Raw genomic sequence first — 57,671 nt, 5'->3', positions numbered from 1 at the left:
TGGAGCCTTGCCGCCAATACGCTGTTTTATATTCTTGGCTCTCTGTCTCGTGCATCAACAGCGCTTGAAAGGATTCAGGCCAGTATTTTCCTGCCGCGTTATTTTATCGGCACACCTACGCTTAAGCGCTTTCGCACCACGGTAACGGTTGCTGAACTCAAGGCAACCATGGCCCGTTATCTGGGTGCCGAACGTGTCGAACGCGCGTTTCTGCGTTTTGAAGCACGCGAGCAGCGCAGGCTCGATCTGGGCATGACGGTCGATACACCGCTGATCCGCTATGCCGAGCAATTGCTAGGCACAGCAGTCGGCTCCTCGTCGGCACGACTGGTTTTATCCTTGCTGCTCAAGCGCAATGATGCATCGGCCCGTGATGCACGACAATTGCTCGATGATGCGTCCGTTGCCCTGCAACAAAACCGCGATCTGTTGCAGATTGCCCTCGATCAGATGGATCAGGGGATTACAGTGCTCGACAAGGATTTGCGGCTGACCTGCTGGAATCGTCAGTTTCGCAGCCTGTTTGATCTGCCCGATGAAGTGATGCAGGTGGGCATTCCTGTGTCTGAGATTGTCGAGTATCTGGCGCATAGTGGCGATCTTGCCCCTCATGCGCAGAATGCGGCCATCATCTCGATTGCAACATTGCGCAAGCCGTGGCGTCTGACCTTGAAATCGACGGGCAAGGTGCTGGAAATCAATTCCAACCCGATGCCGGACGGCGGACTGGTGGCGACCTATACTGATATTACTGCCGAAGTTGAGGCGGATATCAGCCGCCAGCGGGCGGCAGAAATGCTCGAACAGCGTGTCGCCGACCGTACGGCAGAGCTCACCCTTGTGAACCAGAAACTTGCCAAAGCGCAAAGCGTCGCCGAAGAAGCCAATCTCGGCAAGACGCGCTTTCTGGCGGCGGCTGGTCATGATATTCTGCAACCGCTCAATGCGGCGCGGCTTTACAGCACCGCCCTTGCCGAAAAGCTTGGCCGCGCAGAAACGAGCCAGCTTGCCCGCAATATTGACAGTTCGCTTGAATCGGTGGAAGCCATTCTGGGTATGGTTCTCGACATATCGCGACTGGATACGGGCGCGTTGAAACCGGATGTCTCGGTTTTTCGTCTCGACAAGCTGTTGAGCCAGATTGCCACCGATTTTACACCCATGGCCCGCAAAAAGGGGCTGAAACTGCGCGTGGTGCCGTCAAGTGTCGTGGTCAGGACTGACCGCAACATGCTGCGTCGGCTGATCCAGAATCTCGTTTCCAATGGGATCAAATATAGCCGGAAGGGTGGTGTCCTGTTTGGTGTTCGCCGCCGTGGTGATTATATCGAATTGCAGGTTCTCGACAGCGGCATCGGGATTGCGAATCAAAAACTCAAGCTGGTGTTCCGCGAGTTCACGCGCCTTGATGAAGGGATGCGCGAAGCAGAAGGTCTTGGACTTGGCCTTTCGATTGTTGACCGGATCGCTCGGATGCTCGAATTGCCGCTGAGCATTTCATCTGTGCCGGGTAAGGGCAGTGTATTTTCATTGCGCATTCCGGTTTGCGATGAAGCGGTGCCTGTTGAAAGCGTTGCCAGCCGCAGGGGTATCAGGCGTGCATCCAGCCTGACAGGACTTGACGTGCTGTGCATTGATAATGATGCCAATATATTGGCGGGTATGGAAACCCTGCTGAACGGCTGGGGTTGCAATGTGACCACATTGCGTGGAGGCTCGGGCCTGAAACTGTTCTGCGTGGAGCGGGAAGTGGCGCCGGATATTATCGTGGCCGACTACCATCTTGATAATGAAAACGGGCTGGATCTGATTGGTTTTGCACGCGAAAGCTTCGGAGAGGAAATTCCGGCGATCCTGCTGACGGCTGATCGCTCCAAGGAAGTGCGCAAACGTGCCGATGACGAGAATGTCACCCTGTTGAACAAGCCATTGCGCCCGGCAGCACTGCGCTCGCTTTTATCAAATGTACTGCATCAGAGTGCGGCGGCCGATACCAAATATCGATGAGATATATTCAACTTGCTTCTGAGGTGAGCGTTTCACTGCCGATGCGCGAGAGAAGGATGACGGCCTGTGTACGGCTATCGACGCCCAGTTTCTGTAAAACGGCAGAAACATGCGCCTTTACCGTTGCTTCTGAAACATTGAGCTCATAGGCAATCTGCTTGTTGAGAAGCCCTGCCGCAAGCATGGTCAAGACGCGCGATTGCTGCGGCGTGAGCGTTCTGATTCTGGCAATCAGCGCTTCTGTTTCGGGATCATGCGCCTGATCAAGGTCAATGTCGGACGGGGTCCAGATATCGCCGGCAAGAACCGCATGAATGGCCTCGCCAATGGCTTCCATACTGGCTGATTTGGAGATGAAACCCGATGCACCAAGCTCGATCGCATGACGGATGGTTGCCGCATCATCGGTGGCAGACACAATGATGACCGGCAATGCGGGTTGAAGCGCTTTGAGCGTGACGAGCCCCGAAAGCCCGGTGCCACCGGGCATGGTCAGGTCCAGCAACAGCAAATCAATATCGTCGCGCTCAGCGGCGTGTTGTTTCACAGCATCGAAATCGCCGACCTCGATAATTTCGGTTTCTTCAGGCAAATTGGACAGAACCTGTCGCAATGCCCCCCTGAAAAGTGGATGGTCGTCAGCGATGATAAATTGCATAAGCTTCGCATGCCATTCTGAAGGTCCTCCCCAAACCGCCGCATTACACATGCAGCACTTTTGTTTTATGCTGATTTTCAGGACGGGCAACCAAAATTAACATTATATTGTTGGTACATATGTCGCATTTCCGCCTTTTGGCCGCATTTTCCGCTAATTTCGCATGAGACTGAGAGCCGCTGACGGGAATGAGAAGGCATTTTATGACACGCAATACGCTTTATCCGGAAATTGAGCCATTTAAACAAGAGATGCTGCAAGTCTCGCCTTTGCATCGCATTCATGTCGAACAATGCGGCAATCCCGATGGCAAGCCTGTGATCATGATCCATGGTGGACCGGGTGGCGGTATTACCCCATCCATGCGTCGCCTGCATGACCCGAAAAAATATCGCATCATCCTGTTTGATCAGCGCGGCTGTGGACGTTCAACCCCGCATGCCGAACTGCGCGAGAACACGACATGGGATCTTGTCGCCGATATGGAGCATATCCGTGCGCATCTCGGTATTGATAAATGGCAGGTCTTTGGCGGCTCATGGGGCTCGACGCTGGGTCTGGCCTATGCACAAACGCATCCTGATCGTGTTCTGGAAATCATCCTGCGGGGTATTTTCATGATACGCCGGTTTGAAGTCGAATGGATGTATTCCAATGGCGCCAGCATCATCTTCCCGGACCACTTTGAAGCATATCAGGAATATATTCCTGAAAATGAACGTGGGGACATGATTGCCGCTTATTACAAGCGCCTGACCGACCGTGATCCACAGGTGCAGCTTGAAGCGGCTCGCCGCTGGGCACGCTGGGAAGGTTCGGTATTGTCAATTCAGCCGGATCCGGCCCGTGTCGACGCATTTGGTGAGGATCTTTATGCTGTCGCTTTTGCGCGTATCGAGTGTCATTATTTCCAGAACCGCGGCTTTCTTGAAAGCGATGACCAGCTTTTGCGCAATGTCGAACATATAAGGCATATACCCGGCGTGATTATCCATGGCCGCTATGATATGTGCACGCCTTTCATCAATGCCTGGCAGCTCAAGAAGATGTGGCCGGAAGCTGATCTCAGAATCGTTGAAGACAGTGGGCATCTGGTGACAGAACCGGGCATCACCCATGAGCTGATCGAGGCAACAAGGCGTTTTGCCGTTTGATTTGAGAGAAAAAGTGGATTTTGAATATTCACTTTTTCTTTGAACATTTTCGCCTACAATCAAGTGATCTGATATTTAAGAACATTCTTGATCTTGAATGTCTATGGTGGTGATTTATCTGGCGAAGCTTATCCGTAGCAAGGACGGCCCGGTTTAAGTTCGTGTTCGAGAGGGATATGTAATGTTAAAAGAATTCAAAGAATTTGCTCTCAAGGGCAATATGGTCGATCTGGCTATCGGTGTGATCATCGGTGGGGCATTTGGCAGCCTTGTTAATTCGATTGTCAATGACATCATCATGCCGATCATTGGTTTGATCACAGGTGGTATCGATTTCTCCAATATGTTCATTCAGCTTGCCGGCAATCCGCAAACAACGCTGGCCGCGGCTCGTGATGCCGGTGCGACCATTGCTTATGGTAATTTCGTTACCTTGCTTATCAACTTCCTGATCATCGCATGGGTTTTGTTCCTTGTTGTCAAAGGCATGAACAGACTCAAGAAGAAGGAAGAAGCAAAGCCGGAAGCTGCTGCAGAACTGCCACGCGAAGAAGTGCTTCTGGAAGAAATTCGCGATCTTCTTGCAAAGCAGAGCAAAGCCTGATTGTTTTGCAATAATCACTCGGAAGCGGAGCCATAACAGGCTCCGTTTTTGTTTGATCCATCATGCCGGCTGATCGAAACATCAAAAAATACCGCATGATTTCATGACTGTGTCTTGCTAGATATGGCGCACCAAAACAGGCAATATGTGGGAACAGATGACGCTTTTTACTGATCTTCGCCGTGAAGCAGCCAGTGCACCGGATAGTGGTATTATTACCGTTGCCAATCATGGTCGCGGCAAACCGGGAATTATTCCGCTATGGGTTGGCGAGGGGGATCTGCCAACCCCTGATTTTATCCGCGATGCTGCGAAGTCAGCCATAGAAAATGGTGAAACCTTCTATACCTGGCAGGCCGGTATTCCTGAATTGCGTGAAGCGCTGGTGCGCTATCATGCGCGTCATTTTCCACAACCGTTCAAGCCGGAAAATTTTTACGTGACCGGCTCTGGTATGCACGCCATTGAAATGGCGCTGACTGCCACCACAGGAGCAGGTGAAGAAGCAATTTATCTTTCACCGGCATGGCCGAATTTTGTTGGCGCAGCCGGGCTTGCAGGTGCGGTTCCGGTGCCTGTTGAACTTGAATTTGGTGCCAATGGCTGGGTGCTTGATCCTGATAGAATAGCCAGCGCAATCACGCCGCGTACCCGTGCGATCTTTATCAATACGCCATCCAACCCGACCGGCTGGACCGCTGATATTGAGACGCTGCGCTTCATTCTCAATCTGGCACGCGAAAAGGGCATCTGGATTATTGCCGACGAAATTTACACCCATTTCTATTATGGTGGCGGGCGTGCGCCGTCCTTGATGGATATTATGGAGCCGGATGACCGCATTATTTTCGTCAATTCCTTCTCGAAAAACTGGGCAATGACCGGCTGGCGCGTGGGCTGGATGAATGTGCATCCATCCATCGGCCCTGTTATTGAGAATATGATCCAATATTCCAATTCCGGCGTGGCGCAATTCATGCAGCGCGGCGCGGTTGCAGCCCTTGATCATGGTGATGATTTTATTGCGATGCAGGTTGAACGTGCCCGTTCAACCCGGGATCGCCTCTGCGCAAACTTGCAGGAAACCGGCAAGGTTCACCTGACCCCGCCGCAGGGGGCGTTTTATCTGTTTTTCGGTGTTGAGGGTGTCAGCGATTCGGTGAAGGCGGCAATCGACATGGTTGATCATGCCAATGTAGGGCTGGCTCCGGGCAGCGCCTTTGGTGTGGGTGGCGAGGGTTATTTCCGGCTTTGCTTCTGCCGCGATCCGCAACAGATTGATGAAGCGGCATCAAGACTGGTTCGCTGGATCAATAGTCTCTAGATACGAAAAAGGCCGGTTAAAACCGGCCTTTTTCATAGGTTACATTAAACCGGTCAGCCGCCTGCTTTGGAAACCATCAATGGTATGATGCGATCGGAATTGGCAGCTTTTGGCGTTTCAGGCTCGGCAAAAGGAATGCCCAGCGTGTTCCATACTTCAAGCAATGCATCTTTCAGTCCGTCGATCAGCTGATCGTCATGCAATGGCGATGGCGTGATGCGAAGCCGTTCGGTACCGCGTGGTACAGTCGGATAGTTGATTGGCTGAATATAGATGCCATGCACGTCGAGCAGACGGTCGCTGGCCTGTTTGCACAGTTCCGGGTTGCCGACCAGAATTGGCACAATATGCGTTTGCGAAGACATGACCGGGAAACCGGCTGCTGCAAGAACATCCTTGGCGCGTTGTGCCTGCCGCTGCTGACCGTCGCGTTCAACCTGCGAGGTTTTGAGATGACGGATTGCCGCGGTTGCGGAAGCAGCAACTGCTGGCGGCAGTGATGTCGTGAAGATGAAGCCCGGCGCATAGGAACGCACAGCATCGATAATGGCGCGTGAGCCGGTGATGTAACCACCCAATGCGCCGAATGCCTTGGCAAGTGTGCCTTCGATAATATCAATGCGGTGTGCAAGGCCATCGCGTTCGGTAATACCGCCGCCGCGTGCGCCATACATGCCAACGGCATGAACCTCATCAATATAGGTCATGGCATTATATTTGTTTGCGAGATCGGCAATCTTCTCGATTGGCGCAATATCGCCATCCATCGAATAAACAGATTCAAACACAATCAGCTTGGCGCGGGAATGGTCGGCTGCTTTCAGTAGCTGTTCAAGATGCTCAACATCATTATGACGGAATATCTTTTTCTCAGCACCCGAACGACGAACGCCTTCAATCATCGAAGCATGGTTCAGCTCGTCAGAAAGGATCAGGCAATTTGGCAGCAGTCGCGCAATGGTCGAAATCGATGCTTCGTTTGACACAAAGCCCGATGTGAAAACCAGACCCGCTTCCTTGCCATGCAGGTCGGCAAGCTCTGTTTCCAGTTCAACGAGCGGATGATTATTGCCCGAAATATTGCGTGTTCCACCGGCGCCCGAACCCGTGCTGCTGGCAGTGTCACACATGGCCTTGATGACATCAGGATGATGCCCCATGCCCAGATAATCGTTTGAACACCAGACAGTGATCTCACGGGGTGATCCATTGTTACGCCAGATAGCGCGGGGGAAACGTCCGACAATGCGTTCAAGATCAGCAAAAACGCGGTAACGTTTCTCGGCGTGCAGCTGGTCGATCGCTTCTTCAAAAAAACGGCGATAGTCCATTATACGCTCCTTAGTTATTGCTCTAGTACCGCTTTTGCGCTGTTGCGTCCATGCCGCAATGCCGGGCAATTTGCCACGCTTTCGTTAATTTGCATTGATCTGAATCAAATAAATAGTTGGGATCTAAAGCAAATAAATAGCTGGCTTTTTTAACGGGTCATCAGGCGGTAGATGAATTTTGGCGCCAGATCCCTGCGGCGGACATAAACCCGCGGCATGGCAAACGGATCGTCATCAGCGCGTGCGCGTGCATGAACCGTTGTTGTGGCAGTTTCATAGCCTGCTTCACGGCACATATCGCGATGGATGGGGAGATTGCCGCCATAGGGATAGGCAAAATTGGTCACTTCCGATCCAAGCATATCTTCGAGCATGGTTTTGGACTGGACAATCTGACGCCGCGCTTCTTCCTCCGGTGTCTTTTCCAGATTGACGTGATCAAGCGTATGCGCACCGACTTCATGGCCGAGTTCTGCCCATTCGCGCATTTGTTCAACCGACATGCACGGTGTTACCGGCACGCCCATTGCCTGATCCCAGACATTGCTGCCGCCCAGCTGATTGGCAACAAAATAATTGGTTGCAGTGAAGCCGAATTCGGCAAGCACGGGCAGGGCATTTTCATAATTATTGAGAAAACCGTCATCAAAGGTAATGACCACAACCTTACCCATCTTCTCGCCCTTGATATAGGGCAGGGCGTTGCGCAGTGACAGGCCCTGATAGCCAAGCCTTTTCAGCCAGGCCATCTGGCTGCGGAATTTATCCGGGTGTACCCAAAGCCCGCGAAACGGGATTTTCTTGTGCGGTAATGCAGCGATCTGATGATACAGAAGAACAGGGACGGCCATTTGTTTCATTTCGATTTTTCTGAAAACCTGCGCACGCGCATCCGGTAGATCGGACGCATGATTTCGCGGGCAAGCTTGTCTTTGAAGGATTTCTTGTGCTGGATGGTGGTGCCGCCAAGCTGTGCGGATATTTCCTTTACACCACCGGGAATGATGGCAAGCGGCTGCAATCCTGTGACCCAGCGCATTTGCACCGTTGTATCGACAGGTCGGTCAAATTGTTCACTCACAGCAAGCAGCTTTTTTGCGGCATCAAAACTGACAAGCTGCGCGACCATGCCAAGACCGACAGGGTCGGGGATGATGATACGCAACTGATCATCACGATAGACTTCACGACCCTGTTCGCGGTCGCGGAAGGTAAAGCGAATAAAACTGCCCCCTTCGAAATGACTGGTGGCGGCATGATATGCAGCATTGAATTGATCTGTCAGTTCAACATCGTCTTCAATCACAAAACCTGCATCAAGCCTTTGATCAACAATTGCCTGCCATGCCTTGCGATGCGACAGAAAACAGGCGATCTCATTTTTGCTCAGCGAGAAAGGATAATACGGTTTATGAAGTTTGCGCCTGTAGGCGTTTTGAATGTCCGTATCCGAAAGGGTGCGGCTGTCAATGGCATCAAGGATTTCGGACTTTATGGGAAGTTCACGGATAAGTTTTTCAACCTGCGGCTGTCGATCTCTCGCCCGCGCCAGATGAATGATGAAGGCCTTGATATTCATGTCAAACCTGAGCGCGTAACAATAAATTGAACCGAAAAACCTATTCTATATCTGCTATACGCTCAATTTGTGCAAGTTATTCATGCTAGCTTGTTTTAACAAGCAATCCGGCTGCAATCTTGTTTTCGATCCACTTGCGCTCGGCAGCCCAGTCGTGGCGTTTCCAGCCTTCCCAGCTGAAGCCGCAAATTTTTATGTCCCAGTCAGGCTGGGAATATTTGCGCAAAACCAGCCAGATGCCAAAGAAGCCGGTGCTCGGAAAAACTTCGTGCATGCGGTCGGGACCAATACCCAGTTCGTTACAAACCGCGAAATAGTCCTGCGAAGGCATGATGCGGATTTTCTTGCCAGCGCGACCAAAATAATCAATCGCTTCATTGGTCCAGTCGGCACGACGCCCCTTGAGGCGCGAAAGAAAATTGGGGTGGTGATGGAAGCGCTTGATAATGCTTGGATGGAAGGCAAACAGCACTTCCGGACTATTGCGAACGATTTCTGAATTGATAAAGGCTGGATCCTTGATCCATTGCTCCATCTGTTTGCTTGATGTTGCAAGCATCAGCATGTCGGTTTTTGTACCACTCATTCCAAGGGAAACGCGCGGCTCATTAAAACGAAGAACAAGATCAGCAGCGTCAATTTCAGCGGACAGGTCACGGTCGAGAGGGCCGTTTCCGACAATAAATATGGTTTTGTTCATTCGCGGGAATCTTGCTTTGTTAATTAAAAAAAGCTGAGATTTGAGAAAAATGCGGCAATTAAAAGTCTCTGCTAACTTGCCGGTACATTTTGAGGGGGTGTTTCCGATCACTTTTCTCGTGAACGCGATGATGAGGCATGGGATGCTTCTGCGGGAGCTGGAGCGTTAGCACTTCGCAAAGACAGTATAGCCATGCAGTGCAGCCATGCAGATTATGCACTTCTCAAATCGATTAAAAAGGGGGAAGCTTCACCATGGGAGGAAGGTAAAAAGCGGCGCTTCAAAGTGCTGCACATAAGGGGATAATATTATGAACCACCTTCGCACTAAAATTTCCCGCTGGATGCAATATCGCGAAAACCTGCGTGAACTCAGCAGTTGCAGTGATCGCGACCTCTCAGATCTTGGTATTTCGCGCGATGAAATCCGCCGCGTGGCACATGAGGCCGCTTTCGCCTGATTAAGCTATGGTCCTGATCCTAGACTTCGCCCGGCTTTTTGAAGCGGATATGAATGTCATCCTTTGCAAGGTCAAAACCGGCATAGTTGCGCTGAAAAGCGATAAGCGCATCATTGACGCCTTTTGAATAGTCGTCGTCATGCACTTGCACCTGATGCCGGTAAATGATCCTGTCGTCTTTATAAAATATGACCTGACCTTCCATGATGGCCTCCTCGTAAAGCCTTATGGTGATGGGAACTCCAATTCCCGCATTGTCGGTATATTTAATTGAGATAGGCGAGCGGACAAGGCTTTCAAGTCTTTTACAGGCTCTCGCCTTTGCAAAGCTTGAGCCATGCTCTTGCGGCATGGGAAAGAAAAGCGCCTTTGCGCCAGATCAGGGCCATGTCCCAGTTTAATTGCGCATCCTTGATCTGATGAATGCGGATACCGGGGCTTTTGCGTTGTTCGGCAATCATCTGCGGCAGAAAGGCAATGCCCATATTGGCGGCGACCAGTTCGACAATAAAGTCAATCTGGCTTGAGCGCACGGCGATATTCGGAAACAGGCCACGCTGATGGCAGGCATCGAGAATGATATGATTGAGTGCAAAGCCGCTTTCAAACAGGATGAAAGGCAGGCTGGCAATATCGGACAGGGGAATGCCGTCCTCATCGGTGAAACAGTGATTGGCCGACAGCAGTGCAACGACTGGTTCGCAACGCACAGCCTGCCATTCAAAATTTTCTCCGACAGGCAACAGTGAGGCGGCAAGCTCGACGTCACCTGCCAGCAGCAGTTCTTCAAGCCGTTTGCTGCCATGTTCAAGAAGCTGAATGTCTATGTCCGGATAAAGCCGGGTGAAGGCTGCAAAGACCGGAGCAAACAACACGCTGGAGCCGATTGGCGGCAGACCAAGCCGTAAAAGTCCGCGTTTGAGGCCGCGCAGCTCGTCAATTTCGCTCAGCATGTCCTCTTTTTCGGTGAGTATCGCCAGCGCACGCCGATAAACGATTTCGCCTGCACTGGTCAGGCGGGGCGGGGTGATCTCACGGTCAAGCAAGCTTAGCCCGAGTTCACTCTCGAGCTGACGCACTGTTTTGCTGACGGTCGATTGGGTAGCGTTGATCGTTCGCGCGGCAGCGGAAAAGCCGCCCTGTCGCACCACTTCTACAAAAGCCTGAAAACCACGTAAATTCATAAGCCATTCCATTATGGCATAGCTGCAATGAAATCAATTCATTTCTGGAATATATCTGTTGCGCCTATAGTGAACTCACAAAATCTGTATTGGAACATGAACATGCGCACCCATAATCTGACAATCCGCTTTCGCTATGCGCTGCACCACAGCCGCATGATGCAGATTGCGATCCTGTTCGGCTTCTGGCTGGCAGGTGAGGCTTTTGTGCGTTTGGTTTCTCTGCCGCTCCCGGGCGGTATTGTCGGCATGGCTCTGGTTCTTGCGCTGCTTTTGAGCGGACGTATCAGCCTGTTCAGCATGAAGCGCGGTGCAGAATGGTTTCTGGCGGAAATGCTTTTGTTCTTTGTGCCTGCGGTTCTCGCGGTTCTCGAACATCAGGAACTGCTTGGAATGCTCGGCTTGAAAATCATGGCGGTCATATTGGTTGGCACATTGACGGTGATGACCGTGACTGCATTGACTGTCGATATGTGCTATCGCCTGAGTGTGCGCTATGCCGCTAAGTAACCCATATGTGGCAATGCTGTTCTGGTCGGCGGCCACAATCCTGCTTTATCTGGCGGCAAAGCGCGTCTATCGCCGCTTTCCCATGTGGTGGCTGACGCCGCTTGCCATTACGCCATTGCTGCTGATGGCGTTGCTTATCGGTTTGAATGAAAATTATCGTGGCTATTTCAGTGCGACCCATTGGCTTGTCGCACTGCTTGGACCTGCAACAGTGGCTTTTGCCATTCCGATCTATCAGCAACGGGCTACCATTCGCCGCTATTGGCCGGTGCTGCTGGTCGGTGTTGTGGTGGGCAGCACGTCTGCAATGTTTTCCGCCTGGGGGCTTGCGCATTTGCTGGGTCTCAATGAGGCAATCAGCCTGAGCCTGATGCCGCGTTCCATGAGCACACCTTTTGCCATGACGGTTTCCGGCGATATTGGCGGCACGCCGGATCTGACGGCGATCTTTGTGGTGCTGACAGGTGTTTTTGGCGCAGCCATGGGCGAGATGATGCTGAACTGGTTGCCGATTCGCTCTGCCCTGGCGCGGGGTGCACTGTTCGGCATGGGTGCTCATGGCGCAGGTGTCGCAAAAGCCCATCAGATCGGCAGTGAGGAAGGCTCGATTGCCGGTCTTGTTATGGTTCTGGTCGGACTGGTCAATGTTCTGGCTGCGCCGCTGATTGCGCATCTTCTCTGAAACATTGTTTTTACAGAATATTTTTCTTTATATGCTTATTCTGTGAGCAGGTTTCTTATATTCAATTTTCTGCAAAAAACTTAAGCATCGGCGTATTTGCATAACTGATATGCGTTATTGGTCGTTGTTGAATAAAGAGGCTCAGGCTAAATATTGGTCATCGGGTTCACTCCTCCTCCCAGAACCCGGTGACGAATACGGCATCTCCTCCTCCCAGCCGTATTCAAGATCAGGCCGCGCATCCTCCTCCCGCGCGGCCTTTTTCTTTTTTAATCTCCCCATGCCGATCTGTTAACAGTGCGTCGCTGCGCCCCCATATGGGCAAATGCAACAATGTGAACTATTTCTGCTGCAATATCAGTTTTGCGGTAAGTTTGTTCTTTGGGGCATCTGCCGCCATAAATGCGGGAGATAGCAATCATGATCAGCGGTATTCATCACCTGACTATGATTACGCGCAAGGTTCAGGCCAATGTTGATTTCTATGCAGGTTTTCTGGGCCTGCGTATCGTCAAGCAGACAGGTGGCTTTGAAGACGCAGAACAGTTGCATCTTTTCTATGGCGACCGTTCCGGCACGCCCGGTTCACTGATCACCTTTCTAGTCTGGGAAGATGGGGCACGGGGCCGTGTGGGCCATGGTCAGGTCAGTGAAATTGCACTTGCCATTGATCGCACTTCCCTTGGCTTCTGGCTTGAACGCGCCTTGCGCTATCATGTGCCTTGCGAAGGTCCGGTACAGGAATTTGGTGAGCCGGTGCTGCGTCTGCGCGATCCCGATGGCGTTATCGTCAAACTGGTCGGCAGCGATCTGAGCGCCAATGATGTCTGGGTACCGGATGATGTTCCAGAAGAACATGCGGTGCGCCGTATTCGCTCGGCAACAATCCTGTCCGAGCAGCCGGAGCAGACGGTTGCCTTTATCGAGCGCTATTTCGGTTTTCATGTGCAAGCAAAAGAGGGCACGATTGAGCGGCTGGTTTCCGATTCAGGCGATGTAATTGATGTGCGCGATGCAACAGGTTTCTGGCCGGGCGTGCCTGGTACCGGCATTGCCGATCACGTGGCGTTTCGTGCGGCAGACACGCAGGAGGTCGAGCGGGTGGAAAAGGAGCTGGCACAGCTCAATTCCAGCGAAACCAATGTCCATGATCGCAAATATTTTGCCTCGCTTTATGTGCGTGAGCCGGGCGGCACTTTGTTCGAGCTTGCAACCGATGGGCCGGGCTTTACATTGGATGAGTCGGTTGAAACGCTGGGGAAGGTGCTGTTCGTGCCGCCGGGCAATGAAGATCGGGAAGCTGCAATCCGTATGCGACTGCCACAGTTTTCGCTGCCCAATGAAGAGCGGGTAATCTATCGCGACTTGCCTTTCGTGCATCGTTTGTACCAGCCGGAAAACCCGGATGGCACAACGCTTATTCTTTTGCATGGGACGGGCGGCAATGAAAATGATCTGATGCCGTTTGCCGCCAAGGTTGCACCACGTGCCACACTTTTGGGTGTGCGCGGGCGCAGCACGGAAGAAGGCACGCAACGCTGGTTTCGTCGTTTCACCATGGATCGTTTCGATCAGGCGGATATCCGTTCTGAGGCGGAAGCTTTCGAGGCTTTTGTTGAAGGTGCGGTCAAATCCTATGGTCTTGATCCTGAGCGGACCGCGTTTCTTGGCTATTCCAATGGGGCCAATCTGCTTGCAGCTTTCATGCGGCTCTACCCGCATATTATACGCAAGGCTGTTTTGTTGCGCAGCGTTGAAGTGCTGGAACAGCCGCCGGAAGCAGACTTGTCGGATGTTTCTGTTTTGCTGTTGAGCGGCGCAGATGACCTTTATGGCGCTTTGTCTGGCCCGCTTGCAGCGGCCTTGGCTGAGTCCGGGGCCGATCTTTATGCTAAGCGCCTGCCGGGTATTGGCCATGCGCTGGCTGAAGAGGATACGCATATTGTGCAGAAATGGCTTGTAGAAAAGCTATGAAACATAAAAGCCGCTCTTTACCGGGCGGCTTTTTCATGTCTTTTGTGTAACTCAGATGCCGCAGTTTCACTGTCTTTCCACAGGCTTGTATATTTAGGGCTTGGCATATTCTCATCTGTGAAGAATAGTATCGGCGTGTTTTATCTGATCGCACCGGTTGCGTATGTTATATTTTCGGGAGAGTTGAGTTTTGCGGAGCATTTTTCGTCATACTGCCCCGGCATTCCTCTCCACATTGCTTATCGCAATGACCCTGATTGCGGGTTGTGCAAGCCGTCCTGATGGCGTGCTTATCCCTATCAGTGCAAGTGTTCCCGGCGCTTCCAAGGTTGATCTTCTGGTTGCGACGACACGCAAACCATCAGATAATCCGGGACTTCTCTATTCAGGTGAACGCGATCAGGATATCAGCCTGACTGAGATTGTTGTCTCCATTCCGCCTGATAAAAATCGTAAAATAGGCGAAGTGCAGTGGCCTAAAAAGATGCCACCAAACCCGCTGAAAGAATTTGCAACGGTCGAAGTCAAGGCAATCGACAGTGAAACCGGCGCAAAACAATGGCTGAATCATAGCCTGCCGAAATCACGCCGTGTGATGGTTTTTGTGCATGGCTTCAACAATACATTTGAAGATTCGGTCTATCGTTTTGCACAGATCGTGCATGATTCAGGCGCCGATGTTGCACCTGTCATCTTTACATGGCCGTCACGCGGCAGTGTGTTTGACTATAATTACGACAAGGAAAGCACCAATTATTCGCGCGATGCGCTGGAAACGGTGTTGCGCAAGATTGCCGAAGATCCGCGCGTTAAAGACATAACCATCATGGCCCATTCCATGGGAAGCTGGCTGACGGTGGAGGCACTGCGCCAGATGGCAATCCGCAACAAGCGCGTTAATCCCAAGATCACGGATGTTATTCTTGCCTCACCCGATCTGGATGTGGATGTGTTCAACAAACAGTTCCGCGCCATGGGCAAGGATCATCCGCGCTTCACGCTGTTTACATCCCGTGATGACCGTGCCTTGCGGGCCTCGCGCTTTATCTCGGGCAATGTAGATCGTCTTGGTCAGATTGATCCGTCGGTTGAACCCTACAGAACACAGCTTGAACAGGCGGGTATTACAGTTATTGACCTCACGCAGCTCAAGGCGGGTGATAGCCTCAATCACGGCAAGTTTGCATCAAGCCCGGAAGTGGTTCAGCTGATTGGTCAGCGTCTTGTTACGGGGCAGACAATTACCGATTCCGACATTGGGCTTGGTGAGCGGCTGGGAGCTGTGGCGCTTGGCACGGCACAGGGTGTTGGTACTGCGGCATCATTGGTGGTCAGTGCGCCGATTGCAGTTTTTGATCCTCATACCCGTCGCACCTATAATGAGCAGATTGACCGGTTCGGAAGAACTGTAGGCAGCACTGTCAGCGGCGCAGTGGGGAATTAAAGCGCATCCCGAAAAGTGGGAACCGCTTTTCGGATAAGATGCGCGTTAAGGCAAAGCATGTCGCATGCTGAATCAAAAAAGGGAGGCGTGAGCCTCCCTTTAGATTCTTATATGTCAGCACTTATTTTTCGACAAAAGCCTTTTCAATCACGAAGTGACCGGCCTGGCTCTGGCTGCCTTCTTCAAGGCCGATACCTTCAAGAATGACACGCATGTCAGCCAGCATTTCAGGGCTGCCACACAGCATCATGCGATCATCCTGTTCGGAGAATTTTGGCAAATCGAGATCGTCAAAAATCTTGCCCGAACTGATCAGATCAGTAAGGCGGCCCTTGTTGCGGAATTCTTCGCGCGTCACTGTTGGATAATAGATCAGCTTTTCACGCACCATCTCGCCAAGAAATTCGTCTTCCGGCAGTTCTTTGGTGATCAGATCGGCATAGGCCAGCTCGTTCACTTCACGCACGCCATGTACGAGAATGATTTTCTTGTAGCGCTCATAGACTTCCAGATCGCGAATGATCGACAGGAATGGCGCAAGGCCCGTACCTGTTGAAAGCAGCCACAGATTGTCGCCCGGAATGAGATTGTCATAAAGCAGCGTGCCAACCGGCTTTTTGCCTACGATCAGCTTGTCGCCTTCCTTGAGGTGCTGCAAGCGCGATGTCAGCGGGCCATTTTGCACTTTGATCGAGAAAAATTCGAGTTGATCATCATAGATGCTCGAAGCAATTGAATAAGCGCGCAGCAGCGGTTTGCCATTCACTTCAAGGCCGATCATGATGAACTGGCCGCTCTGGAAGCGCAGACCCTGATCGCGTGTGGTGCGAAATGAAAACAGCCTGTCGGTCCAGTGGTGAACGTCAAGAACGGTTTCCTGATAAAAATTGCTGCTCATGTCGGAATTGTCTCTGTTTCGCTTTTCACGGTATTCGTTTCAAGTGAAACGAATGTCTTTTTAGCAATCATAGGGGATCGCGTCTGGCTGCCTTCAGGGTGGCTTCCGCGGAGGTCGTGATTTGGCAACATGCTGCACCATGTCTGGCCGACGATTACGGAAGTTGGAATAATGCTTCTATGTCCCGACATCAAGAGTTAATCAGGGTTATTCGTTGCGCAATTAAATCGAATTCAAAGCCAGTCTCAAGAAACTGCATTCTAATAGGCGCGGCTTCCAGAGCATGATATGCCCCGGAAGCGCGATTTATCATTTCAGCGGCTGTTGCGCACAAGCACTATTGCCGAAATGAGCGCTATGCCCGACATCATGGCAAATCCGACAAACAGCCAGAGTGCTGCATTGGCCGTGCCTGCAACGCCGCCGGGATCGCTCAAGCCTGCGAGATTAGCCACCATGCCGGCAAGGGCTGCACCCATGGCTGTCGTGAACAATTGCACGGTTGTCAGCGAGGCCGAAGCCAGATTCTGGTCAGCCGCATCCGCACGTTTGAAAATGCGGGTCAAAAGATGCGGCCATGTCATGCCGACACCAAAGCCGACCATAATCATTGCGAGGCAGATTGGCAGCAGATCTGTCCAGTGGCCTTCGCTGCCGGCAGGGACAAGGATGGCAAGCGTTACCATACCGATAATGCCCATGATGGGAGCTGCCAGAATAACCCGGTTCACACGCTTGCCTGTCACGCCCGATGAACCGATAGAGCCGAATGTCCAGCTTCCGCCCATCAGTGCCGCCAGATAGCCGGCAATCAGCGGTGACTGGTTATGCAGCACCTGAAAGAACAAGGGCACAAAGACCTCGGAACTCGTAACCGATCCACCGAGAAAACCCATGGTAAGATAAAGCGCACCAAGGCGGCTCAGGCTGAATGCGCCTTTTGGCAGAATGCGTTTTGTTGATCGATGCTCGACGACAACAAGCAGTATCAGCACGAAAAACGCGATGACAACGCCTGTAATATTCCAAAAGGCGCTTGGCGAGATACTGGCGGCTGAAATGATCAGCACCGCCAGGGTGAGCAGAATAAGCTGCGGCCATGCAAGCCGGTCCTTGTTTTCCGCATTGCTGATTTGTTTTGGCAAAACAATCATTGCCATCACAGCAAAAATGCCGATCACCGGCACCAGCGACCAGAAAGCAGCACGCCATTGGCCCAGTTCGGCAAAGATGCCGCCCACAGCAGGGCCAACCAGTGTGGCCACGCCCCACATGCCTGAAACAAGCGCAATGGCACGCGGCCAGAGCCTTTCATCAAAGACGATGCGGATCATCGCATAAGAGAGCGCCAGCATCATGCCGCCGCCCAGCCCCTGCACAATGCGGCCGCCTAGCATGGCAGGCATGGAGGGCGCAAAGCCGCAGGCCAGCGTGCCAATCGCGAAGATGATCGCAGCCACCAGATAGGCGTTGCGCGGGGCTGTCTGCGACAGAAGTTTGGGCACAAGTGCCGAGCCAAGAATGGATGCTGTCACAAACAGCGCCGTGTTCCAGGCATAATAATCCATGCCGCCAATATCATTGACGACAGTTGGCAATATGGTCGTGGCGATAAAAACATTAATGGCGTGGAGTGCTACCCCGCCCACAAGCGTCAGCGAACGGATCGCATTTTTACCCGCAAATAATTCTCCCCAGCCTGCGGTAGCCCCTGTTGTTACCCCCGCCGTTGCAACAACGGCTGGTTTTTCGGTCTGCATTTCTTTCCCTGATCCTATCCCGCATTTCAGAGGCGGGTTGATGCCCGCTGTCCGCACGCGTGTGCACGCCTTATAAATCGGATTCTCGATCTGCGGAATGGGGAAGAAAGTAAAACAGTATCAATAAAAATCAAAAGGGGTTCAAGTTTAAATGAAAAGCCCTATATCAAGCACAGAAATATAAAATCCGCCGCTGCGTTGGAGATTTTTTCTCCAAAACTCTATGGCGGATTTGTGTTTCTGTCACAAGCTTCCTATAAGCCTGTGATCGTGAGGGCTTTTATACCCAGATAACGCGCCCGCCAGCTGGCAGGCATTCCCCCAATTGATGACCCGGAACGTTCATGATCCAGACGCCTTACTATCTGATCGATAAGACCAAGCTGAAGCGCAACATGGAAAAAATTGCTTATGTGCGCGAGAAATCCGGCGCCAAAGCTCTGCTGGCGCTCAAATGCTTTGCCACATGGTCGGTGTTTGATCTGATGAGCGAATATATGGACGGCACCACCTCGTCCTCGCTTAATGAAGTGCGTCTTGGTCACGAGCGTTTTGGCGGTGAAACCCATGCCTATAGCGTGGCCTATGCCGATCATGAAATTGATGAAGTCGTCAGTCATGCCGACAAGATCATCTTCAATTCGATTGGCCAGCTGACACGCTTTGCCGATAAATCAGCGCATATCAAACGCGGCTTGCGTTTGAACCCCGGCATTTCGTCTTCAAGTTTTGATCTCGCCGATCCCGCACGTCCGTTCAGCCGTCTTGGTGAGTGGGATGTGGCGAAGGTCGAAAAGGTTATGGATTCAGTCACCGGCTTCATGATCCATAACAATTGCGAAAATTCCGATTTTGGCCTTTTCGACAAGATTCTGACCGATATTGAAGAAAAGTTCGGCTCGCTCTTGCATCGCGTCGAATGGGTCAGTCTTGGCGGCGGTATCCATTTCACTGGCGATGATTACCCGGTCGATGATTTCTGCGCCCGCCTGAAAGCTTTCTCGGAAAAATTCGGCATACAGGTCTATCTGGAGCCGGGCGAAGCCTCGATCACCAGGACCACAACGCTGGAAGTGACCGTTCTTGATACGCTTTTTAACGGCAAAAACCTGGCAATTGTCGATAGCTCGATCGAAGCACATATGCTTGATCTTTTGATCTATCGCGAAAAGGCGAAGATGGCGCCGAGCAATGGTGAACACAGCTATATGATCTGCGGCAAGTCCTGTCTTGCGGGTGATATTTTCGGCGAGTTCAATTTTGACAAGCCGCTTTCCATTGGCGACCGCCTGTCATTTGAAGATGCTGCCGGTTATACGATGGTTAAAAAGAACTGGTTTAATGGCGTGAAAATGCCAGCCATTGCCGTGCGTGAACTCGACGGCACTATAAAGATTGTCCGCGAATTTGATTATGCGGACTTTGAATCGGCTCTTTCCTGAGAAAGAGCCGGCCTGAGCTGAAGTGAAAACATGAAAATGCGGGAAACCGCTGGAAGAGGAAGCATCGACAGAAAATGAAGAAGAACATTCTCATCATCGGCGCCGGGGGCGTGGCACAGGTTGTTGCACATAAATGTGCGCAAAACTCTGACATTTTGGGCGATATCCATATTGCGTCCCGCACGGTTGAGAAATGCCGCAAGATTATCGATAGCGTGCATGAAAAGAAGAGCCTCAAGACCGGGGTGAAACTGGAAGCGCATGCGCTGAATGCGATGGATGTGGAGGCTACCAAGGCCTTGATCCAGAAAACAGGCGTTCAGATCGTTATCAATGTCGGCTCGGCCTTCCTCAATATGTCGGTTCTTCGCGCCTGTATTGATACGGGCGTGGCTTACATGGACACTGCAATCCATGAAGATCCGAAGAAAATCTGCGAGACGCCACCATGGTATGGCAATTACGAATGGAAGCATCTCGAAGAATGCAAAGAGAAGGGCATCACCGCCATTCTTGGCGTCGGTTTTGATCCGGGCGTGGTCAATGCCTATGCGCGTCTGGCGGCGGATGATTATCTCGATGAGGTTAAATCCATTGATATTGTCGATATCAATGCCGGTTCGCATGGTCGCTGGTTCTCGACCAATTTTGACCCGGAAATCAATTTCCGTGAATTTACCGGCACGGTTTATTCCTGGCAGAATGGTCAGTGGCAATCGAACAAGATGTTTGAAATCGGCCAGACTTTTGACCTGCCGGTCGTTGGTCCAAGCAAGGCCTATATGACCGGCCATGATGAAGTGCATTCGCTTTCCAAGAATTATCCGAACGCTGATGTGCGTTTCTGGATGGGCTTTGGCGATCACTATATCAATGTTTTCACGGTGCTGAATAATCTGGGGCTTCTGTCCGAACAGCCGGTTAAAACCGCTGAAGGGCTGGAAGTTGTGCCGCTGAAAGTGGTCAAGGCTGTTCTGCCTGATCCATCGTCGCTGGCGCCCGATTATACCGGCAAGACCTGCATTGGCGATTTCGTCAAAGGCATCAAAGACGGCAAGGAAAAAGAAGTCTTCATCTATAATGTTGCCGACCACAAGGACGCTTACAACGAAGTGGGAAGCCAAGGCATTTCCTATACTGCGGGTGTACCACCGGTTGCAGCCGCAATCCTGATCGCTTCGGGCGAATGGGATGTGAAGAAAATGGTCAATGTGGAAGAGCTTAATCCAAAGCCATTCCTGAACATTCTTAATCATATCGGCCTGCCATCGCGCATTAAAGATGAAGACGGCGACCGCGCTCTCGATTTCGCATAAGTGCGACTTGAATGAATAAAAACAACCCGCCCGATTCTATAGCATCGGGCGGGTTTTTATGTCGGCTACTGTCAGTAGAAGAGAATTTACTTCTCAAGATATGTTGCTTCTTTATGCAGGTCTGCTATCCATTATGCTCCAAATTTGTGCAAATCGATGCGCAGCCCGCCTGGCTCCGGATCAGTTTCTGGAACATACACAACGTTCCCGATAGAAATTGAGAAAACCGAAAAGTGGGAGTGTCGTTGCTTGAAAAGTGACGCACAGTCTTAGCCGGCATGGGGCGATCGATATCCGTATCACGATGCTGAATTCCTCAGATTGACATGGTCTCTGACGTCATGGCGCGTGTTCTGGCTATGGATTGTCTGGTGGATTGATAGTCCCCGGACAGTCCGGGGAGTAAGTTGTGAGCAATAATATAATTGATACGGGCTTTCACGAATCACATTTAAGCAGCCTGCAGCGCTGGACCCGGGAAATGGTAATGGCCCTGAAATTGGGCTGGCCGCTGATCCTCACCAATCTTTCGCAGGCAGCGCTTACCGCAACCGATGTGATTTTCATCGGGCGTCTGGGCAAGGACACGCTTGCCTCGGCGCTTCTGGCGACCAGTTTTTACCATACGCTGATGATTTTCTCGATGGGGCTTGTCTCGGCTGTCATGCCGATGATCGCCATTGCGCTGGGCAAAAACCGCCATTCGGTGCGCGATGTTCGCCGCACGGTGCGTCAGGGCATGTGGTCGGCAATCATGATTTCAATCCCGGTCTGGCTTGTGCTCTGGCACTGCGAGGAAATATTCATCTTCCTTGGTCAGCAGCCGGATATTGCGGCACGTTCAACCGATTTCATGCATACATTGCAATGGGCCTTATTGCCCTATCTTTTCTATATCGTGCTGCGCTCATTTTTTGCGGCAATGGAAAAGCCGATGTGGACCCTGTTGATTGCTGCCGCTGCCATTGGTTTTAACGCGCTTGCCGGCTGGACATTGATTTTCGGTCACTTTGGTTTTCCGCGTATGGAACTGCATGGCGCGGGTATCGCCACCACGCTTTCAAGCATCATGATGTTTCTTGGCATGGCATTTATCACCATGCGTCATCGCCGCTTCCGCCGTTATCGCTTGTTTGGGCGCTTCTGGCGTGCCGACTGGCCGCGTCTGGTAGAGTTATGGCGCATCGGTTTCCCTATGGCGCTGACCTTTGTGTTTGAAACCTCGATCTTCTACGCCGCCGTTATCATGATGGGCTATATCGGGCCGACTGCCATGGCAGCGCATGCGGTTGCTATTCAGGTGGCGTCACTCAGTTTCATGGTGCCGCTTGGTTTCGGGCAGGTAGCAACCGTCCGTGTCGGTCGTGCCTATGGGCGCGGTGATCCGCAAGCTGTGGCCTATGCAGGCTGGAGCGCCTATGCATTGGGTGTTGGCTTCATGGCGATCATGGGGCTGCTGATGATCCTCATTCCGCGCCTGTTTATCGGGGTATTTCTCAACCTCAAAGACCCGGAGAACTTTGCTGTTATCGAGCTTGCGGTCACGTTTTTGGCGCTCGCTGCTCTGTTTCAGATTGTCGATGGCGCACAGGCGGTTGCAGCCGGTATGTTGCGCGGGCTGCGCGATACCCGTGTGCCGATGTATCTGGCACTGGTCGGCTATTGGGGTGTTGGTCTGCCGCTTGGCGCATTGCTGGCATTCCAGTTCAAGCTGGGTGGCGCGGGTGTCTGGCTTGGTCTGGCGGCAGGTCTTGCCATTGTGTCGGTGCTGATGACCATGCGCTGGCGCCGTTCACTCCTGCGCATAGGCACTCTTCCGGTTTCTGTATAAAAAAGCCGCCCTGCCAAAAGCCGGGCGGCTTAAATTTTTGAATTTCAGTTTTCTCTTACTTTGTCAGTGCCACGATACGGTCAAGCGCTGCACCAAAGCCCTTCAGCGAAACCTTGAATGCTACCGGCTGGCTCGGGCTGAGCGCAGTGGTCGTCACATTGAGATTTGCAGCCGCCTTCAATGCCGCAACCTGCTTGGCATCAAACGTAACAGGCGACAGGCAGCCTTGTGGCAGACAGGTGGAAAAAGTCAGATTAGGACCAGTTGCTTCATCGATCTTGAGTGACGCACCTTTGGACAGATCAAGGCCGAACGGCATCAACAGCACGCCTTCAACCTTGCCGCCATCCACATTGCGCAGCTCGGCAGTCAAAACACGCTGGCCTGTCTGGGCGCTGTTCTGGTCCTGACGGATTGCGCAGACAGTTGTATCCTTCTGGGACTGGCAGGAAACGGTCCAGTCCTGATAGGTTTCCTGCAATGTGCTTGCACCGCCTGGCAGTGGCGCTGCAAATGCGGCAAAGCCGGAAAGGGTGGTGAACGCAACTGCGAGGCTGATCGAACGATATTTTTTCATTATTGTAATCTCTATCTATATTCGTGATACGCAATGTTGATCTGACAGATCTCAAATCTCAATCTATTATTGAACACAAAACAAGAAGCTGTTCAACAGGCAATTTATTATGATTTTTTAATTATATTAAGCTTTGCTAAAAGATGGCGGTCAATACGAAAGTATTCACATCTTCGATTACAGCGTATTTTAAGTTTTTTGTAAGATTAAAATACGCTGTATCATCTGTTGTTGTTTTAGCGTGGCAGCTTCATATGACGGTTGACGTCCTTGTAAAGCAGATAGCGGAACTTGCCCGGCCCACCAGCATAGCAAGCCTGCGGGCAGAAGGCACGCAGCCACATGAAATCCCCCGCTTCCACTTCCACCCAATCCTGATTGAGCCGGTAGACGGCCTTGCCTTCAAGCACATAAAGCCCGTGTTCCATGACATGGGTTTCGGCAAAAGGGATCACTCCGCCCGGCTCGAATGTCACCACGGTCACATGCATGTCGTGGCGCAGATCATTGGGATCAACAAAGCGTGTTGTCGCCCATGCGCCATTGGTGTCGGGCATCGGGGTCGGCGCGATGTCCTTTTCATTCAGGAAAAGCGGCTCTGGCACCTCAAGGCCTTCGACATATTCATAAGCCTTGCGTATCCAGTGAAAACGCGCAACCGCGCTTGAATTGTTGCGAAGCGTCCAGCCGCTTTTGGGCGGCAGATAGGCATAGCCGCCTTCGCTCAACACATGATTCTGACCGGAAATCGTGACGCTCACTTCACCTTCAACCACAAACAGCACGCCCTGCGCACCATTATCAAGTTCTGCGCGTTCGCTGCCACCGCCCGGCTGCACTTCCATAATATATTGCGAAAAAGTCTCGGCAAAGCCCGAGAGCGGACGGGCAATAACCCATAGCCGTGTTTTGTCCCAGAAGGGCAGGAAGCTTGTAACAATATCGCTGAATGTACCTTTCGGAATAACCGCATAGGCTTGCGTGAACATGGCGCGATCTGTCAGAATTTGCGTCTGTGGTGGCAGGCCACCAGTCGGGGCGTAATAATTACGGTTCATGGTCTTGTCCTAGTAAAGCGTCTCGGGAAGCATATCTTTCAGCCGCAGCAGCGCAATGCGTTCGACCTGTTCACATGCGGTTTGCAGTTCCTCTTGCTGGCTGTTTTCAACACGCCGTTTGAAAGCGTCGAGAATTTCTTTTTTGTTACGGCCCTTGACCGCGATGATAAATGGAAAGCCGAATTTTTGGCTGTAAGCGTCATTAAGTTCGGTAAATATCTTGCGTTCTTCATCGGTCAGCGCGTCCAGTCCGGCAGAGGCCTGCTCGGATGTGGATTGAGGCGTCAGGCGTTTTGCGCGAGCGAGCTTTCCGGCAAGATCAGGATGGGCACGCAAAACACTGAGCTTTTCATCATCCGTTGCTGCGCGAAAAGCGCGGACCAGAACCGTGTGAAGACCGGATGCAGAATCCGCGAGCTCCGTCAGGCCCATGTCATAGGCACGTTCGGCAATCCACGGCGAATGTTCAAAAATGCCGCCATATCGGGCAACAAAATCCGACTTGCCGGCCTTGGACGGAAGCACATCTGCCTGTTTCGGCTTATGATGCGCGTGCCAGTGACGCGCAATATCGACACGCTTGGCCACCCAGACCTTGTCATGGCTCTGCACATAATCGAGGAAGCGTTCAAGTGCTGCCATACGACCCGGGCGACCAACCAGACGACAATGTAAACCAATCGACATCATCTTTGGCGCACCTTCAGCCCCCTCACGATAAAGCACATCGAATGTATCCTTGAGGTAGCTGTAAAACTGATCGCCAGAGTTGAAACCCTGTGGCGTTGCAAAGCGCATATCATTGGCGTCGAGCGTATAGGGCACGATCAGATGCGGACCGTTTGGTCCCTTTACCCAATAGGGCAGTTCATCGGCATAGGAATCGGCTGAATAAAGAAAACCGCCTTCCTCCATCACCAGTTTCAATGTGTTATCCGAAGGCTTGCCCTGATAAATGCCCAAAGGTCGGGAACCCGTAATTTGCGTATGCAGCCGCACGGCTTCACGAATATGTTCGCGTTCCACCTCTTCGGGCACGTCCTTATATTCCCACCAGCGCAGACCGTGGCTGGCGATTTCCCAGTCGGCTTCTTTCATAGCTGATACAGCTTCGGGATTGCGTTCCATGGCAAGGGTCACGCCATAGACGGTGACTGGCATATTACGCCGCGTGAAAGCACGCCATAAACGCCAGAAGCCGGCGCGGGCGCCATATTCGTAAATCGATTCCATATTGAGATTGCGTTGTCCGCTCCATGGCTGGGCGCCGACAATTTCTGAAAGCAGGCATTCCGATGCCGGATCACCATCGAGAATACAGCTTTCGCCGCCTTCTTCATAATTGACGACAAATTGCACGGCGATATTGGCTCCACCCGGCCAGCATGGGTCTGGTGTGTTGCGGCCATAGCCGACCAGATTACGCGGATAACTCATAGGATATTCCCTCGATTTTGTCTGTTTGGCCCATGATAATAAAGATTTATGCGGAGCATTCCCCCTCAAATTTTTGAAAGACATCCAACAATTAGCATCTTTCCCAAGACAGAACTTCGGTCAATAGTCAGCATCGGGAACAAGTGTGGTTCGCAGACAGTTATGATCTGAAAAAATAGAAATCGCACAATATCAATCGCCTGCAATAATTCCGGCGCCGGCGGCGGGAGATTAAATGGGTCAGGAAGTCAGACATAGTATCCGTTTTTTACTGAACGGCGAGATGGTTGAACTTGAGCATGTTTCGCCCACCGAAACTTTGCTCGATTATCTGCGTCTTACGTGCAAACTGCGTGGCAGCAAGGAAGGCTGCGGCGAGGGCGATTGCGGCGCATGCACGGTGCTGGTCGGCAAGATCGTGGCTGACGAGCTGATTTATGAAAGCGTGAATGCCTGTATTCGTTTTGTCGGTTCGCTGGATGCTACCCATGTCGTGACCATTGAGCACCTGCGCGGTTCTGACGGTGGCCTGCATCCTGTGCAAAAAGCGATGATCGACTTTCACGGCTCGCAATGCGGCTTTTGCACGCCGGGCTTTGTCATGTCGCTTTATGCGCTCTGGATGCGCAATCCAGAACCCGCTGATGCGCAGATTGAAAAGGCCTTGCAAGGCAATCTCTGCCGTTGCACCGGCTATGAAGCGATTATCCGCGCAGCGCGTGCAATTTCTGATTACGGCACACTGACAGACGACCCGCTTGCGAGCGAACGTGCCTATGTGCTCAACCAGCTTAAAGCCTTGCGCGATGGCGCAAGGGTTGAGATTGCTAACGGCACTGATCGTCTGGTTGTGCCTGCTGATCTCAATGATTTTGCCACACTCTATGCAGCCGAACCAAAGGCCACGATCATTGCCGGTTCAACCGATGTCGGGCTTTGGGTTACAAAGATGATGCGCGATATTTCGCCGGTGATCTTTATCGGTCATCTTAATGAACTGCGCATGATGCGCGAACAAGATGGCGTCATCAGCATTGGTGCAGGCGTCACCTATACGGAAGCTTTTTCATTTCTGGCACAGCGCATTCCCGCACTGGGAAATCTGATCAACCGTATTGGCGGCCAGCAGGTGCGCAATATGGGCACCATCGGCGGCAATATCGCCAATGGCTCACCCATTGGCGACACGCCGCCGCCATTGATTGCGCTGGATGCAAGGCTGACACTGCGCAAAGGTGGGGAGTGCCGGACAATCCCGCTGCAAGAGTTTTTCATTGCCTATGGCAAACAGGATCGTCAGCCGGGTGAATTTGTGCAAACGCTGCATGTGCCGGTGCCGGATGAGCGCAGCCAGTTTGCCATTCACAAAATCTCCAAGCGTTTTGAGGAAGATATCACCGCAACATTGGGTGCTTTTCATCTCACACTTGATGCTGACGACAATGTTGCATCCATCCGCATTGCCTATGGCGGCATGGCGGCAACGCCAAAACGGGCGTTGAATGTGGAAGCAGCCCTTTTGGGCAAGCCATGGAATGAGGCGAGCATTGAAGCCGCTTTGCAAGCCTATAGCCTCGACTATCAGCCATTGAGCGATATGCGTGCAAGTGCGCAATATCGCCTGCTTGCCGCGCAAAATCTTCTCCGCCGCTTTTATGCGCAAACGCAAGGCGCGGACGAAGCCTTGCGTAAGCCAAATATAGCCGCCGCCTAGGGAGGATGACATGAACAGGCATCCTGCAAATGAAATCAAAGCGGCCTTTATTAAAGGTGGTGTGGCGACTGACCAGCGTCATGATTCAGCCCATAAGCATGTGACGGGCGAAGCAGTCTATATTGACGATATAGCTGAGCCTGAAGGCACGCTGCATATTGGTATCGGCTTCTCAACCGTGGCCCATGGCAAAATTACTGGCATTGATTTGTCTGCCGTGCGTTTGGCTCCCGGCGTGGTTGATGTGCTGACTTATAAGGATGTGCCGGGCGAAAATGATGTTTCGCCATCGGGCATGCATGATGATCCGATTTTCGCGGTCGACACGGTTCAATTCCATGGCCAGCCGATTTTTGCGGTTTTAGCCCGCAGCCGTGATCAGGCGCGGCGTGCTGCACGCCTTGCCAAAATCGACTATGAAGAAATGCCGGGCCTGTTTTCCATTGAAAATCTTGATGGCACCAAGGACCGGCTGGTTTTCACGCCGCTGACGCTTAATCGCGGTGACGCCCGCAAAGCCATTGATGAAGCCCCGCGCAAGGTCAAGGCGCGTATGAAAATCGGCGGACAGGATCATTTTTATCTTGAAGGGCAGGTGTCACTTGCTGTCCCCGGCGAAGATGAAGATGTGACGGTTTATTGCTCCACACAGGGACCCAGCGAAACCCAGCATCTGGTGGCGCATGCGCTGGGTGTGCCGAGCCATAGCGTGACGGTCGAAGTACGCCGCATGGGTGGCGGCTTTGGCGGCAAGGAAACGCAGGCCAATCAATGGGCTGCCATTGCAGCAATCGCGGCCAAAAAACACAAGCGTGCGGTCAAAATCCGGCTTGATCGCGATGAAGACATGACTTCTACCGGCAAGCGGCATGATTTCGTGGTCGATTATGAAGTGGGTTTTGATGACGAGGGCAATATTCTTGGCGTCGATTATCTCTTTGCATTGAATGCCGGTTTTTCTGCCGATCTGTCTGGTCCGGTCGGCGATCGGGCACTGTTTCATTGCGATAATGCCTATTTTTTCCCGGCGGTTCATGCACAGTCGGCACCACTTTATACCAATACGGTGTCCAACACCGCCTTTCGTGGTTTTGGCGGGCCGCAGGGTATGGTGGGGGCCGAGCGCGTGATCGAGGAAGTGGCTTTCGCGGTCGGCAAAGACCCGCTCGAAATCCGCAAGCTCAATTTTTATGATGAAATGGGCACAGACGGCACGCGCAATGTGACCCCCTATCACCAGAAGGTGGAAGATTGCATCATTCAGCGCATTGTGGCCGAGCTTGAGCAAAGTGCTGATTACGCAAAGCGCCGCGAGGCCATTCGCGAGTTCAATGCGAAAAGCCGCTATGTCAAACGCGGCATGGCGCTGACGCCGGTGAAATTCGGCATTTCCTTCACCAAGACGGAATCCAATCAGGCTGGTGCGCTGGTGCATGTCTATAATGACGGCTCGGTACATATGAACCATGGCGGCACCGAGATGGGGCAGGGGCTTCATCTCAAAGTAGCGCAGGTGGTGGCTGAAGAATTCCAGATCGATCTTGATCGTGTGAAGATCACCGCAACAACCACCGCAAAAGTGCCAAACACAGCACCCACCGCAGCATCTTCGGGCGCTGACTTGAACGGCATGGCTGCACAGGATGCAGCACGCCAGATCAAAAAACGGCTTATTCATTTTGCTGCGCAGCAATATCAGGTGCCGGAAGATCAGATCATTTTCCTGCCCAACCGTATTCGCGTGGGCGAGCAGGAAGTGAGCTTTAATGATCTGGTCAAACAGGCCTATATCGGGCGCGTGCAGCTTTCTGCATCGGGCCATTATAAAACCCCGAAAATCCATTGGGATCGCGCCAAGGGCAAAGGGCACGCCTTTTATTATTACGCCTATGGCGCTGCCTGTTCCGAAGTCTCCGTTGACACATTAACCGGCGAATATGTGGTGGAACGCACGGATATTCTGCATGATACCGGGCGCTCGCTCAATCGCGCCATTGATATTGGTCAGGTGGAGGGCGGCTTTGTGCAGGGCATGGGCTGGCTGACCACGGAAGAGCTTGTCTGGGATGATAAGGGGCGTCTGCGCACCCATGCGCCATCAACCTATAAAATCCCGCTGGCCTCTGATCGTCCGAAGATTTTCAATGTGGCGCTGACAGACTGGTCGGAAGCTTATGAGCCGACAATCCACCGCTCCAAGGCGGTGGGGGAGCCGCCGCTGCCGCATGGCATGTCGGTGCTTTTTGCGCTTTCCGATGCAGTGGCAAGCGTTGCCGATCACAAGATCAGTCCGCGCCTTGATGCACCGGCAACGCCTGAGCGGGTGCTGATGGCTATTGAGCGATTACGCGCTCGTAAAGGTTAATCTTATGGGCGGTAGAAGGGACGACATAAGGGCGTTTCTGAACAAGCGGCCCGAGAGTGTTCTGATAGAAGTGACGGATGTCAAAGGCTCTGCCCCGCGTGATGCGGGTGCGTGGATGCTTGTTGCCCGTGATATGATTTTTCGTACCATTGGCGGCGGCCAGCTTGAATATATGGCGATTGATCACGCGCGAAAAATTCTGGCTGGGGGCAAGGATTCCCCGATGAATGTTCCTCTTGGTCCTGAAATTGGCCAATGCTGCGGCGGTCATGTGGGCTTAAGCTTCAAGCGCGTAACCCGTGGTCTTGCAGAAGAACTGGTTGCCAATATTGATGCAGAAATCGCCATGCGTCCGCATGTCTATGTTTTCGGTGCAGGCCATGTTGGTGATGCGCTGGCCTATGCCCTCTCGCTCACACCTGTGCGGGTTATTCTGGTCGATACGCGCGAAGCGGAGCTGATGGCTGTTGATGCGCCGGGCGTTGAAACCTGTCTTGCGGCCATGCCCGAACAGGTGGTGCGTTCAGCGCCACCGGCCAGCGCATTTATCGTGCTGACCCACGATCATGCGCTTGATTTTCTGATCGTTTCAGAAGCCTTGCAGCGGCGCGATGCCGTCTATGTCGGGATGATCGGCTCAAAAACCAAAAAAGCCACGTTTAAGAACTGGTTGAAACGCGAATTTGGCAGCGATGATGTGTTTGAAAATCTCGTCTGTCCGGTTGGCGGTGCGCTCGTCAAAGACAAGCGCCCGGAAGTCATCGCTGCGCTGGCTACGGCAGAGGTTTTGAGCGCTGTTCTGACTTCCAGTAAGGTTTTGCAGAGCGTTTAAGCTAATATTTCCCTGATCATCCGCTGGCAACGTTCTGTCATGAAATCGATAATCAAACGCACTTTCGGGTCCTGAAAACGCTTGTGTGGATAGATCGCAGCAAGCTGGATTGATGCCGGTGGTGTGTTTTCTAAAAGAGGAACCAGCCGCCCGTCGCGGATATAGTCTTTCACTTCAAACAGCGGTTTGTTGATGATTCCGCGTCCACCAAGCGCCCATTGCGTCAATACGTCGCCATCATCGGAATCATATGGCCCGGTGACTTCAAATTTGCGCAGACCCTCCGTCGTTTGCAGCGACCAGTAATATTCTTTTGAGCCGGGAAAACGTAACAGCAGACAATCATGCTGATTACCCAGCAACTCATCAGGCGTCTGTGGGGTGCCGTGTTTTTCCAGATATGCGGGGGCTGCGCAAATCACGCGCTCACAGTTTAAAATGCCCCGCATCCGCAGATTGGAGTTTTCCAGCACACCCAGTTTGAAAGCAACATCAACGCTTTCACTCATGATGTCGATCTCATGATCAGATAGCCGCAGGCGCACTTCTATGTCTGGATATTGGTCGTGAAACTCTGGAATTCCGGGGGCAATCACCCTTCGCCCCAGTCCCAGAGGCGCTGTAATGCGAATTGAACCTTTCGGATTTTTGGCGAGTTCCGCGATTGCTGCTTCGGCTTCATCAACGGCTTCGAGTATTTTTATCGCACCATCATAAAATATGCGGCCATGTTCGGTCGGGGTCAGTTTGCGTGTTGTTCTGTTGAAGAGCCGCACGCCCAGATGCTTCTCCAGCTCCTTGATGCGATTGCTGGCAACGGCAGGTGATGCACGTTGGTCGCGCCCCGCCGCCGAAAGATTTCCCAATTCGACAACGCGCACAAAAATGCGCAGATTATCAAGGTAAGACATGGGTTGATTTCACCATTGTATAGTTTTTTTTGAAAGTGCTGATCTTGATGCGACGTTCACACAGGCGCAAAGCTTTGGCAAATAATAAACTAACAAATAAGGGAACCACTAATGGGAGAGCCGCATGTATGATCTTGCCGTGGCATGGGACTGGCTGGGCTTTGCAGCACGCTGGCTGCATGTGGTCACTGCGATTGCATGGATCGGCTCGTCTTTCTATTTCATCGCGCTCGACCTTGGCCTGCGTCAGCGTCCCGGCTTGCCCGTAGGGGCGCATGGCGAAGAATGGCAGGTCCATGGCGGTGGTTTTTATCACATCCAGAAATATCTTGTTGCGCCTGCCGAGATGCCCGAGCATCTGACGTGGTTCAAATGGGAATCCTATGCCACATGGCTGTCGGGTTTTGCGCTGCTTTGCATCGTCTATTATGCGGGGGCTGATCTTTATCTGGTCGATCCGAATGTGCTCGATGTCTCCGCACCAACAGCAATCGCCATTTCGATTGCTTCGCTTGCCTTTGGCTGGATCGCCTATAACGCTATCTGCAAGCTGATGCTCGGCAAGAGCGATACGCTTTTGATGATCATCCTTTACGTTATTCTGGTGTTTATGGCCTGGGGCTATACGCATTTGTTTACAGGTCGCGCAGCCTTTCTGCATCTGGGCGCATTCACCGCGACAATCATGTCTGCCAATGTGTTCATGGTGATCATTCCCAACCAGAAAATCGTGGTGGCCGATCTTATTGCCGGACGCAAACCTGATCCGAAATATGGGAAAATCGCAAAGCAGCGCTCAACGCATAATAATTATCTGACGCTGCCGGTTCTGTTTCTGATGCTCTCGAACCATTACCCGCTGGCATTTGGCACTCAGTTCAACTGGATCATCGCCTCGCTGGTGTTTCTGATGGGCGTCACAATCCGCCACTGGTTCAACACCCGCCATGCCCGCAAGGGCAATCCGACATGGACTTGGCTTGTTACGGTGCTGCTATTTATTGTGATCATGTGGCTTTCAACCGTGCCGAAAATCCTGACCGGTGAACCGAGCGAGCAGAAAATCTCATCGTTGCAACAAGGTTTCATCTCGGACCCGCATTTTGATAAAGTGCGCGATACTGTTTTGGGACGCTGTGCGATGTGCCATGCAAAAGAGCCGGGCTGGGAGGGCATTATCGCGCCGCCCAAGGGCGTAGTGCTTGAAACGGACAGGGAAATTGCAGCCCATGCCCGTGAAATCTATTTGCAGGCTGGCCGTTCCCATGCCATGCCGCCTGCCAATGTGACCGCTGTAAGCGTGGATGAGCGCAAGCTTCTCACCGCCTGGTATGAATCCGTGACTTCTGGAGCAAAATAAGAATGACCAAACTTCTCATCCGTGGCCGCGTGCTCAGTTTTCGTGATGAACCGCAAGCTCTGGATGATGCGCAATCCTATCGCTATATCGAAGATGGTGCCGTGCTGATTGAAAATGGCCGCATCGCACGACTTGGCAACTATGCCGATGTGAGCGCTGAAGCAGGCCATGATGTGCAAGTCGCTGACCATCGTCCGCACCTCATTTTGCCGGGTTTCATCGACACGCATATCCACTATCCGCAGACACAGGTTATCGCATCTTATGCGGCCAATCTTCTTGAATGGCTCAACACCTATACATTCGTGGCAGAGCAGAAATTCGCCGATGAGCAGCACGCGGAATTTATCGCTGAGCGCTTTCTTGATGAGTTGATCCGCCATGGTACAACGACTGCCGTGGCCTATTGCTCGGTGCATCCGCAAAGCGTTGATGCCTATTTCCGCGCATCGCAAAATCGCAATATGCGTATGCTGGGCGGCAAGGTGATGATGGACCGCAACGCACCGCCTGTGCTCTGTGATACGGCGCAATCCGGCTATGACGACAGCAAGCAACTGATTGCCCGTTGGAACGGCAAAGACCGGCTTGATTATGTGATTAGCCCACGTTTTGCGATTACTTCGACACCAGAACAGATGGAAGCAAGTCAGGCACTTGCCCGAGAACACCCCGAATGCTTTATCCAGACGCATCTTTCAGAAAACATTGAGGAAATCGAGTTTACGAAATCGCTCTATCCAGAAGCACCGGATTATCTTGGCATTTATGAGCATTATGGTTTGCTGGGCAGCAAGACATTGCTGGGTCACTCCATCCATCTTGAAGAGCGCGAAGTGAAACTAATGGCCGAGACAGGCTCGGTTGCCGTTTTCTGCCCGACTTCCAACCTGTTTTTAGGCTCCGGCCTGTTTGATCGTGATCGCCTGAAAGCTTCAAACGTGCGCATGGCTGTCGCCACCGATGTCGGCGGCGGCACCAGCTTTTCGATGCTGCGTACGCTCGATGAGGGCTACAAGGTTTTGCAACTGCGCGGCAACCGTCTCAACCCGTTCCAGTCCTTTTATATGATGACCCTTGGCAATGCGCGTGCGCTGTCGATGGAAGACAGGATCGGCACCCTTGATGAGGGTACAGAGGCCGACATTGTGGTGCTTGATTCCTCTGCCACATCGCCAATGCGCCTGCGCATGAAGGCAGGCGCCACGCTTGAGCAGGAATTGTTCCTGCTGCAAACGCTGGGTGATGACCGCGCGATTGTCGAGACCTATGTAGCGGGTAAACCCCTGAAATCGGAACTTGCTTAGGGTCCTGACCCTAGGCTCGCTGTGCTGCATGTAATCGCGTGATTGCTTTTATATGTTCGTTCGGAAATAGTGCGGCCAAATAATAATCAATACCGGGAATCCCATGACTCTTATAACCGCTGCTATCACTGAGCCGAAAAAATTTCTGACCAGCCTGTTTGACGCAGCAATTGCTGCTGCTGATCCTGAGCTGGTTATCCGTGCCAATCTGCCGGAAAAGCCAAATGGTCGGACGATTGTGATTGGCGCCGGCAAAGGCTCGGCACAAATGGCGGCTGCTTTTGAGCGAGCATGGGCTGAAAAATATCCCAATGCTCCGATTGAAGGCATTGTCGTCACACGCTACGGTTATGGGGCAGCTTGCAAAACCATAGAAATCATCGAAGCCTCGCATCCGGTGCCGGATGATGCAGGGCTTGCGGCGTCAAAACGTTTGTTTGATGCTGTGTCAAATCTGACGCAAGATGATCTGGTTGTAGCACTTGTGTCTGGCGGTGGTTCGGCCTTGCTGCCTTCACCGCCTGATGGTCTGACCCTTGAAGACGAGATTGTGGTCAACAAGGCATTGCTGGCATCGGGCGCACCGATTGCGGCGATGAATGCAGTGCGAAAACATCTCTCAAAGATCAAGGGTGGCAGACTGGCAGCGCAGGCTTATCCTGCCAAAGTCTTCTCGCTGGTGGTTTCCGATATTCCGGGCGATAATCCTGCTTTTGTGGCTTCCGGCCCGACAGTGCCCGATGCAACCTCTCGTGATGATGCGCTCAAAATCATTGAACGCTACAGGCTGAAACTGCCCGATGCGGTGCTCGCACATATCAGAAGCGAGGCGTCTCATGCGCCAGGGCCCGATGACAGGGTTTTTGCCAATAATGAAGTGCGGGTGATTGCCTCGGCTGCCGTTTCGCTCGAGGCAGCCGCGAAAGAAGCGCAGCGCCATGGCATCGAAGCGGTAATCCTGTCTGATTCAATCGAAGGTGAAGCGCGTGAAGTGGCCCATGTTCATGCGGCAATTGCGCGGGAAATTGTCGATCGTAATCGCCCGTTCAAAAAGCCGGTCGTGCTGCTTTCCGGTGGCGAAACCACCGTCACCATCCGCGTCAAAGGCGGCAAGGGTGGCCGCAACAGTGAATTTCTACTGGCTTTTGCGCTCGATATTGACGGTTATGACAATATTCATGCGCTCGCTGCCGATACTGATGGCATTGATGGATCAGAAAATAATGCCGGTGCTTTTGCCGATGGCACAACCGCTTTGCGGCTGCAAAAAATCGGCGAGGATGGCGCTGCCCAGTTGAACGCCAATGATGCGTGGAGCGCATTTGATGCAATCGATGATCTGTTTTCACCCGGTCCGACCGGCACCAATGTCAATGATCTCAGGGCCATTCTCATAACAGGGTAGAGCTTGCAGGCGGGGAAGGGGTGTTAAGTTATAACGATTCACAGCCCGCGCCCGGGATTCTGTTATAACGATTCATCTGTCTTGGCAGGCTGTTGCTCGTCATCAATCAGGATACGGTTGGCAGCCCCATCCAGATCATCATATTGGCCATTCTTGATGGACCATAAAAAACCGGCAAGCCCCAGCGCACCGAGAAACAGTGCGATGGGAATAAGGAAAAGCAGTCCGCTCATTTATGCGCTTCCTTGAGAACCGCAACAGGTGCAACGGTATTTTGCATCTGTTTTTTCTGTTTCCCGGCCCTGAGCCGCATGGCGTTACTCACAACCACAATTGATGATAGCGACATGGAAAGTGCTGCCACCAGCGGTGTGACATAGCCGAAAATCGCAATCGGCACAGCAATGATATTATAGCCGATGGAAAGCGCAAAATTTTGCTGAATTAGTTTTCCTGCTTCTTTTGACACAGTAAAAGCCAGTGGAACAGCGGTAAGGCTTTCACGCAGGAACACGAAATCGGCAGCGTTGCGGCCAATATCGGCAGCAGTTGCAGGTGCCATGGAAACATGCGCCGCCACAAGCGCTGGCGCATCATTCAGCCCGTCGCCCACCATCAGCACCTTGCGGCCTTCTGTGGTGAGACTCTGCACAAGCTGCGCTTTATCGGCTGGCAGGACTTCACCCCGATATTGATCAACACCAAGATAGGCTGCAAGCTTTTTAACGGCAGGCAGTTTGTCGCCGGAGATAATCTCAAGCTTCAAACCATTGCCTTTGAGTGACGCAAGGGCGCTGGCTGCATCGTCACGCGGCTGATCTTCAAAGCGGAAGGTTTCTGCCAGTTTTCCATTGATTGAAAGACAGGTTTCAGGGCCATCTGAAAGAGCCGCGTTCGTATTGCTGTCTGCCCATTCGCGCTTGCCGAGCCGATAGGTGGTGCCATTCAGTTCTGCCTCAATACCTGCGCCCGGAATTTCCTCAATGCGGGTGAAAGGCGTCATTGGCTTGGCGCCTGAAAATAATGCCAGCGCCCGCGATAATGGATGACGCGAATAAAGCGAGAGTTCAGATGCAATCTCAAGATGATGCGGATTGATGCGCTCAGCATCGATCAGGCGCGGCTGGCCAAGTGTCAATGTGCCGGTCTTGTCGAACACGGCAGTATCAGTTTCCGCCATGCGTTCCATAGCCGAGCCATCCTTGATCATGATGCCGTTTTCAAACAGGCGGCGGGCTGCAACCACCTGAACGATGGGCACGGCCAGCGCCAGCGCACAGGGGCAGGTGATGATCAGCGTGCAGATTGCGATATAGATCGAGCGATACCAGTCGCCGCCGGTATAGATCATCCAGCCGACAAAGGCTGCAAAGGCAATCGTATGCACCATCGGCACATAAAGTTCAGAGGCCCGATCAGCAAGGCGGCGATAAAAAGCGCGACCGCCCTCCGCAACATCCATCAGCCGTACCATTTCAGCAAGGAAGGAATCCTTTGCTTCAGCATTCGCACGGATGATAAGCGGGGCGGAAATGTTCAGGGTTCCTGCGCGAATATCCGAGCCGGGACCGACAGGAACAGCGTCGCTCTCGCCGGATGCAATGGAACAGTCGAGTTCCGAACGGCCATCTTCAACTTTGGCATCCACCGGCACACGTTCGCCTGCGGCAAGAATAATGCGCTGACCTATGCGGATTTCATTGACCGGTACATAATTGCGCTCGTCATTATCACCGATCACCACCGCACCACGCGGGCTTAATTGCGCCAGCCCCCGCACGGCGGAACGTGCCCGTGCACGCATGAGATGGTCGAGTGTACGGCCGATCAGCAGGAAGAACAGCAGCGTAACGGAAGCGTCAAAATAGGCGTGTTCGCCATGGTTCATCGTCTCATAAACACTCATGCCGAAAGCGAGCGAAATGGCGAGCGCAATCGGCACATCCATATTGACGCGGCGTGTGCGAAGGGCATTCCACGCGGAAACATAGAAAATCCGGCCCGAATAAATCAGTGTCGGCAGGGCGATCAGACCGGAAATCCAGTGAAACATATCGCGGGTGGCGGCATCCGCCCCCGACCAGACCGCGACTGACAACAGCATCACATTGCTTGATGCAAAAGCCGCAACACCAAGCGCGATCAAAAGCCGTGTGAAGGCCGGATCCTTGTCCTGCAAATTATCAAAAATATGCGCTTCATAACCAAGGCGGCGCAATGGATCGATGACATCGGGTGGTGTCTCGCCATCCTTCCAGCGAATGCTGACACGGCGTGCCGTGAGATTGACGCGGACATAGGCAACGCCATTGATTTTGCCAAGTGTCTCTTCAATGGCCTTGATGCACAGCCCGCAATGGACACCGGGAACCGAAAGCTCAATCTGGCGCAGACCATCACCGAGTGTGCGGCTGGCGACAAGCATTTCATCGGGCGAAACCGCTTCAATGGCCGTGGCTATCTGTGCATTTTCAACACAGCAGCTCATAAAATTCTCCCGTCCTTCACCAGAACACGGATGATGTGGCGATAAGGGTCTTCAAGGCCGTAATCGTTACTGGCCACTGCATTGACTTCCATGATCCATGCACCGTCATCCAGTGTCAGCGGAGCGCTCAGCATACCGTTCTGCACAACGGAAAGCGTCACTTTTGTATCATGTAAATCGCCGACAGGGCGCTTGAACTCAACCGTGCCGCCGGTCATCACAACAGCCTTGCCATCGCGATCATTCAGACGCCAGGAGAAGATGCCTTCTTCAAGCATTGGCTGAGACTGCCAGCCAAGGGCTGCCTGTATTTTTCCAGTCTCGGCCTTGTCGTTGAATTGCTGACTGGCGACATAGGTGTTCTTGACGACCAGTCCGCTCCAGCTGTTCACTGCCTTGTAAGCCATGGTCATGTTCACCGCGATAATGACACCGAAAAAAGCAAACATGATGCCCAGCATATGCCAGCCGGTGAACCCATTTGTGGTTTTTGATTTCACTGACATCATCTTTTCTCCCCGGTCATTTCTGGAGCCATGAAGGTTGCTTTGTAGCGTGCGCTTTCAGAGCCGTCTGCGTCACGCACTTCGATTTCATAATCGGCGCGTTGCTCTGTAATTGCATCATGCGGCATGGTCACGAAAACGCGCAATGTTTTCAGCCTGTCGGGTTCAACCGGTACATTATAATTGCCCTCTGCATCGATATTTTCATCCTGCACGCTCAGGGTTGCACCCGGAAGACCTTCAATAGACAGACGGAAATTACGCGGAACCGGGATCATGTTGAGCAGCTTGACCGTATAGCCGTTGCGGATAGAACCATCCGACAATAGCACATATTGCGGTGTGCGATCATGCAGAACATTGATACCGATGCGTTGACGCATCGAAAGCGAGATGATCAGTGTCAGTCCGATAAGCGCCCAGATGATAAAGTAGAACAGGATACGCGGACGCAGGATCTTTTTCCATGACAGATGCTCTATCGCACCGGAAAGCCTGTTGGGCGCTTCATAAACCCGTGCAGGATTAATCGGTGCCGTGCCATTATTGGTGGCAAGCGCCATGTTCCAGTCGTAATCGGCAAGGGTTGCATAGGAAATCAGGCCGCGTTGCTTGCCAACCTTGTCCATCACATTGTCACAGGCATCAATGCAAAGCGCACAGGTGATGCATTCAAGCTGCTGACCATCGCGAATGTCGATCCCCATCGGGCAGGCGGCAACACAGGCATTGCAATCCACGCAATCCCCCACGGTTTCGCCTGCGGCAAGCGCTTTCTTGGAATGGCGTGAGCGGGGTTCGCCACGCCAGTCATTATAGGTCACGGTCAGCGAGTTTTCATCAAGCATGGCTGCCTGAATTCGCGGCCATGGGCACATATAGGTGCAGACCTGCTCGCGCATCAATCCGCCGAAAACATAGGTCGTGGCTGTCAGGATCGCGACAGTGATGTAAGCGACAGGGGCCGCATGTCCGGTTACAAAATCAACAAGAAGCGTTGGCGCATCGGCAAAATAGAAAATCCACGCGCCGCCCGTCAGCACGCCGATCAGCAACCAGATTGCATGTTTGGTCACACGCTTCCAGACCTTGTCGAAGCTCCACGGCGCCTTGTCCAGCTTCATACGGGCATTGCGGTCGCCTTCAATGGCGCGTTCAACCACCAGATAAAGATCAACCCATACGGTTTGCGGACAAGTATAGCCGCACCATGCGCGGCCAGCCGCAGATGTCACCAGAAACAGACCAAGGCCCGCCATGATCAGCAGACCTGCAACATAATAGAATTCCTGTGGCCATATTTCGATGAAGAAAAAATAGAAGCGGCGATTGGCAAGATCGATCAGCACAGCCTGATCGGGCGCGTAAGGCCCGCGATCCCAGCGCAGAAACGGCGTCAGATAATAAATCCCCAATGTAATGAACATGATAATCCATTTGAAGCGGCGGAAATTGCCCGTTACGCGCTTCGGAAATATCTTGACCCGCGCCGCATAAAGCGACTTCCCGCTTTTGGGCAGGCGGATCTTGGGGGAATTGACTGCCTGAACGTCTATCCGTTCGACATCGTCTGACATTTGCCTTGCTCCTCAAATGCGATGCCGGAAAGACAGAAGCTGGCTTGTCGGGCATATCGCATTTGCAATGATTGAGAGCGGGGTGGTTATTCGCCGTCCGTTCTGGTGCATTTCTCGTTTGGCTGGCCCCGATTTGCCGTCAAGCCGGGGCCAGCAAAGCTTGGGTATTATTATTCACCACCGCCGAGCGAGTGGACGAAGATTGCGAGCTGCTTGACGGTTGCATCGCCAAGGCGTGCTTCCCATGCCGGCATCACGCCATGTTTTGGACGTGCAACCTGTTTGGCGATTGCGTCTTCACCGGAACCATAGAACCAGATCGCATCGGTGAGGTCGGGTGCACCGAATTCGCGCAAGCCCTTGGCATCCGCGCCATGGCAGACGGCGCAGTTTTCCGCAAAAACCTTTTCGCCGTCCGGCACCATTGCCGGATTATGCGGCGTGCCGGAAAGGCTCACCACATAGGCGCTCACGTCACGGATCTGCTGTGGTTCAAGAACATCGATAAAGGCCGGCATTTCTGAAACGCGGGTATCTTCATCATCGCTCGAACGCACGCCATGGCGGATTGTTGTCAGGATATCGTCAACCGAACCACCCCACAGCCAGTCATCATCATTGAGGTTCGGATAGCCGGGCGCTCCTTGCGCGCCGGTGCCATGGCACTGTACGCAATTGACGCGGAACGCTGCTGCACCACCTGCAATCGCATATTGGCGCAGGTTTTCGTCAGCAATGATCTCATGCACATTTTTGGCGTTGATCTGCTCGATGATGCCCTGACGATCAGCCGCGATCTGGGCATTTTCTTTCCAGAAATCGCCACGGCTCGACCATTCTGTGAGACCAGCCGTCGAACTTGTGATCAGCGGCCATGCGGGATAGGCGATCACATAGGCTATAGCCCAGACGATTGTGGCGTAGAATGTCCATAGCCACCAGCGCGGCATTGGATTATCGAGTTCCTGAATACCATCCCATTCATGGCCGGTGGTTTCTACGCCGCTGATTTCATCGATTTGGGCTTCATCAATCTGGACTTCATCAATCTTTTTGTCAGTCATTTTTGTCGTCCTTGAATGGAATCTCCTTCGCTTCATCGGCTTTTTTCTTGCTTCCCGGGCGGAAGGCAAAAATCACCACGAAGACAAAGAACAGAGCCATTGCGAGCAGGCCCCAACTATCGGCGAAAGTGCGCAGGGTATTGTAATCCATGGCTGTTACTCCGCTTTATCGTGCTTTGGGGGACTGGTCGTAGGTCGAGAAGTCGACGAGCGTACCGAGCATCTGGAGATAGGCAATCAATGCATCCATCTCCGAAATGACCTGCGGATTGCCGTCAAAATCGCCAACTTTCGCCTTGGGGTAGCGTGCAAGAAGGGCCTCTGTATCGGCATCCGGCTCGGCCTGTGCTTTCACATCATTAATGGCATTATCGACCATTTCCTGCGTATAGGGCACACCAACAGCAATATTGGCCTTCAGATTGGCTGACATATTGTTGAAGTCGAGCGGACGATTGAGCAGGAAGCCGTAATTCGGCATGACCGATTCCGGCACCACGTCACGCGGACGCACCAGATGCTGCACATGCCATTCGTTGGAATAGCGGCCCCCCACACGCGCAAGGTCTGGCCCTGTACGCTTGGAACCCCATTGGAACGAATGGTCATACATGGATTCTGCCGCCAGAGAATAATGGCCATAACGCTCCACTTCGTCGCGGAACGGACGGATCATCTGGCTATGGCAGAGATAGCAGCCTTCACGCACATAGATGTCGCGCCCTGCCAGTTCCAATGGTGAATAGGGACGCATCCCTTCCACCTTCTCGATGGTGTTTTCGAGATAGAACAATGGCGCGATTTCCACGATGCCACCGACAGTCACCACTGCCAGCGAGGCAATGAGCAACAGGGTTGCATTTTTCTCCAGTTTGGAGTGGTTTTTCAGAAAAGACATCAATCACACTCCTTATTTGGCTGGCTGCATGGTGGCATTCACCACAGGCTGCGCGCCGCCCATCGGGGCTTCCTTGCGCAGATTGCCGCGGATGGTCTGATAGACGTTCCAGGCCATAACCAGTCCACCGGCCAGATAGAGCACACCGCCCAGCGTACGAATGACGTAGTAAGGGAACATGGCCGCAACGGTTTCGACGAAGGAATAGACGAGGAAGCCCTGGGCATCATATTCGCGCCACATCAGACCCTGCTGGATACCGGCAACCCACATGGCGGCGGCGTAAAGCACGATACCAAGGGTTGCGAGCCAGAAGTGCCAGTTGACCATACGGATCGAGTAAAGGCGTTCACGGTTCCAAAGCTTAGGCGTCAGGTAATAAACGGCCGCAAAGGTGATCATGCCGTTCCAGCCAAGCGCACCCGCATGGACGTGACCAATGGTCCAGTCAGTATAGTGCGACAGCGAGTTGACAGCCTTGATAGACAGCATCGGGCCTTCAAAGGTTGCCATGCCGTAAAAGGCGATTGCTGCAACCATCAAGCGGATGATCGGATCGGTACGAACCTTGTCCCATGCGCCCGAAAGCGTCATCAGACCATTGATCATGCCGCCCCATGAAGGCATCCACAACATGATCGAGAACACCATGCCAAGCGTCTGCGCCCAGTCGGGAATAGCCGTATAATGCAGATGGTGTGGACCGGCCCAGATATAGAGGAAGATGATCGACCAGAAGTGCACGATCGACAGACGATAGGAATAGATTGGACGGTTTGCCTGTTTTGGTACGAAATAATACATCATGGCGAGGAACGGCACGGTCAGGAAGAACGCCACCGCATTATGTCCATACCACCATTGTGTCACCGCATCCTGCACACCTGCGAAAGCCGAATAGCTTTTCACGCCCAGAAACGAGACCGGGATTGCCAGATTGTTGATGATATGCAGCATCGCAATGGTGACGATGAATGACAGGTAGAACCAGTTTGCCACATAGATATGCGGCTCCTTGCGCTTCAATACCGTGCCAAGGAAAACGGCAAGATAGGCAACCCAGACAATAGTCAGCCAGAGATCGACATACCATTCCGGTTCGGCATATTCACGCGATTGCGTAATGCCCAGCAGATAGCCGGTTGCCGCCATCACGATGAAAAGATTGTAGCCCCAGAACACGAACCATGCGAGATCGCCACCAAACAGACGTGCGCGACAGGTGCGCTGCACGACATAGAAGCTTGATGCAAGCAGGATATTGCCACCAAATGCAAACACGACCCCCGAAGTGTGCAATGGGCGCAAACGACCGAAATTCAGATATGGCTCAATGTTGAGATCAGGAAAAGCGAGCTGTGCTGCGATCAGCACGCCAACCAGAAAACCGACCACACCCCAGAAAACGGTTGCAATGACGCCATAGCGGATTGGCCCGTCCATATAGGTTGATGTATCAACCTTTTTTGGAGACAGGCTGTAATCGGCATTGCGCATCAGCAATATGGTGAAAATGGCGAGCACAGCGAACAAAATCCACATATGGATTCTGAACAATTCATCATGAGAAAATCCGGCCAGAAGCACAGCAAAAAGTGCTCCCAGACCAGAAAGGACTGTTCCAGCGGCGTAGTTCATCTAATCCCCTCGCAGCGCAAGTCATAAATTGTCTCAAAAAAGACAACTATAGCGATAAGTTCTGCATAGTTTCTTTGTATGAGAGTGTCATTGATCTAAATCAAATGGCGCTGATAGGACATGCGACGAATTGGGCGTGTGGGGAAATCAGGATGGTTGGGTGTCAGCCACCAGATGGATCAGGATATCCACCTTGCTGATTTTGTAACCTTTGGGCGGGGCAGGTAACGGCCCGACACCAATGTCACCGGGCGCTATGTCGATGATCTGTTCCTGATCTGAAATGTAGAAATGCGCGTGATCACCCGTATCGGTATCGAAATATGTGCGCTCGCCATGAATGCTGATCTTGCGAATAAGGCCGGCATCAGCAAATTGATTAAGCGTGTTGTAAACCGTTGCAACTGACAGCTTTACGCCTTGCAACAACGCTTCTTCATTGAGCATGTCGGGGGTAACATGCCGGTGTTTTTCCGTAAAAAGCAAAGATCCCAAGGCAATGCGCTGACGGGTCGGGCGTAGCCCGACCCGTCTTAATATCGCTCTGACTGCCAATGCTTTCTGCTTGCCAGAATTGGGGGAGGATTTTGACAAGAGCGGCGAGGCTTTTGGCCCTGCATCAGGATTGAACAGCATGAACAGTCTCGGCTTTTTGCTCAAAAATATGATTGAAACAATATGAAATATATTGAGCTTAATTGCAAATGGTTTGCAATTGCATAATGCAAGGCGCGGCCTGTCCTGTCAACCCATTGAAAATTTATAGAACAGAAAATGCCAAAGGCTTGAGTGGCTTCTGTTTGACCAGCAAGATAAGAAATTCTTTATCTATATGTTTTATTTATATTTTATATAAAACAGGTTTCGGTTTTCAGGCGCAGGGCACTGATGTATCGCACGGCTGGCAGCATTCGCTAATCATGATATTAACTTTTGTCAGGCAGCGAAGGATTCGCGCCGGTTGCAATAATTTCTGTCCTTCATGAAAAGCTGGACATGGTTTGAGGAAATTGATGTTGGAGATGTTGGCGACACTTTATCAGACAAAAAAAGCGGCAACGTCTCTGGCGCGGCTCGTCTTGATTGGTCTTCTGCCATTTGTTGTGGCGGCCTGCACGACGACATCCGACAGGCCTGTCATTATAAACATGCCGCCACAGATTGCGCCTGAACCGGTTGTGGTCGCACCCATTATTGAGCCTGAACCGGAAGTTCAGACTGCGCAAAGCGATTATGAAGTCATCTATGGCGCGGTTACGGATGGCGGTAATTATATTGCAGCCCTTGATTTGAGCAAAATCGCAAAACGCAATCTGCGCAAACAGGTCGATTATCAGACCAGCCATCCTGTCGGCACAATCATAGTCGATCCCTATGCGCGTTATCTTTATCTCGTGCAGCCCGGCGGCAAGGCCATGCGCTATTCCGTTGGTGTGGGCCGCGCAGGTCTGACTTTCAGCGGTGAGGCGCAGGTTGCCTACAAGGCGAAATGGCCACGCTGGACGCCGACGCAAAACATGATCAAGCGCAATCCTGAGCATTATGCAAAATATGCCAAGGGTCTTGAAGGCGGTATTAAAAATCCGCTTGGCGCACGCGCACTTTATCTTTATCGCGATGGCAAAGACACGCTTTATCGCATTCATGGCACCAACGAACCCTGGTCAATCGGCAAGGCTGCTTCGTCGGGCTGTATTCGTCTGTTCAATCAGGACATTATCGATCTTCACAGCCGTGTAACAAGCGGTAGCCGTGTTGTGGTTCTGAGCAAATCCCAGTCTGGGCAGGCAGGAAGCTGATGGACGCGGATAAAATTTGAAAGCAAGCAGCGGAGTGTTACAGGCCTTGTCATCGATTAGCTTTCCTTCATAGTAGGAAGGATAGTGGATATGAGCCTGATGACACCTATGCTGAAAAGCGAAAATGACACAGATGCAGGCCGTTGGCGGCAAGTGCTTTCGCGTGACAAGGGAGCCGACGGTCAATTCGTTTATGCTGTGCGCACGACGGGTATTTATTGTCGCCCCTCATGCCCGTCGCGGCGGGGAAAACGCGAAAATGTTGAGTTCTTTAATAGATGCGAAGAGGCTGAACAGGCAGGCTTTCGCCCTTGCATGCGATGCAGGCCACATCTTGATGCAACGCTTGATGCGCAAGACAATGCGCGTTATGCCAATATGGTTTCGGCTGCCTGCCGGTTTATTGAAAATGCCGATTCTGTGCCTTCACTTGAAGAGATTGCACAGGCCGCAGGTGCAAGCCCGGCGCATTTCCATCGTATTTTCAAAAATTTCACGGGCTTGACCCCCAAAGCCTATGCTGATGCGCATCGCGCGGAAAAAATGCGTGCAGTGCTGAAAGATAATGCTCGTATTACCGATGCGATCTATGAAGCAGGCTATAATTCTTCCAGCCGCTTTTATGAAGCGTCAGACAGGATTCTTGGCATGAACCCAAAGGCTTTCAAATCCGGTGGCGAAAACGAAATCATTCACTTTGCTATCGGACAATCAGCTTTGGGTGCTGTTCTGGTGGCGGTCAGCGGCAAGGGGGTCTGTGCCATATTGATGGGTGATGATCCGCAAGAATTGATCATTGACCTTGAAAGACGTTTTTCCAAAGCGCAGCTTGTCGGCGCTGATCGTGATTTTGAAGATCATATCGCTCAAGCGATCGGTTTTGTTGAAAACCCCGCTATCGGATTTAACCTGCCGCTTGATTTGCGCGGCACTGCTTTTCAGCAACGTGTCTGGCAGGCATTGCGTGAGATCCCGTATGGTAAAACGATAAGCTATAGCGAGCTTTCCGCGAAGATGGGTCTGCCTAAATCAGCACGCGCTGTTGCGCAGGCCTGTGGCGCAAACAAGATCGCGGTTGCCATTCCCTGTCATCGCGTGGTGCGTCACGATGGTGGCTTGTCCGGCTATCGCTGGGGTATTGAACGCAAGCGCGAGTTGCTGGAAAAAGAACGGCAGACCAGAAGGCAAAAATGAGCTTTCAGGGTCGCAAAAGCGATAATTCCAGCGGCTATCTGATGTCAATTTTATGGTTTGTATGGCGATATTGCGTCAAAAAAGTGGCAAAACATCCTGAAAGATAAGGCTTGCAACGCTCTGATGGATGGCTTTTGATCAGGCTATACAAATAAAGGAGTCGGAAATGAGCGTGACCATCTACGGTATCAAGGCCTGTGACACGATGAAGAAGGCGCGTAGCTGGCTTGATGATCACGGCATTGAATACAGCTTTCATGATTACAAGAAAGAAGGACTGGATGCGGCAACAATTGACCGCTTTCTCAAAAATATAGAGTGGGAAAAGCTGCTTAATCGTGCGGGCACAACCTTTCGTAAATTGCCTGAAGAAGAGCGTCAGAATGTCGATGCGGCCAAAGCCCGTGCATTGATGCTGGCGCAGCCCTCCATGGTCAAGCGCCCGGTACTTGATAAGGATGGCAAGCTGATTGTGGGCTTCAAGCCGGATCAGTATGAGGCATTTTTTCAGCTCTGAAATGATCGGTTTGCAGTCATTGATTGCATCAATAAAATTCAATTGTGCGCGCTCATACAAGGCGTATTTTCATGCGCCATGAATAAGGTATTTTCCCGGACAGATTCACATTCCTCAGCCCTTCGCTATGCCCTTGGCGGCTTTTTCGTCATGATTGCGGTGATGGGGATTGGCCGTTTTATTTATACGCCGATCCTGCCCGCAATGATGAGCGATGTGGGTTTCAATGCTGCGGATGCCGGTTTTATCGCCTCGGCCAATTATGTCGGCTATCTGCTTGGCGCAATCGTTGCAGGTTTTGGCTGGTCTGCGGGAATTGAGCGCATAGGCGTCATCACGGGACTGATCATCAGTGCTGCACTTTGTGCGCTCATGGCATTTGTCGAGAGCGTCTGGCTTTTCTCGATCATTCGTTTTGCTGCGGGTTTCATCAGTGCAGTGACGATGATCCTTGTGACAGCAATTGTGTTGAGCCATGTAATTGCAGCACAAAAGCCGGGCTTGGGAGCATTGCATTTTGGCGGCGTGGGCGCAGGTATTGCACTCTCGGCATTACTCGTTGCGGCCACGCGCTATTTTGGTTTTGACTGGCATGCCGACTGGCTTGGCGCTGCCGTATTGAGCATGATTATGGCGGCCTTTGTGGTCGTTTTGGTTAAAGACGGCCCTGTGAGCGGACCAGACAGCAAGCGCGAACCGGTATTGCCCGAAAGCTTTGCTTTCAACGCAATCGCGCTTGCTTACGGAATTTTTGGTTTTGGTTATGTGATTACGGCAACCTTCATCATCGCGATTGTGCGCGCCAGTGAGGGCGGTGAATTGATAGAAGCAGGTGTGTGGGTATTGACCGGCCTTTGTGCTGCACCATCGATCTGGTTATGGTCGCCTGCTATTCGTAAATTTGGCCTGTTTTCAGCTTTTGCCATGACTGCATTTATTGAGGCCATGGGTGTTGCTGCAACTGTGCTGCTGCCGCCCCCATGGGGACCATTGCTTGGCGGCGCACTGCTGGGGCTGACCTTCATGGCGCTCACTGCTTTTGGCCTGCAAGCGGCGCGTATGCTGGCGCCCCGCTCGCCCAAGCGTGCACTGGCACGCATGACGGTCTGTTTCAGCATCGGCCAGATAGTGGGACCGCTCGTGGCAGGCTTCATGGCACAGCATTTTGGCTCGTTCACGCTGCCAAGTCTTGTTGCAGCCTTTGCCCTTATTGTGACGGCAATCATAGGACTTGCGGCCGGAAAATCCGCCAAGTAACGGGAAACCTTACAATTATTTAACTGGTCAACAGGCAGGCATAGCGGCTAATTGCGACAATATTGATTTCTTTTTGGAATTGCCCAGATGTTCGTGTCCTTTTTTCCTCGTCCCAGGCTCTTTTTCCTGTCTGTTCTTCTATGGAGCATTCTGGCCATCCTTGGCTGGTATCAGGGCGGTGCCGAGCTTGGACATCTGATTGGTTTGCCGCCTGCTGCACCCGATGCTGCGCCCATTATTGGCGCGAGCATTTTCTGGTCTGCGCCATTCTTGTGGTTCTATATTTATTTTGCCGTGGTGGTTTTTGCGTTTTACGCTTTCTGGGCATTATTTGCGCCGCATTATTGGCAGCGCTGGTCAGTTTTGGGTTCCGCTCTCATCCTGTTCACCACCTATTTCAGCGTTCAGGTCAGCGTAGCAGTTAATAGCTGGTATGGCCCGTTCTATGATATGGTGCAGAATGCTCTGGCCAAGCCGGGCGCAGTTCAGGCGGCTGATTTTTATTGGAGCATGATGGATTTTGCAGGCATTGCCTTCATTGGCGTGACAATCAGCGTGCTGAGTGCATTTTTCATCAGCCATTATATTTTCCGCTGGCGCACAGCGATGAATGATTATTACATGAGCCATTGGCCAAAACTGCGCTCGGTTGAAGGTGCAGCGCAGCGTGTTCAGGAAGACACGATGCGGTTTTCAACAACGCTTGAGCAGCTTGGTGTCAATCTTATCAAGGCAATCATGACATTGATTGCATTTTTGCCGGTACTGTTTTCCTTCTCTGACAAGGTCAGCGAACTTCCCATCATTGGCATGGTGCCCCATGCTCTGGTGTGGGCAGCGATTATCTGGGCCTTGTTCGGAACAGGTTTTCTGGCATTGGTCGGTATCAAACTGCCGGGGCTTGAATTTAACAATCAGCGCGTGGAAGCCGCCTATCGTAAAGAGCTGGTCTATGGCGAGGATCATGTTGATCGCGCCCATCCAGAAACCATGGGCGAGTTGTTTGCAAATGTCCGCCAGAATTATTTCCGGCTTTATCTTCACTATGTCTATTTCAATGTCGCCCGTATCTTTTATTTGCAGGCCGACAATATTTTTCCGACGCTTATTCTGGTGCCTTCCATTGTTGCGGGCAAGCTGACGCTTGGCTTGATGAACCAGATTCTCAACGTGTTTGAGCAGGTGCGTGGTTCATTCCAGTATCTTGTCAATTCATGGACGACGATTATCGAACTTCTCTCGATTTATAAGCGTCTGCGTGGCTTTGAAGCAATTATTTATGACGAGCCGCTGCCGGCATTGGATCAGGAGAATCTCGGCCTTCCGTCTTAGGGTCAGGACCCATTAATTTGACGGGAATGGTGTGAGGCCATCCGTTCGGATACGAGAAGGAAAGGCGAAGGAAATGTGGTTCATTTTCAAGACTTTTCGACGAAGTAAGCCGGGTGGATGGACCACATCCTTCGGACATCGAAATGACTTGGCGATCTGCTGCGTCGAGCCGCTCAACCGGGGGAATACCCCGTTTCTCACGTCTCTCCTCGCAAATCTGGTCATTTCAGATGCCATTCTCATCAAATTAATGAGTCCTGACCCTAAACCTATGATCTGCTCCGGGTGGTAGTGTCGCCCGGAGCAGAAATGTTGTTGAGATAATCATTATAGCTTGTGCATTTGACATCCGGTTTATTGCAAACTTCGGACACAAGCCGCTCCATGGCACGCCAGTAGGCGCCGTCATTCATCAATACAAAATGGAATCCAAGCTGTAGCGGAATGCGTTCACCATCATATTGTTTGTCAAAGGCTGCCCGGAACGCCTTATAGCTGCGCTCTTCAAATTGGGCGGCTTGAGCAGGAGCTTCCTTGCCCTTTGAATGGCGGACATAGAGATTATAATCCATGCCGACAACAGGGCGTTGCGACGGCCCTTCAGGAATAAGCGGCAAGCCGAATGATGCAAAGGATCCATCGATCTTTGGTACTTCCGGCCCGTCTGTGACGGATGATGCCTGATAACGGAAACCTTGCGCTTTCAGCGCATTTTGCACAGGTTTTGATGCAGCAAGATAGGGCGCACGAAAACCATTAATGCCGTGAAGTGCCAGTTCGCGCCAGCCTTCCGGCTCGCCTTTGATGCCATTATTCTTGTAAGCATCAGCGGTGATGCGCCGAAACTCTCTGATTTCCTTGTCCCAGTCGGCTGTCGACCAGCTGGTGCCGTCAAAATGGCCGCAGCCATGGCTTGCAATTTCATTGCCTTCAAGATGTGCCTGCCAGATATTGTCGAGACGCGCTGCAACTTCATCATGGCTCAGGGCAAAACCGACATTGGATGCGCCAGCACGCTTATGCGGTGGCTGGTAGTCACGCCGGTTTTTCTTTTCCATCAGAAAAACGCAGGACAGAAAATAGGTGAAATGCGCATTGTTGTTTTTCGCCAGTTGCCGCGAGCGGGTCCACAAAGCATTGTCATGGGCGCCATCAAATGAAATCAGCACATATTGCGGCTTTGTGGTTTGAGCAGCCGCCGGAACAACTGTGAGCGCGGTCATGATGATGACAGATGGAGTAACGATACGCATAGAGGAGCAACTCATGGGGAGGGGAGAAACGCAATCTTGCTAAAAACTTGCCATTTCCCATTCACTATGGCGATCAATACGGCATAATACGGGCGGCGTCATAAAGATTGTTTGTTGCGCTTGCAGCTAATTTCGCCCACAGGTCTTACATATGGCGCGAATTGCGATTAAAAGCGCCAGAACATAGAAATTAAGATCAACAGTTTTCAGAGCGCGGCTCTTTGGGTTCGCACTCCACTAAGAATGGCAGGTCCATGGCAGACGACAGTTTCATTCGCGAGGTAAACGAGGAACTCCGTTCCGAACGGGCGAAGCAGGTTTGGAAAAACTTTGGGCCCATCCTGATCGGTGCGGCTATTGCAATCGTTATCGCAACAGCCGGCTGGGTAGGGTATCAGCACTGGACCGAGACCAAGGCCTCTGCTTCCGGTGATAAATTTCTGGCAGCGCTTGATCTCGCTGCTGCCGGAAAAAACGATGAAGCGATTGCAGCACTCAATGATCTGGAAAAGACCGGTTACGGCTCTTATCCGGTGCTGGCGCGTCTTCGCTCTGCTGCTGTGCTGGCTGAGAAGGGTGACGTTACGGGCGCTGTGGCAGCGTTTGATGCTGTTGCCTCCGATAATGCAATTCCTTCGCCATTGCGCGACATAGCGCGTTTGCGTGCGGCCTATCTGCTGGTTGATTCCGGTTCTTATGATGATGTCGCAAAGCGTGTTGAAACGCTTTCGGCAGATGGCAATCCGATGCGTTCAAGCGCCCGTGAGACACTGGGCCTTGCTGCATGGAAGGCAGAGCGCTTTGACGATGCTGTCAAACTTTATCAGCAGATTGCCAATGATACACTGGCCCCGGCGAATATCCGCCAGCGTGCCAATATTATGCTTGATCTCATGCGCGGCGCTGGCATCAACGTGCCGGAAGCCCAGGGCTGAGCTACCTCATTTCGGAGTAATATGAACCTATGGGTTTCACTCTCGCCATCGTCGGGCGTCCCAATGTCGGCAAGTCCACACTGTTTAATCGCCTCGTCGGCCGCAAGCTGGCGCTGGTCGATGACCTGCCGGGCGTTACGCGCGACCGGCGCATCCATGATGCAAAGCTCTATGATCTGAAGTTTCAGGTCATTGATACGGCTGGTCTTGAAGAGGCTGCCAATGACAGTCTGGAAGCGCGTATGCGTGCGCAGACCGAAGCCGCCATTCAGGAAGCCGATGCGATTCTGTTTGTGATCGATGCCAAGGCTGGCATTACGCCGACTGATGCAACTTTTGCCGAACTTGTCCGCCGTTCGAACCGTCCGGTTGTGCTGGTTGCCAACAAGTCTGAAGCACGCGGTGCGCAATCGGGCCTTTATGATGCTTTCCAGCTTGGTCTGGGGGAGCCTTGCCCGATTTCTGCTGAACATGGTCAGGGCATGCCTGATCTGCGCGATGCAATTGTCGAGCTTCTGGGTGAAGAACGTGTCTTTGCCGAGGAGCGCGAAGCGGAAGAGGCTGATGAGGTCTTTACACCCAAAGTCGTTGGCGAGTTGATCGGCGATGATATTGAAGACCCGGATGAAGAGGAAATTCCGGCTTACGATACCAGCAAGCCGCTGCGTATTGCCATTGTTGGACGTCCGAATGCCGGCAAGTCCACGATGATCAATACAATGCTTGGCGAAGACCGTCTGCTGACAGGCCCGGAAGCCGGCATCACCCGTGATTCGATTTCTGTTGACTGGGAATGGCGTGGCCGCAAGATCAAGCTCTATGATACCGCTGGTCTGCGCCGCAAATCGCGTGTTCAGGAAAAGCTTGAGAAACTTTCGGTTGCTGATGGTCTTAGAGCCATTCGCTTTGCGGAAGTGGTGATCATTGTTCTCGATGCAACAATCCCGTTTGAAAAACAGGATTTGCAGATTGCTGATCTGATCATCCGCGAAGGCCGCGCGCCTATCATTGCTTTCAATAAATGGGATCTGATTGAAGATCGCCAGATGGTTCTGGCTGATCTTCATGAAAAGACTGCGCGTCTGCTGCCGCAGGTGCGTGGCATTCGTGCCGTGCCAATTTCCGGCGAACGCGGTCAGGGGCTCGACAAGCTTATGGAAAATCTTGTCAAAACCCATGAAATATGGAACCGCCGTATTTCGACGGGCCGCCTCAATCGCTGGCTTGGCGGCGTGATTGCGCATCAGCCGCCACCGGCTGTTTCGGGTCGCCGTCTGAAAGTGAAATATATGACGCAGGTGAAGACCCGTCCTCCGGGTTTTGTCGTTTCCTGCTCACGCCCGGATGCGCTGCCGCAATCCTATGTGCGCTATCTGATCAATGGTCTTCGTGAGACTTTTGATATGCCGGGTGTGCCAATCCGCTTGTCACTGACGACATCGGAAAATCCCTTCGCAGGTCGTGCCAAAAAGAAAAGATAAACAAAAACCCGGCCTTGGAGCCGGGTTTTTCATTGAGAAACTTTCATCGGTCTGCTACGCCGCCGCCTCCTGAACTCCCCCAATATCAGAGGCAGATTATGACGACAGTGAGCGAGCGCCAGTTTAGCGGTGTCACGATGGGCATCGATTTTGGCACGACAAACACTGTCCTGTCGCTGGCTTCCCCCGATGGTTCGACGGCGGTGTTGAGCGTTTCTAAAGATGGGGTCGATGTCACGGGCTATCGTTCGATACTTTGCTTCTGGCAGGATCGTGCAACTGGCGAGCGCATATCAGAAAGCGGTCCATGGGCGATGGATGCCTTTGTGAATGCTCCGCATTCGACCCGTATGCTGCAATCATTCAAGACCTTTGCGGCCTCAAAATCCTTCACCGATACGCCAGTTTTCGGCAAGCGCTTCAAGTTCGAGGATATTCTTGAGACTTTTCTCGAATCGGTTGCAGCCCGCCTCGGTGATCGCCTGCCACCAAAGGGCAATCGTGTGGTGATTGGCCGTCCGGTCATTTTCGCAGGCTCATCTCCTGATGAGGCGCTGGCGATGGAGCGCTATGAAAAAGCGTTTCGTGCCTTTGGCTTTACCGACATTCATTATGTTTATGAGCCGGTCGCTGCCGCTTACTTCTATGCGCAGGAACTCAAAGCCGAATCAACGGTTCTGGTGGCCGACTTTGGCGGCGGTACAAGCGATTTTTCGATTGTCCGTTTTGAGGTTGGAGCGCAGGGGCTGAGCTTTACACCGCTCAGCCAGACGGGTCTTGGCATTGCTGGCGATACATTTGATTACCGCATAATCGATAATGCCGTGTCACCGCTGCTGGGCAAAAACGGCGAATACAAATCTTTCGGCAAGCGTCTGCCAATACCACGCCATTATTATGCAAATTTCGCACGCTGGAACACGTTGTTCCTGATGAACTCGCCAGCCACCATTCGCGCACTTGCAGACCTTGCTAAAAATGCTGTCGATCCTGAGCCGCTGGAACATTTCATCAATCTGATCGAGAATGACTACGGCTATGAAATTTATCGTGCCGTTTCAAATCTCAAGATAAGCCTCTCATCAGAGCCGGTTTCTGAACTGCATTTCAAGGCAGATGATTTCGAGATCCGCTCACATGTTACGCGCAGGGATTTCGACAACTGGATTGCGGAAGACGTGCGCCATATCGGGCAATCGGTCGCGCAGGCCGTTGCAAATGCCGGGCTGACATTTGAAGGCATTGATCGTGTTTTCTTGACGGGCGGTACATCTTTTGTGCCCGCTATTCGCACAGCTTTCGAGCAACGCTTCCCGGACGCGATGGTCACAAGCTCCAACCAGTTTGATTCGATTGCCAATGGTCTGGCGCTGATTGGCCAGAGCGCGGATATTGATCGCTGGACGGTCAAGCCTGTGCGATGATTAGAGCGCCGATCTGATTGAATCAGATCGGCGCTCTAGATATTTGTTTTAACGCGCATCTTTGTCCGAAAACCGTTTCACACTTTTCGGGATGCGCTCTAATTTCCAAAGCTGCACTGCGTCCCCGATGCCTAAAAAATAATTTTAATTCTGTGAGCACTTGCAAATATGTGGTGCTGGGCCAATCAGGTTCTGTGATTTCGCATTTTCAAAATGAGTGAAAAAGCAAATGAAAACAAGCAGCCCCGTTCTTGTGTTAATTCAAAATTAATCAATATTTTCAAAGGGTAAACAAAACGCCGTTAACTATCCATCAAGGTTAATGCTCCATTATTCGCTATAGTTAAGTAATCGTTGCGAGTGGAGTTTGCGGTGCGTTTGGGTTCCATACGAGCGTTGTTTGGCCGGTCCAAATCCGTGACCGAGCCGGTATGGCACTATCCGGTAAAGGGCTATTGCCCGGAGGATGGTCGCTACTACGCCGTTCGCGCAAAGCCGCGCCCTGTTGTGCAAAAGCCGCATCGTCTGGTGCCGCTTGTTCTGGCTGCAATTACCTATTTGTTCAATTCCAATGCCATTGCCTTTCAGGACATGGCAAGCCTTGTCCCGAGTGCAGATATTGGCGGACATCGCTGGACGGCTTTTATTGCCAAAGCGCCGGTTGGTTCGCTGCATCAGGCCGAAATGCCTTTTGTCGATGCAACGACTGTAACGGGCAGCATTGCTGCAAGCGGGATCGAGGTGCCGGGTATTGGCCGAGTTGCGCTCACAGCGGGTATCAGGACGGCCAAACTGGGTGTTGATGATCCCGATCCCGATGAGAATCGCATTAATCGTTCTGACAAGACGGATCGTATCGTTTCTGTGAAGCCCAAGGCGCCTGCACGGGCATTCAATGCTGGCAGCATGTTTGAAAAAATCAGCATGATCACTGCGCCGCGTGAAAAGATTGATACCCGGATGGCATTTACCAAATCGAGCATTGAGGGGAAGGAGGTCAAGATTGCGATGGCATTTCACGCAGTCAAACCGCCCAAACCAAAAGCCGATCTACCGGTGCAACTGGCAAAACTTGTCAACAATGATCAGCCCGACGTTCTCGCGTTGGGCTATGCGCCCTCCAGGCCTGACTATGGCAAAACCTCTCCTTTCGAGAGCATCCTGACACCTCAGGCAGATAGTGGTCGTTTTGTACCTCCCATCAGCAAGCAGGACCATGAATGGGCTGCAACACCACTGCCAGCCGCGTCCTTTGGCTCTAAAGAGCAGAAGTGTCTTGCAGAAGCAGTTTATTATGAAGCGCGTGGTGAGAGCGTGAAAGGGCAGGTGGCTGTTGCTCAGGTTGTTCTTAATCGTGTTCGCAATCCGGCCTATCCGGGCACGATTTGCGGCGTGGTTTATCAAAATCGCAACTGGTTTAATGCCTGTCAGTTTTCTTTTGCCTGTGATGGCCAGAAACACCGTGTGACCGAGATGCCTCAATGGCGTATGGCGCAACAGGTTGCAAAAACCGTGACCGCAGGTCAGATATGGTTGCCGGAAGTGGGGTCATCAACCCATTATCATGCAACTTATGTCAGCCCTTTCTGGGCGCCAACCATGAAGAAAATGACCAGGATCGGTCTTCATGTGTTCTACCGCACTTATGGCGGTGGCTGGAGCTGATAAATCATCCGTGAACTGCGATCACTTTCGGACACATTTAATTGTCTGAAAGCCTGCTTGAAACACGTGCATAATGATGAATCTTTCTGCTCGTTTGCGCCCAATTCGATTCCAATTTTTGGCCCGAAATGCAGCTCAATCTCCAACTTTGGGTGGAAAATGAGTCGCATTAATAGCTAAATTGTTGAATTTAAAAGATAAAAAACCTTTTGAAGCAAGTGCTTGACCGCCTTGACTAGTGGGCGGTGTGTTAATATGTTGCGCCCAACTTGGAAATGGGCTTTCGACGCCCGCATTTCTTGCAAAAAGGAGCTGCCAATGACGAGCGGCACTGAGCCGGGAAAGAAACCCGGTGAAAGCAGAAATGTGGAAGGAAAAACTGTTTCCGGGGGGCTGGATCAGCGTTTGAATAGTCTTGAGGCCAAACTGGTTCAAAAAGGAATGTTCAAGCCGCCGGCTTCAGAGGATGGGCGATCGGAAACATCGGGTTCTGTCGCGCAGGCCATGAAACTCTCCAGTGAGTTTATCGCTGGTATCGTGGTTGGTGCGGTGATCGGTTGGGTTCTTGATCGCTATGCAGGCACTTCGCCATGGGGGCTGATTATTTTTCTCCTTCTTGGCTTTGGCGCTGGCACCCTCAATGTGCTCCGTTCCGCAGGTTATGTCGCCGATCAAGGCAACATTAAGACTGACGTGGAAAAGAGCGATAAGGAATAAGTCTTCGCGGACATTGTAAAAATCTTCGCGTATAGACCTTTGGACAAGCGAACCTCTGGTTCGCTACTGAAACGCCTTAATGGCAGGAACGCAGACGAGGTT

General features: G+C 52.2%; 51 protein-coding genes (1 of these 51 cut by a window edge). 28 read left to right on the top strand and 23 right to left on the bottom strand.

Annotated elements, in window-relative coordinates; translation table 11 throughout:
• Window positions 1–2,007, top strand: the 3' portion of a protein-coding gene (locus FHY56_RS06275; protein WP_140904306.1) for a PAS domain-containing hybrid sensor histidine kinase/response regulator. Its footprint begins 1,500 nt before the window's first position; only the last 2,007 of its 3,507 coding nucleotides appear in the window; the start codon falls outside the window, past its left edge; it ends in the stop codon at window positions 2,005–2,007.
• 7 nt (window positions 2,008–2,014) lie between these two features.
• Here the strand turns inward: FHY56_RS06275 and FHY56_RS06270 are convergent, their stop codons facing one another.
• Entirely contained in the window at window positions 2,015–2,665 is a 651-nt protein-coding gene (locus tag FHY56_RS06270) for a response regulator transcription factor (RefSeq protein WP_140904305.1), read from the bottom strand.
• Between the two features lie 203 nt (window positions 2,666–2,868).
• Between FHY56_RS06270 and pip the strand changes: the two genes are divergently transcribed.
• The 3 genes from pip to FHY56_RS06255 all read left to right on the top strand — a co-directional run bounded on the left by pip (window position 2,869) and on the right by FHY56_RS06255 (window position 5,747).
• On the top strand, window positions 2,869–3,819 hold the full coding sequence (gene pip, locus FHY56_RS06265) for a prolyl aminopeptidase (protein WP_140904304.1): 951 nt from the start codon (window positions 2,869–2,871) through the stop codon (window positions 3,817–3,819).
• 181 nt (window positions 3,820–4,000) lie between these two features.
• On the top strand, window positions 4,001–4,423 hold the full coding sequence (mscL, locus tag FHY56_RS06260; protein ID WP_140904303.1) for a large conductance mechanosensitive channel protein MscL: 423 nt from the start codon (window positions 4,001–4,003) through the stop codon (window positions 4,421–4,423).
• 157 nt (window positions 4,424–4,580) lie between these two features.
• A complete protein-coding gene (locus FHY56_RS06255; RefSeq protein WP_140904302.1) occupies window positions 4,581–5,747 on the top strand; it encodes a pyridoxal phosphate-dependent aminotransferase in 1,167 nt (388 codons plus the stop codon).
• A 53-nt stretch (window positions 5,748–5,800) separates the two neighbouring features.
• Here the strand turns inward: FHY56_RS06255 and hemA are convergent, their stop codons facing one another.
• From hemA to FHY56_RS06235, 4 genes are all read right to left on the bottom strand, one after another.
• Complete coding sequence (gene hemA, locus FHY56_RS06250) at window positions 5,801–7,078, bottom strand: 5-aminolevulinate synthase (RefSeq protein WP_140904301.1); 1,278 nt, start codon at window positions 7,076–7,078, stop codon at window positions 5,801–5,803.
• Between the two features lie 149 nt (window positions 7,079–7,227).
• A complete protein-coding gene (locus tag FHY56_RS06245) occupies window positions 7,228–7,929 on the bottom strand; it encodes a polysaccharide deacetylase family protein (RefSeq protein ID WP_140904382.1) in 702 nt (233 codons plus the stop codon).
• Window positions 7,930–7,934: 5 nt separating this feature from the next.
• Entirely contained in the window at window positions 7,935–8,657 is a 723-nt protein-coding gene (locus tag FHY56_RS06240) for a glycosyltransferase family 25 protein (RefSeq protein WP_140904300.1), read from the bottom strand.
• Between the two features lie 85 nt (window positions 8,658–8,742).
• Window positions 8,743–9,357 carry a glycosyltransferase family 29 protein gene (locus FHY56_RS06235; RefSeq protein WP_140904299.1) on the bottom strand — a complete coding sequence of 205 codons (615 nt, stop codon included), beginning with the start codon at window positions 9,355–9,357 and terminating at the stop codon, window positions 8,743–8,745.
• 310 nt (window positions 9,358–9,667) lie between these two features.
• Here FHY56_RS06235 and FHY56_RS17980 point away from each other — a divergent pair, with 310 nt between their 5' ends.
• Window positions 9,668–9,817, top strand: coding sequence for a DUF1127 domain-containing protein (locus tag FHY56_RS17980; RefSeq protein ID WP_193556765.1), 150 nt, complete (start codon window positions 9,668–9,670; stop codon window positions 9,815–9,817).
• Window positions 9,818–9,836: 19 nt separating this feature from the next.
• Here the strand turns inward: FHY56_RS17980 and FHY56_RS06225 are convergent, their stop codons facing one another.
• Together FHY56_RS06225 and FHY56_RS06220 are read right to left on the bottom strand one after the other, a co-directional pair.
• The gene (locus FHY56_RS06225) at window positions 9,837–10,022 is read right to left on the bottom strand and encodes a hypothetical protein (RefSeq protein WP_140904298.1); all 186 of its coding nucleotides are present in this window, start codon (window positions 10,020–10,022) and stop codon (window positions 9,837–9,839) included.
• A 100-nt stretch (window positions 10,023–10,122) separates the two neighbouring features.
• The gene (locus FHY56_RS06220) at window positions 10,123–11,001 is read right to left on the bottom strand and encodes a LysR substrate-binding domain-containing protein (RefSeq protein WP_140904297.1); all 879 of its coding nucleotides are present in this window, start codon (window positions 10,999–11,001) and stop codon (window positions 10,123–10,125) included.
• A gap of 102 nt (window positions 11,002–11,103) precedes the next feature.
• Here FHY56_RS06220 and FHY56_RS06215 point away from each other — a divergent pair, with 102 nt between their 5' ends.
• The 4 genes from FHY56_RS06215 to FHY56_RS06200 all read left to right on the top strand — a co-directional run bounded on the left by FHY56_RS06215 (window position 11,104) and on the right by FHY56_RS06200 (window position 15,611).
• Window positions 11,104–11,511, top strand: coding sequence for a CidA/LrgA family protein (locus FHY56_RS06215; protein ID WP_140904296.1), 408 nt, complete (start codon window positions 11,104–11,106; stop codon window positions 11,509–11,511).
• Window positions 11,498–12,193, top strand: coding sequence for an LrgB family protein (locus FHY56_RS06210; protein ID WP_140904295.1), 696 nt, complete (start codon window positions 11,498–11,500; stop codon window positions 12,191–12,193). Before FHY56_RS06215 ends, FHY56_RS06210 begins: the two co-directional genes overlap by 14 nt.
• Window positions 12,194–12,613: 420 nt before the next feature.
• On the top strand, window positions 12,614–14,167 hold the full coding sequence (locus tag FHY56_RS06205) for a VOC family protein (protein WP_140904294.1): 1,554 nt from the start codon (window positions 12,614–12,616) through the stop codon (window positions 14,165–14,167).
• A gap of 247 nt (window positions 14,168–14,414) precedes the next feature.
• On the top strand, window positions 14,415–15,611 hold the full coding sequence (locus tag FHY56_RS06200; protein ID WP_140904381.1) for an alpha/beta hydrolase: 1,197 nt from the start codon (window positions 14,415–14,417) through the stop codon (window positions 15,609–15,611).
• Window positions 15,612–15,732: 121 nt separating this feature from the next.
• Here the strand turns inward: FHY56_RS06200 and FHY56_RS06195 are convergent, their stop codons facing one another.
• A complete protein-coding gene (locus FHY56_RS06195) occupies window positions 15,733–16,509 on the bottom strand; it encodes a ferredoxin--NADP reductase (protein ID WP_140904293.1) in 777 nt (258 codons plus the stop codon).
• A gap of 314 nt (window positions 16,510–16,823) precedes the next feature.
• Window positions 16,824–18,269 carry an MFS transporter gene (locus tag FHY56_RS06190; protein ID WP_140904292.1) on the bottom strand — a complete coding sequence of 482 codons (1,446 nt, stop codon included), beginning with the start codon at window positions 18,267–18,269 and terminating at the stop codon, window positions 16,824–16,826.
• Window positions 18,270–18,613: 344 nt separating this feature from the next.
• Here FHY56_RS06190 and nspC point away from each other — a divergent pair, with 344 nt between their 5' ends.
• The 3 genes from nspC to FHY56_RS06175 all read left to right on the top strand — a co-directional run bounded on the left by nspC (window position 18,614) and on the right by FHY56_RS06175 (window position 22,858).
• Window positions 18,614–19,711, top strand: coding sequence for a carboxynorspermidine decarboxylase (nspC, locus tag FHY56_RS06185; RefSeq protein ID WP_140904291.1), 1,098 nt, complete (start codon window positions 18,614–18,616; stop codon window positions 19,709–19,711).
• Window positions 19,712–19,785: 74 nt separating this feature from the next.
• Window positions 19,786–21,027 (top strand): saccharopine dehydrogenase family protein, encoded by a 1,242-nt coding sequence (locus tag FHY56_RS06180; RefSeq protein WP_140904290.1) that lies wholly within the window; start codon window positions 19,786–19,788, stop codon window positions 21,025–21,027.
• Window positions 21,028–21,508: 481 nt separating this feature from the next.
• Complete coding sequence (locus tag FHY56_RS06175) at window positions 21,509–22,858, top strand: MATE family efflux transporter (RefSeq protein ID WP_235889439.1); 1,350 nt, start codon at window positions 21,509–21,511, stop codon at window positions 22,856–22,858.
• A gap of 55 nt (window positions 22,859–22,913) precedes the next feature.
• Here the strand turns inward: FHY56_RS06175 and FHY56_RS06170 are convergent, their stop codons facing one another.
• The 3 genes from FHY56_RS06170 to puuE form a co-directional block, all read right to left on the bottom strand.
• Window positions 22,914–23,435 carry an invasion associated locus B family protein gene (locus FHY56_RS06170; RefSeq protein ID WP_140904289.1) on the bottom strand — a complete coding sequence of 174 codons (522 nt, stop codon included), beginning with the start codon at window positions 23,433–23,435 and terminating at the stop codon, window positions 22,914–22,916.
• Window positions 23,436–23,671: 236 nt separating this feature from the next.
• A complete protein-coding gene (locus FHY56_RS06165; protein WP_140904288.1) occupies window positions 23,672–24,493 on the bottom strand; it encodes a bifunctional allantoicase/(S)-ureidoglycine aminohydrolase in 822 nt (273 codons plus the stop codon).
• A gap of 9 nt (window positions 24,494–24,502) precedes the next feature.
• The gene (puuE, locus tag FHY56_RS06160) at window positions 24,503–25,930 is read right to left on the bottom strand and encodes an allantoinase PuuE (RefSeq protein WP_140904287.1); all 1,428 of its coding nucleotides are present in this window, start codon (window positions 25,928–25,930) and stop codon (window positions 24,503–24,505) included.
• 235 nt (window positions 25,931–26,165) lie between these two features.
• Here puuE and xdhA point away from each other — a divergent pair, with 235 nt between their 5' ends.
• From xdhA to xdhC, 3 genes are read left to right on the top strand one after another with little or no spacing between them, the layout of a single operon-like run.
• A complete protein-coding gene (gene xdhA / locus FHY56_RS06155; protein ID WP_140904286.1) occupies window positions 26,166–27,644 on the top strand; it encodes a xanthine dehydrogenase small subunit in 1,479 nt (492 codons plus the stop codon).
• A 10-nt stretch (window positions 27,645–27,654) separates the two neighbouring features.
• A complete protein-coding gene (gene xdhB / locus FHY56_RS06150) occupies window positions 27,655–30,009 on the top strand; it encodes a xanthine dehydrogenase molybdopterin binding subunit (RefSeq protein WP_140904285.1) in 2,355 nt (784 codons plus the stop codon).
• 4 nt (window positions 30,010–30,013) lie between these two features.
• The gene (gene xdhC, locus FHY56_RS06145) at window positions 30,014–30,841 is read left to right on the top strand and encodes a xanthine dehydrogenase accessory protein XdhC (RefSeq protein WP_140904284.1); all 828 of its coding nucleotides are present in this window, start codon (window positions 30,014–30,016) and stop codon (window positions 30,839–30,841) included.
• On the opposite strand, the gene FHY56_RS06140 is transcribed toward xdhC, so the two are convergent.
• Window positions 30,838–31,752, bottom strand: coding sequence for a LysR family transcriptional regulator (locus FHY56_RS06140; RefSeq protein ID WP_140904283.1), 915 nt, complete (start codon window positions 31,750–31,752; stop codon window positions 30,838–30,840). The genes xdhC and FHY56_RS06140 overlap by 4 nt on opposite strands.
• Window positions 31,753–31,876: 124 nt before the next feature.
• Here FHY56_RS06140 and FHY56_RS06135 point away from each other — a divergent pair, with 124 nt between their 5' ends.
• The 3 genes from FHY56_RS06135 (at window position 31,877) to FHY56_RS06125 (ending at window position 35,824) form a co-directional block, all read left to right on the top strand.
• Window positions 31,877–33,112, top strand: coding sequence for a urate hydroxylase PuuD (locus FHY56_RS06135; protein WP_140904282.1), 1,236 nt, complete (start codon window positions 31,877–31,879; stop codon window positions 33,110–33,112).
• Between the two features lie 2 nt (window positions 33,113–33,114).
• The gene (gene guaD / locus FHY56_RS06130) at window positions 33,115–34,419 is read left to right on the top strand and encodes a guanine deaminase (protein WP_140904281.1); all 1,305 of its coding nucleotides are present in this window, start codon (window positions 33,115–33,117) and stop codon (window positions 34,417–34,419) included.
• 103 nt (window positions 34,420–34,522) lie between these two features.
• On the top strand, window positions 34,523–35,824 hold the full coding sequence (locus tag FHY56_RS06125) for a glycerate kinase type-2 family protein (protein ID WP_140904280.1): 1,302 nt from the start codon (window positions 34,523–34,525) through the stop codon (window positions 35,822–35,824).
• Between the two features lie 62 nt (window positions 35,825–35,886).
• Here the strand turns inward: FHY56_RS06125 and ccoS are convergent, their stop codons facing one another.
• The 9 genes from ccoS to irrA all read right to left on the bottom strand — a co-directional run bounded on the left by ccoS (window position 35,887) and on the right by irrA (window position 44,631).
• On the bottom strand, window positions 35,887–36,057 hold the full coding sequence (ccoS, locus tag FHY56_RS06120) for a cbb3-type cytochrome oxidase assembly protein CcoS (RefSeq protein ID WP_140904279.1): 171 nt from the start codon (window positions 36,055–36,057) through the stop codon (window positions 35,887–35,889).
• Window positions 36,054–38,312: a cation-translocating P-type ATPase gene (locus FHY56_RS06115; protein WP_140904278.1), complete on the bottom strand. Its 2,259-nt coding sequence runs from the start codon at window positions 38,310–38,312 to the stop codon at window positions 36,054–36,056. Before FHY56_RS06115 ends, ccoS begins: the two co-directional genes overlap by 4 nt.
• On the bottom strand, window positions 38,309–38,818 hold the full coding sequence (locus tag FHY56_RS06110; RefSeq protein ID WP_140904379.1) for a FixH family protein: 510 nt from the start codon (window positions 38,816–38,818) through the stop codon (window positions 38,309–38,311). The genes FHY56_RS06115 and FHY56_RS06110 overlap by 4 nt, the downstream gene beginning before the upstream one ends.
• Window positions 38,818–40,395 (bottom strand): cytochrome c oxidase accessory protein CcoG, encoded by a 1,578-nt coding sequence (ccoG, locus tag FHY56_RS06105; RefSeq protein ID WP_140904277.1) that lies wholly within the window; start codon window positions 40,393–40,395, stop codon window positions 38,818–38,820. Before ccoG ends, FHY56_RS06110 begins: the two co-directional genes overlap by 1 nt.
• 170 nt (window positions 40,396–40,565) lie before the next feature.
• Window positions 40,566–41,429 (bottom strand): cytochrome-c oxidase, cbb3-type subunit III, encoded by an 864-nt coding sequence (gene ccoP / locus FHY56_RS06100; RefSeq protein ID WP_140904378.1) that lies wholly within the window; start codon window positions 41,427–41,429, stop codon window positions 40,566–40,568.
• 22 nt (window positions 41,430–41,451) lie between these two features.
• Complete coding sequence (locus FHY56_RS06095; RefSeq protein WP_140904276.1) at window positions 41,452–41,610, bottom strand: cbb3-type cytochrome c oxidase subunit 3; 159 nt, start codon at window positions 41,608–41,610, stop codon at window positions 41,452–41,454.
• 15 nt (window positions 41,611–41,625) lie between these two features.
• On the bottom strand, window positions 41,626–42,357 hold the full coding sequence (ccoO, locus tag FHY56_RS06090) for a cytochrome-c oxidase, cbb3-type subunit II (RefSeq protein WP_140904275.1): 732 nt from the start codon (window positions 42,355–42,357) through the stop codon (window positions 41,626–41,628).
• Window positions 42,358–42,369: 12 nt separating this feature from the next.
• Window positions 42,370–43,995, bottom strand: a complete 1,626-nt coding sequence (gene ccoN / locus FHY56_RS06085; RefSeq protein ID WP_140904274.1) for a cytochrome-c oxidase, cbb3-type subunit I — start codon at window positions 43,993–43,995, stop codon at window positions 42,370–42,372.
• 147 nt (window positions 43,996–44,142) lie between these two features.
• Window positions 44,143–44,631 (bottom strand): iron response transcriptional regulator IrrA, encoded by a 489-nt coding sequence (irrA, locus tag FHY56_RS06080; RefSeq protein ID WP_140904273.1) that lies wholly within the window; start codon window positions 44,629–44,631, stop codon window positions 44,143–44,145.
• A 377-nt stretch (window positions 44,632–45,008) separates the two neighbouring features.
• Here irrA and FHY56_RS06075 point away from each other — a divergent pair, with 377 nt between their 5' ends.
• The 5 genes from FHY56_RS06075 (at window position 45,009) to sbmA (ending at window position 50,094) form a co-directional block, all read left to right on the top strand.
• On the top strand, window positions 45,009–45,794 hold the full coding sequence (locus FHY56_RS06075) for a L,D-transpeptidase (protein ID WP_235889431.1): 786 nt from the start codon (window positions 45,009–45,011) through the stop codon (window positions 45,792–45,794).
• Between the two features lie 99 nt (window positions 45,795–45,893).
• A complete protein-coding gene (gene ada / locus FHY56_RS06070; RefSeq protein WP_210240048.1) occupies window positions 45,894–46,988 on the top strand; it encodes a bifunctional DNA-binding transcriptional regulator/O6-methylguanine-DNA methyltransferase Ada in 1,095 nt (364 codons plus the stop codon).
• Window positions 46,989–47,154: 166 nt separating this feature from the next.
• Complete coding sequence (locus FHY56_RS06065; RefSeq protein ID WP_140904271.1) at window positions 47,155–47,505, top strand: ArsC family reductase; 351 nt, start codon at window positions 47,155–47,157, stop codon at window positions 47,503–47,505.
• Window positions 47,506–47,583: 78 nt separating this feature from the next.
• On the top strand, window positions 47,584–48,762 hold the full coding sequence (locus FHY56_RS06060; RefSeq protein WP_140904270.1) for a YbfB/YjiJ family MFS transporter: 1,179 nt from the start codon (window positions 47,584–47,586) through the stop codon (window positions 48,760–48,762).
• Between the two features lie 87 nt (window positions 48,763–48,849).
• Window positions 48,850–50,094 carry a peptide antibiotic transporter SbmA gene (gene sbmA, locus FHY56_RS06055; RefSeq protein WP_140904269.1) on the top strand — a complete coding sequence of 415 codons (1,245 nt, stop codon included), beginning with the start codon at window positions 48,850–48,852 and terminating at the stop codon, window positions 50,092–50,094.
• A gap of 269 nt (window positions 50,095–50,363) precedes the next feature.
• Here the strand turns inward: sbmA and FHY56_RS06050 are convergent, their stop codons facing one another.
• A complete protein-coding gene (locus FHY56_RS06050) occupies window positions 50,364–51,317 on the bottom strand; it encodes a polysaccharide deacetylase family protein (RefSeq protein WP_235889438.1) in 954 nt (317 codons plus the stop codon).
• Between the two features lie 284 nt (window positions 51,318–51,601).
• Here FHY56_RS06050 and FHY56_RS06045 point away from each other — a divergent pair, with 284 nt between their 5' ends.
• From FHY56_RS06045 to FHY56_RS06025, 5 genes are all read left to right on the top strand, one after another.
• Complete coding sequence (locus FHY56_RS06045) at window positions 51,602–52,282, top strand: tetratricopeptide repeat protein (RefSeq protein WP_140904267.1); 681 nt, start codon at window positions 51,602–51,604, stop codon at window positions 52,280–52,282.
• Between the two features lie 29 nt (window positions 52,283–52,311).
• Entirely contained in the window at window positions 52,312–53,763 is a 1,452-nt protein-coding gene (der, locus tag FHY56_RS06040; protein ID WP_140904266.1) for a ribosome biogenesis GTPase Der, read from the top strand.
• 98 nt (window positions 53,764–53,861) lie between these two features.
• Entirely contained in the window at window positions 53,862–55,187 is a 1,326-nt protein-coding gene (locus FHY56_RS06035; RefSeq protein WP_140904265.1) for an Hsp70 family protein, read from the top strand.
• A 372-nt stretch (window positions 55,188–55,559) separates the two neighbouring features.
• Entirely contained in the window at window positions 55,560–56,852 is a 1,293-nt protein-coding gene (locus FHY56_RS06030; RefSeq protein ID WP_140904264.1) for a cell wall hydrolase, read from the top strand.
• A 318-nt stretch (window positions 56,853–57,170) separates the two neighbouring features.
• Complete coding sequence (locus tag FHY56_RS06025) at window positions 57,171–57,569, top strand: AtpZ/AtpI family protein (RefSeq protein ID WP_140904263.1); 399 nt, start codon at window positions 57,171–57,173, stop codon at window positions 57,567–57,569.
• The last annotated feature ends 102 nt before the right edge of the window (window positions 57,570–57,671 follow it).

The organism is Brucella gallinifaecis (assembly GCF_006476605.1).
Lineage (GTDB): Bacteria > Pseudomonadota > Alphaproteobacteria > Rhizobiales > Rhizobiaceae > Brucella > Brucella gallinifaecis.
This window is presented reverse-complemented; position numbering and strand designations above follow the sequence as displayed.

What these genes read in the sequence shown, in the direction of transcription:
- FHY56_RS06270 (WP_140904305.1), bottom strand. Translation starts at nt 2,665, where the DNA reads ATGCAATTTATCATCGCTGACGACCATCCACTTTTCAGGGGGGCATTG.
- pip (WP_140904304.1), top strand. Translation starts at nt 2,869, where the DNA reads ATGACACGCAATACGCTTTATCCGGAAATTGAGCCATTTAAACAAGAG.
- mscL (WP_140904303.1), top strand. Translation starts at nt 4,001, where the DNA reads ATGTTAAAAGAATTCAAAGAATTTGCTCTCAAGGGCAATATGGTCGAT.
- FHY56_RS06255 (WP_140904302.1), top strand. Translation starts at nt 4,581, where the DNA reads ATGACGCTTTTTACTGATCTTCGCCGTGAAGCAGCCAGTGCACCGGAT.
- hemA (WP_140904301.1), bottom strand. Translation starts at nt 7,078, where the DNA reads ATGGACTATCGCCGTTTTTTTGAAGAAGCGATCGACCAGCTGCACGCC.
- FHY56_RS06245 (WP_140904382.1), bottom strand. Translation starts at nt 7,929, where the DNA reads ATGGCCGTCCCTGTTCTTCTGTATCATCAGATCGCTGCATTACCGCAC.
- FHY56_RS06240 (WP_140904300.1), bottom strand. Translation starts at nt 8,657, where the DNA reads ATGAATATCAAGGCCTTCATCATTCATCTGGCGCGGGCGAGAGATCGA.
- FHY56_RS06235 (WP_140904299.1), bottom strand. Translation starts at nt 9,357, where the DNA reads ATGAACAAAACCATATTTATTGTCGGAAACGGCCCTCTCGACCGTGAC.
- FHY56_RS17980 (WP_193556765.1), top strand. Translation starts at nt 9,668, where the DNA reads ATGAACCACCTTCGCACTAAAATTTCCCGCTGGATGCAATATCGCGAA.
- FHY56_RS06225 (WP_140904298.1), bottom strand. Translation starts at nt 10,022, where the DNA reads ATGGAAGGTCAGGTCATATTTTATAAAGACGACAGGATCATTTACCGG.
- FHY56_RS06220 (WP_140904297.1), bottom strand. Translation starts at nt 11,001, where the DNA reads ATGAATTTACGTGGTTTTCAGGCTTTTGTAGAAGTGGTGCGACAGGGC.
- FHY56_RS06215 (WP_140904296.1), top strand. Translation starts at nt 11,104, where the DNA reads ATGCGCACCCATAATCTGACAATCCGCTTTCGCTATGCGCTGCACCAC.
- FHY56_RS06210 (WP_140904295.1), top strand. Translation starts at nt 11,498, where the DNA reads ATGCCGCTAAGTAACCCATATGTGGCAATGCTGTTCTGGTCGGCGGCC.
- FHY56_RS06205 (WP_140904294.1), top strand. Translation starts at nt 12,614, where the DNA reads ATGATCAGCGGTATTCATCACCTGACTATGATTACGCGCAAGGTTCAG.
- FHY56_RS06200 (WP_140904381.1), top strand. Translation starts at nt 14,415, where the DNA reads ATGACCCTGATTGCGGGTTGTGCAAGCCGTCCTGATGGCGTGCTTATC.
- FHY56_RS06195 (WP_140904293.1), bottom strand. Translation starts at nt 16,509, where the DNA reads ATGAGCAGCAATTTTTATCAGGAAACCGTTCTTGACGTTCACCACTGG.
- FHY56_RS06190 (WP_140904292.1), bottom strand. Translation starts at nt 18,269, where the DNA reads ATGCAGACCGAAAAACCAGCCGTTGTTGCAACGGCGGGGGTAACAACA.
- nspC (WP_140904291.1), top strand. Translation starts at nt 18,614, where the DNA reads ATGATCCAGACGCCTTACTATCTGATCGATAAGACCAAGCTGAAGCGC.
- FHY56_RS06180 (WP_140904290.1), top strand. Translation starts at nt 19,786, where the DNA reads ATGAAGAAGAACATTCTCATCATCGGCGCCGGGGGCGTGGCACAGGTT.
- FHY56_RS06175 (WP_235889439.1), top strand. Translation starts at nt 21,509, where the DNA reads ATGGTAATGGCCCTGAAATTGGGCTGGCCGCTGATCCTCACCAATCTT.
- FHY56_RS06170 (WP_140904289.1), bottom strand. Translation starts at nt 23,435, where the DNA reads ATGAAAAAATATCGTTCGATCAGCCTCGCAGTTGCGTTCACCACCCTT.
- FHY56_RS06165 (WP_140904288.1), bottom strand. Translation starts at nt 24,493, where the DNA reads ATGAACCGTAATTATTACGCCCCGACTGGTGGCCTGCCACCACAGACG.
- puuE (WP_140904287.1), bottom strand. Translation starts at nt 25,930, where the DNA reads ATGAGTTATCCGCGTAATCTGGTCGGCTATGGCCGCAACACACCAGAC.
- xdhA (WP_140904286.1), top strand. Translation starts at nt 26,166, where the DNA reads ATGGGTCAGGAAGTCAGACATAGTATCCGTTTTTTACTGAACGGCGAG.
- xdhB (WP_140904285.1), top strand. Translation starts at nt 27,655, where the DNA reads ATGAACAGGCATCCTGCAAATGAAATCAAAGCGGCCTTTATTAAAGGT.
- xdhC (WP_140904284.1), top strand. Translation starts at nt 30,014, where the DNA reads ATGGGCGGTAGAAGGGACGACATAAGGGCGTTTCTGAACAAGCGGCCC.
- FHY56_RS06140 (WP_140904283.1), bottom strand. Translation starts at nt 31,752, where the DNA reads ATGTCTTACCTTGATAATCTGCGCATTTTTGTGCGCGTTGTCGAATTG.
- FHY56_RS06135 (WP_140904282.1), top strand. Translation starts at nt 31,877, where the DNA reads ATGTATGATCTTGCCGTGGCATGGGACTGGCTGGGCTTTGCAGCACGC.
- guaD (WP_140904281.1), top strand. Translation starts at nt 33,115, where the DNA reads ATGACCAAACTTCTCATCCGTGGCCGCGTGCTCAGTTTTCGTGATGAA.
- FHY56_RS06125 (WP_140904280.1), top strand. Translation starts at nt 34,523, where the DNA reads ATGACTCTTATAACCGCTGCTATCACTGAGCCGAAAAAATTTCTGACC.
- ccoS (WP_140904279.1), bottom strand. Translation starts at nt 36,057, where the DNA reads ATGAGCGGACTGCTTTTCCTTATTCCCATCGCACTGTTTCTCGGTGCG.
- FHY56_RS06115 (WP_140904278.1), bottom strand. Translation starts at nt 38,312, where the DNA reads ATGAGCTGCTGTGTTGAAAATGCACAGATAGCCACGGCCATTGAAGCG.
- FHY56_RS06110 (WP_140904379.1), bottom strand. Translation starts at nt 38,818, where the DNA reads ATGTCAGTGAAATCAAAAACCACAAATGGGTTCACCGGCTGGCATATG.
- ccoG (WP_140904277.1), bottom strand. Translation starts at nt 40,395, where the DNA reads ATGTCAGACGATGTCGAACGGATAGACGTTCAGGCAGTCAATTCCCCC.
- FHY56_RS06095 (WP_140904276.1), bottom strand. Translation starts at nt 41,610, where the DNA reads ATGGATTACAATACCCTGCGCACTTTCGCCGATAGTTGGGGCCTGCTC.
- ccoO (WP_140904275.1), bottom strand. Translation starts at nt 42,357, where the DNA reads ATGTCTTTTCTGAAAAACCACTCCAAACTGGAGAAAAATGCAACCCTG.
- ccoN (WP_140904274.1), bottom strand. Translation starts at nt 43,995, where the DNA reads ATGAACTACGCCGCTGGAACAGTCCTTTCTGGTCTGGGAGCACTTTTT.
- irrA (WP_140904273.1), bottom strand. Translation starts at nt 44,631, where the DNA reads ATGCTGTTCAATCCTGATGCAGGGCCAAAAGCCTCGCCGCTCTTGTCA.
- FHY56_RS06075 (WP_235889431.1), top strand. Translation starts at nt 45,009, where the DNA reads ATGTTGGAGATGTTGGCGACACTTTATCAGACAAAAAAAGCGGCAACG.
- ada (WP_210240048.1), top strand. Translation starts at nt 45,894, where the DNA reads ATGACACCTATGCTGAAAAGCGAAAATGACACAGATGCAGGCCGTTGG.
- FHY56_RS06065 (WP_140904271.1), top strand. Translation starts at nt 47,155, where the DNA reads ATGAGCGTGACCATCTACGGTATCAAGGCCTGTGACACGATGAAGAAG.
- FHY56_RS06060 (WP_140904270.1), top strand. Translation starts at nt 47,584, where the DNA reads ATGAATAAGGTATTTTCCCGGACAGATTCACATTCCTCAGCCCTTCGC.
- sbmA (WP_140904269.1), top strand. Translation starts at nt 48,850, where the DNA reads ATGTTCGTGTCCTTTTTTCCTCGTCCCAGGCTCTTTTTCCTGTCTGTT.
- FHY56_RS06050 (WP_235889438.1), bottom strand. Translation starts at nt 51,317, where the DNA reads ATGACCGCGCTCACAGTTGTTCCGGCGGCTGCTCAAACCACAAAGCCG.
- FHY56_RS06045 (WP_140904267.1), top strand. Translation starts at nt 51,602, where the DNA reads ATGGCAGACGACAGTTTCATTCGCGAGGTAAACGAGGAACTCCGTTCC.
- der (WP_140904266.1), top strand. Translation starts at nt 52,312, where the DNA reads ATGGGTTTCACTCTCGCCATCGTCGGGCGTCCCAATGTCGGCAAGTCC.
- FHY56_RS06035 (WP_140904265.1), top strand. Translation starts at nt 53,862, where the DNA reads ATGACGACAGTGAGCGAGCGCCAGTTTAGCGGTGTCACGATGGGCATC.
- FHY56_RS06025 (WP_140904263.1), top strand. Translation starts at nt 57,171, where the DNA reads ATGACGAGCGGCACTGAGCCGGGAAAGAAACCCGGTGAAAGCAGAAAT.